This window comes from Pseudarthrobacter arbutini (genome assembly GCF_054510915.1).
Genome location: NZ_JBTNDQ010000008.1, coordinates 57132 through 113744, shown reverse-complemented (window position 1 = coordinate 113744; position 56613 = coordinate 57132). Strand labels below are relative to the sequence as shown.

Below are 56613 nucleotides of genomic sequence, written 5' to 3'. Positions count from 1 at the left end.
CGGGATCGGGATCGGGGCCGTACAGCTCACCCCGGGCGGAAGCCCCCGGGAAGGTTCCGGGAGCGGCTTTGTGGCAGCGCGAAAGGCCGTGGAACTCGCCAAGGGCTCGGCTGGTCAGGTGCCATTGTCGGTGGTGTCCGGCAGTATTGGCCGCGGACGGGAGATGCCTCCCCACGCCAAGGAAGGTGCCATGACCAGTGCAAATGCCCAGGCGGTGCTTCGCCTGATCGGACGGGTGGTGCAGCAACGCACACCAGCCCAGTGGCGGGTGGTGGACCGGTTGCGCGCGCTCCAGGGCGGCGATGGAAAGCACGGCAGCCAGAAACACGTGGCCCAGGAACTGGGAATCACGGAGCAGTCGGTGAGCCGTGCTGTGCTCAGGTCCGGCTGGCTTGAGGAATGGGCCGCCAGGCCTGCCGCGGCCATGCTCCTGGACCACGCCCATTCCCAGATTGAAGGAGACCGGTGAACGCACTCTGGATCGCAGTTGCCCTGTTGGTGGCCGGATTCGCAGGATGGCCTGTGACCGCACTGGTGTTCCGGCTCGCCAGGACCATTGACGACAAAGCGGACGCGGCCACCAAGTCGGACCAGGACGCATCAGCCCAGGACCCTTCATCCGACGTCACGGTAGACGCCGTTTCGGAAGCCCCGCGGGCCGGTACGGGGCAAACCGTCGACGGCGAGCTGACTACGGGTGGCGGCTGTCCGCCGTCGGACGTTCCTCAGGTGGCGGCGGCCTTGCCGGCCCAGCGTATTCTGCGGGGTGGGGCAATCATCGGAGTCCTGGAACGGTTGGGCGTCTGCGTGGCCATCCTGACCGGACAGCCGGTGGCCATTGCCTACATCGTGGCCATCAAGGGCCTGGGCAGGTTCGCCGAATTGAAAGAGACCCCCGTGGCTGCGGAGCGGTTCATCATCGGAACGCTCACGTCCATGCTGTGGGCTGCGGGAACGGCGGCAGTGATCAAGGTAGTGTTCCTGCAGTGAGTCTTGCTGACTGCCCGGATCGGCGACAGCCCACCCCTGGGGATAGGGTGTCTTTATGACTGTTTTTGCCGTTGAGTATGTGTACGCCGCCGATTCCTCCGCCGTCCGTGATGATCACCGCCCCGCGCACCGCGCCTGGCTGGCGGGTCTGGCGGACGGGGGCCAGCTGCTGACCAGCGGACCCTACGGTGACGGGGCAGGCGCCCTGCTGATCTTCAAGGTCCAGGACGAAACCCACCTGAACGATCTCCTCAAGCAGGACCCGTTCGCCGTCGCTGGCACCATTGCCGGGATCCGGACAACCGAGTGGACTCCCGTGATCGGCCTCCTGGCCGCGCACGCATCCTGATTCCCGGACCCTTTTTTACTACCGAAACACCTACCCAAGGAGTCCACGTGACCTCGGTCAGCCTGGGAATGCCGTCAGCACCGCCGCCCGTTCTCGCCCCCCGCCGCAAGACGCGGCAGATCAAGGTGGGTTCCGTAGGGGTCGGTTCGGACTCGCCCATCAGTGTGCAGTCCATGACCACCACGCCCACCACGGACATCAACGCCACCCTGCAGCAGATCGCGGAACTCACCGCCTCCGGTTGCGACATCGTGCGCGTCGCCTGCCCGTCGGCCGATGATGCCGAGGCCCTGCCCATCATCGCTCGCAAGTCCCAGATCCCTGTCATTGCAGACATCCACTTCCAGCCGAAGTACGTCTTCGCGGCGATTGAGGCCGGCTGCGCGGCAGTGCGGGTGAACCCGGGCAATATCCGCAAGTTCGATGACCAGGTCAAGGAAATCGCCCGCGCGGCGAAGGACCACGGGACCTCCATCCGGATCGGCATCAACGCCGGATCGCTGGAGCCCGGCATCCTGAAGAAGTACGGCAAGGCCACCCCCGAGGCACTCGTGGAATCCGCCGTCTGGGAAGCGTCGCTGTTCGAAGAGCACGGTTTCAACGACTTCAAGATCTCGGTCAAGCACAACGACCCGGTCATTATGGTTGCTGCCTACGAGATGCTGGCTGAGCAGGGCGACTGGCCCCTGCACCTGGGCGTCACCGAAGCCGGGCCCGCCTTCCAGGGCACCATCAAGTCCGCCACAGCCTTCGGGGCGCTCCTGGCCAGGGGCATCGGCGACACCATCAGGGTTTCCCTGTCGGCGCCTCCGGTGGAGGAAATCAAGGTGGGCAACCAGATCCTCCAGTCCCTGAACCTGCGTCCGCGCAAACTGGAAATCGTCTCCTGCCCGTCATGCGGCCGCGCCCAGGTGGACGTGTACACCCTCGCCGAACAGGTCACCGCAGGGCTGGAAGGCATGGAAATTCCGCTCCGCGTGGCAGTGATGGGCTGTGTTGTCAATGGACCGGGCGAAGCCCGCGAAGCCGATCTGGGTGTGGCGTCCGGCAATGGCAAGGGGCAGATCTTTGTGAAGGGCCAAGTCATTAAGACTGTGCCTGAGAGCGAGATTGTTGAGACACTGATCGAAGAGGCCATGCGCATAGCTGAAGAGATGGGGGAGGCCGATGGCGAAGATGCTGTCAAGGGTAGCCCCGTGGTTAGCGTCTCATAAAGAGGACGCCGCGCCGGCGGGAATATCCGTCCGGACCCTCGCCGGCGCGGACACCGCTGCCCTGCGGCGCCTAGCGTCGCAGGATCCGGTGGCCAATGTCTTTATCCTGGCGCACCTCCGGGCGGCGGGCTCTGCCGCGCCCACTGCTGGTGGTGCCGGCGTCCTGGGAGTTTTCGACGACGGCATCCTGGTCGGCGCGTGCTGGGCAGGGGCAAACCTGGTCCCGGTCCAGCTTAACCCCGAATTTGCCGGGCTTGTCGCTGCCGCAGCAAGCAATTCCGGCCGCCGATTCGCCTCCGCCTTTGGCCCCGCAGATGCCGTCCTTGCCCTCCATGCTGAGCTGGCTGAACTGGGGCATGCGGCCCACGAGGTGCGGGATGAACAGCCGCTGATGACGCTGTGCGGGCCGCCGTCGGTGGAGCCGAACGCGGATCTGGGGCTTGGCCGGCTGGCCGATTTTGACCGGATCCTTCCCGCCTGCGCCGCCATGTTCGAAGAGGAAGTGGGCTACTCGCCGTTCCTCGGGGGCAAGGAGTTCTACAGCCGCCGCGTGGAAGGCCTCATCCGGCAAGGCCATTCATTGGCACACGTCAACGACTCCGGCGACGTTGTGTTCAAGGCCGAACTGGGTGCTGTGACAGCCGACGTCACGCAGATCCAGGGTGTATGGATGAACCCCGGTTACCGCGGACAGGGTCTGAGCGCCGGCTACATGGCTGCCGTGGTGGAGAAGGCGCGCACGCTTGCCCCCATCACCAGCCTGTACGTCAACGGATTCAACCTCCGGGCGCGGTCCACGTACGAGCGTGTGGGCTTCCGCCAGGTTGGTACCTTCGCTACCGTTCTGTTCTAGCCTCCACGTCACTGGCCTCAGCGTCGCCGCCTTTCAGGCCGCGCCCGCCACCGGTTCACCCGTCAGCTTTCAGGTCACCCGTCAGGTAGTGCTGGACGTTCGGAGCCACGAGCCGCACAACGTCATCGGGGGAGGAAGACGCGAGCGGTTCCAGCCGCACCACATACCGGACCAGCATCACGCCAACCATCTGCGTGGCCACAAGGTTTCCGCGCATGGCCACTTCTTCGGGCGGGCCGGGGACTCCTGCCATGATCCGGCTGAGGATGGTCCGCTGCACCAGTTCCCGCAGCAGCAACGTCTTGGCCTTGGAGCCGATGGTTCCCCTGAGGAAGGCCACCAGACTGTGCTGGGCCGGGCTCTCCCACAAGCGCAGCACGGCCCGCACGATCGCCTCTGCCCGGTCCTCTGGCGAGTAGCCGTCGACGCCCGCCAGGACCTTCTCCGGGTCGGCCGGCAGTGCCACACTCAGCGCAAAAAGCTCGTCCTTGCCCTTGAAGAAATGGTGAACCATGGCGGGGTCCACGCCGGTTTCCCGGGCGATCTGGCGCAGGCTGGTCCCTTCGAAACCGTGTTCGGCGAAAAGCCGCCGGGCTGTGTCCAGGATCTGTTCCCTCGACTCAGTTGTCCCGCCGCGCCGGCCCCGCCGTCCCGTACCAGCCGCGCTGCCTGCGGGACCCGGGGCGTCCGCCGGATCATGCTGTCCGTTCACGCGGTCCGCCGCCGCAGGGTCAGGGATGCGAGCACCAGGACCGCCAGGACAATGGCCACGATGACTCCGGCATCCATCCACAGCTGGTCTGTGGGCTCGGTGTTGGCGGCGATCTCCTGCAGTGCATCCACCGAAAATGTCAATGGAAGGACATTCGACACAGCCTCGAGGGCCTCGTTCATCCTTTCGCGGGCCACAAAGAGGCCACAGAGCAGGATCTGCGGGACTACCACCACCGGCATGAACTGCACAGCCTGGAATTCCGTCCGGGCAAAGGCCGAACAGAGCAGCCCCAGCGCGACGCCAAGAACCGCATTGATCACGGCAATCATGACCACCAGTCCCGGGCTGCCTTGGATGTCGAGCCCGAAGATCCAGTAGGCGACGGCGGTAGCCACCAGCGACTGCAGGGCGGCCATGATGGAAAATGCCAGCCCGTAGCCGAACAGCAGGTCCGCCTTGTGGATGGGAGTGGTCAGCAGCCGTTCCAGGGTCCCCGAGGTGCGTTCCCGCAGCATCGTGATGGACGTAACCAGGAACATCACCACAAACGGGAAGATCGCCAGCATCATCAGGCCAACCCGGTCAAAAGTCCTGGGCACGCCCGGCGGCAGCGTTTCATTCTCATAGAGAAAGTACACGGCGGTGAGCAGCAGCGCAGGGACCACCAGGATCAGCGCGATGCTGCGATGGTCGTGCCGGAGCTGGTCCAGGACGCGCCGGGTGGTGGCCAACAGCATCAACAGGTTCATGACCGTACCGTCCTTTCGGGGGAACCGCTGGGCACTTCGGCGGTGTCCTGGATGATGTGCAGGAAAGCCTTCTCCAGATCGGCACTGTGCCCGCGTTGACTCAATTCCGCCGGCGTCAGCTGCGCCAGGAGCTTTCCTTCCCGCAGCAGGAGGAGTGATCCGCAATGACTGGCTTCCTCCATCACATGGCTGGAAACCAGCAGGGTGGTCCCGGACTCGGCCATGGACCGGAAACGGTCCCACAGGTCAGCGCGGAGCACCGGATCAAGGCCCACGGTTGGCTCATCCAGGACCAGCAGACTGGGGCGAGCCACCAGGGCACAGGCCAACGACACCCGGCTCAGCTGTCCGCCGGAGAGGTCACCGGTTTTCTGCCTGGCCTGCGGTTCAAGCCCGACGGCGGCGATCGCCTCTGCGGCCTCGGCGCGGCCCTTGCGGTGCATGGCGCCGAAGTAGCGGACATTGGCTTCGACCGTCAGGTCCGGATACACGCTGGGGGACTGGGTCACGTAACCCACCCGGTGTCGCAGGTCAGGGTGCCCGGCGGGCAGTCCCAGCACTTGGACCGAGCCGGACGTGAGCATCTGGACGCCCATGATGGCCCGCATGAGCGTGGTCTTGCCGCTGCCGGACGGGCCCAGCAGCCCGGTGATCTCGCCTGCCTGGATGGCAAAGTCCAAGCCGCGCAGGACGGGAACCTTTCCCCGTGTGACGTGCAGGGTGGTGGCGGCCACAGCGATGCTGGCTTCCGTGACGGCCGGGGCGGTAGCTGCTGAATGGGACATTAATGCCTCCGAATGCTGGGAGTCCGCGTTTGAATTCACCAGGTGATGAATTCAAACTAGACCTGCCAAAGGCGGCCGTCAATTACTTCGAATGGAAAAACCCTTGTGGATGTGTCGGCTATCACATATGTTCGATCTAGCTGCGCTGGAGTGGGTGGGCGGTCTCACCAGTCCTCACCAGTACCTAGGCGTCAACGGCCATGGAGCCACGTCCGCATGTAATGACCAGCCGTTTACGGCCAGGGGCTTTGCATGGCGGGCGTGGCTCTATTGCGTCCCGCCCCCGCGGTCTCTGGCCCGGCTCAGGTTCCGCCGCCTGGCGTGCCGTGGATAGCCGGTAGATTAGTACCCAGAAGAATTGCCCGGCTCTGCTTTCCAGCAGCTACTCCCCAGAAACGGATAACCCACCCGTGGTCACAAGAATGTCCAAGCTTTTCCTGCGCACCTTGCGTGAAGATCCCGTCGACGCTGAGGTCGCCAGCCACAGGCTCCTGGTCCGGGCCGGCTACATCCGCCGCGCGGCGCCCGGCATCTACACCTGGCTTCCGCTGGGGCTGAGTGTGCTGCGCAAGGTCGAGGCCGTCGTCCGCGAGGAAATGGACGCCATCGGTGCCCAGGAAGTCCACTTCCCGGCGCTGCTGCCGCGAGAGCCCTACGAGGTCACCAACCGCTGGACCGAATACGGCGAAGGTCTGTTCCGGCTCCAGGACCGTAAGGGTGCCGACTACCTGCTGGCCCCCACGCACGAGGAAATGTTCACGCTTCTGGTCAAGGACCTGTACTCGTCCTACAAGGACCTGCCCCTGAGCCTGTATCAGATCCAGAACAAATACCGCGACGAAGCACGCCCCCGCGCGGGCCTGCTGCGCGGCCGCGAGTTCATCATGAAGGATTCCTACTCCTTCGACGTGGACGACGCAGGCCTGGACGCCAGCTACGCCGCCCACCGTGGCGCCTACCTGAAGATCTTTGCGCGCCTGGGCCTGGAAGTCATTCCCGTTGCGGCCACCGCCGGCGCCATGGGTGGGTCCAAGAGCGAAGAGTTCCTGCACCCCACCGAGATCGGCGAAGACACTTTCGTGCGCTCCGCCGGCGGCTATGCAGCCAACGTTGAGGCCGTAACCACCGTTGTTCCGGCCGACATCGACTTCAGCAACGCCCCTGCCGCCGAGGTCCTCGATACTCCGAACACTCCCACCATCGACACGCTGGTTGCCGCGTCCAACGAACTGGCTCCCCGGAGCGAGGCCGACGGCGGCGCGTGGACTGGCGCCGACACCCTCAAGAACGTGGTTCTTGCCGTCACCCTGCCCACTGGTGAGCGCCAGCTTGTGGTCATCGGCCTGCCGGGTGACCGCGGCGTTGACTTGAAGCGCGTGGAAGCCAACATCGGTTCCTTCCTACCCATCGGCGGCGAGATCACGCTCGAAGCAGCCAACGACGACGACCTCAAGAAGCAGCCCCTCATCGTCAAGGGCTACCTTGGACCCGGCCTGACGCTGGACCAACCCCTGCTGGGCAGCGAAAGCTCAACCAAGCTCCTCTACCTGGTGGATCCCCGCGTTGTCAGCGGCACGGCCTGGATCACCGGGGCCAACGAAGCAGGAAAGCACGTGTACGGCCTGGTCGCCGGCCGCGACTTCACCTGGGACGGCGTCATCGAGTGCACCGACGTCCGCGAGGGTGACCCGGCCCCGGACGGCTCCGGTCCGCTGGAGACGGCCCGAGGCATCGAAATGGGCCACATCTTCCAGCTGGGCCGCAAGTACGCTGAGGCCCTCGAGCTGAAGGTCCTGGACCAGAACGGCAAGCAGGTGGTGGTTACCATGGGCTCCTACGGTGTTGGTGTCACCCGCGCCGTCGCCGCACTGGCCGAATCCAACCACGATGACAAGGGTCTGGTCTGGCCCCGCGCCGTTGCCCCCGCCGATGTCCATGTAGTGGCTGTCGGCCGCGGCGAGGAAATCTTTGCCACCGCCGAGCAGCTGGCCCTGGAACTCGAGGCCGCCGGCCTGGACGTCATCTACGATGACCGGCCGAAGGTCTCCCCGGGCGTAAAGTTCGGCGACGCGGAACTCGTCGGCGTCCCCACCATCCTGGCCGTCGGCCGCGGCCTGGTGGACGGCGTTGTCGAGATCAAGGACCGCCGCAGCGGCGAAGCGGAGAACGTGGCCGTGGACAAGGCCGTTGACTATGTGGTCACCGCCGTCCGCAGCTGACCTGCGGCGGTGATTTCCGGGTTCGAGTCGATCCAGCTCACCACAATCATCCTGATTGTGGTGGCTGGATTTGCTGCCGGCTGGGTGGACGCCGTGGTGGGCGGCGGCGGTCTGCTCCAGCTGCCGGCCATGCTGCTGGTACCCGGGATTACGCCGGTCCAGGCCTTGGCCACCAACAAGATGGGGTCAATTTTCGGCACCGCCACCAGTGCGGTGACGTTCTACGGGCGGGTGAAACCGGACCTTCGGACAGCCGTGCCCATGGCGGTGATCGCCCTTGCCGGGAGCTTCGCCGGGGCGGTGCTGGCTGCCACGCTGCCGGCGAGTGTCTTCAAGCCGGTCATCGTGGTGGCGCTGGTCGTCGTGGCGCTTTTTACGGCGCTGAAGCCCAACGTCGGTGACCTCACCGTGCTGCGGCACGATGGCCGCACGCACTACGTGGTGGCATGCATGATCGGGGCCGTGATTGGCTTCTATGACGGCCTGATTGGTCCGGGCACCGGCTCCTTCCTCATCATCGCGCTCGTCTCGGCGATGGGCTATGCCTTCCTGGAGGCAAGCGCCAAAGCCAAGATCGTGAACATGGCCACCAACGCCGGCGCCCTGCTGTTCTTCCTGCCCCATGGGTCAATCCTCTGGGGTGTCGGGCTGCTGCTGGGCCTGGCCAACATGGCGGGCGGCTACCTGGGCGCGCGGACTGCCGTGAAGCAGGGAAGCCGCTTCATCCGCGTTGTATTCCTGCTGGTGGTGGGCGCCCTGATCATCAAACTCGGCGTCGACGTTTGGCAGGAAAACTTCGCCTGACCGGGGTGGCGGAACCCTCGCAGCGGCTGCCCGGCCGGGCGTACTATGCAGGTATGTCCGCAGGCGGGGAACCCTATTCGGAAGCATTGTCAGTCGCGGCCCGTCGCGCCGCCGAGTGGCTGGCGAGCCTGCCGGACAGGCACGTCGGGCCCGCCCAAAGCGCCCACGATCTCGCGGCTGACTTCGGCGGACCCCTCCCGGAGCAGGGCATGCCTGCCGCAGCTGTGGTGGAGTACCTGGCGGACAAGGCCGAACCGGGGCTGATGGCCATGCCCTCCGGGCGCTTTTTCGGCTGGGTGATCGGCGGGACCCTGCCTGCCGCCCTGGCCGCGGACTGGCTGGTCAGCGCCTGGGACCAGAACTCGGGCCTGCGTTACGCCACCCCCGCCATAGCCGCCATCGAAGAAGGGGCCGGCCACTGGCTGCTGGACCTTCTCGGGCTGCCGGCGGAATCCGACGTCGGCTTCACCACGGGTGCCACCATGGCCAACTTCACCGGGCTGGCCGCTGGCCGGTGGCGGTTGCTGGCCGATGCCGGCTGGGACCTCGACGGCGATGGCCTGGCCGGCGCCCCTCGGATCAGGTGCTTTGTGGGCCAGGAGCGCCACGAGACCATTGACCTGGGCCTGCGGTATCTCGGCCTCGGCCGGCCCGTGGCGGTCCCCGCAGATGCCCAAGGCAGGCTCCTGGCGGTGGAGCTGGACCGGCTGCTGTCGGAAGGGTCCGGGCCCGCGCTGGTCTGTCTCCAGGCCGGCAACCTCCACTCCGGAGCTTTCGACCCCTTCGACGCGGCCATCGAGGTTGCCCGGCGGCACGGTGCTTGGGTGCATGTGGACGGCGCGTTCGGGCTGTGGGCCGCGGCCGTGCCGGAATTCGTGGACCTCACCCACGGCATGGAGCTGGCCGATTCGTGGGGGACCGACGCGCACAAGACGCTCAACGTCCCGTATGACTGCGGTATTGCCATCGTCAGGGATTCTGCAGCGCTGCGCAGCGCCATGGGACTGCAGCACACCAGCTACCTGATCCACGACGTCGAGGGCCCGGGCGACCCGTTCGAAAAAGCGCCGGAGCTGTCCCGCCGCGGCCGTGGAGTATCGGTGTGGGCCGCCCTCCGCTCCCTGGGGCGGGACGGCGTGGCAGCCCAGGTCCGCGGGCTCGCCGACGCCGCTTCGCAGATCGGCAGCCGCCTGGCCGACGTGGACGGTGTCGAGGTGCTCAACACCGTGGACTACACGCAGGTTTCGCTCGCCTTCGGGGACGATGCCACCACGCGCGCCGTGACAGCCCGGGTGATCGAGGACGGCAAGGTCTGGATGTCGGGTTCACGCTGGCAGGGCAGGGATGTCCTGCGCGTCTCGGTCAGCAACTGGAGCACTGACGCGGACGACGTCGGCACTGCCGTCGAGGCGGTCAGCTCCGCTTTGTCGGCTGTGCGGGCAGCAGGCTGACCGCCTGCGAGGCACCCGCCTCACCCGCCGCCCTGCCCCGGCTCAGGCAGGGCGTGCGCAGAGGGGAGACCATCGAGGGTCCGCCCGGCAAGGGTGCTGGCCACCCAGAGTGACCGGGCCAGATCTCCCTGGTGGCGCGGCAAGGACGCGTAGCAGAGGGCGTTCTCCACTTCGCGTGCCACGGCCCACTGGCGCGCAGCTTCGGCGTCGAGGCCGGCCGCGGCGCTGAAGTCCTGGCACCGCCGCCTCAACCCTCCGGCCGGATCGCTCCGGGGCAGGTCGCCGAGGCGGTTCCACAGCAGCGGTGCCACAGCGAACTCCGGTTCGCCGATCATGGGCTGCGGGTCGATGGCGACGAAGGCCTCCCCGGGCAGCCCTCCGCTGATGGTGTGGGGCCGGGCCAGGATGTTCAGGAAATGCAGGTCCGTATGGACCAGGACATCGCGGCCCGAGCGGCGGCCAACGGCGCCGCGGGTCTGGCAGACTTCCAGGGCCGCCTCCAGTAGCCAGCGCGGGAACGGGCGGCCCTGCTGTTCCCAGTCGGCGGGCAGGTCATCGCTCCATTGTTCGGCCCGCCCGGCGATGTGATCGAACTCCTGCCACTGCGGCCGGCCGTCCGGCACCAGGCCCAACTGCCGCATGGTGCTGCCCCACGCCACCGCCGCTTGATCCAGCGGAAGGGTCTGGAGCGAGGAGTCCGCATTCAGCCGCTCAAGCAGCATGGCGCACGTTCCGGCGTCGGATTCCAACAGCCGGACGGCGCCGGAGCCACCCCACAGCGCCAGCGCATGGCGTTCCACCCGTGCCTCATCGTGGGGAAACGCGATCTTGAGCGCCGCCGGAGTCCCGTCCGTCCGGCGGACTGGAACCACCACGCCGCCGTGGCCATGCCACGGGAGGGCACCGGCTTCCAGGTCAACAGCCAGTTCCCAATGCTCCAGCCGCCCCTGCACCAGTCCCGGGAGGGAGGAAAGCCAGGCCCGTCCCGCGCTGCTGTGGCTGTAACGCCCGCTGAGGGCTGGCGGGATCGGTACGCCAATCTGGACACTCACAGGACGCCGCTTGCGCCAAGCGCGTTGCCGATGGAGAACGTGGCAGCCAGGGCCAGAGCCCCGCCCGCCACCACCCGGGCGGCGGCCCGCACCTTCGAGCCACCGCCGATCCAGGCGCCCAGCGCTCCGGTGGCGGCGAGGGCCACCAGGACGGCCGCGAACGTCAGGGGGACCCGGATGTTCTCCGGTGGCAGCAGGATGGCGGCCATCGGCAGGATGGCGCCGGTGACGAACGCAATCGCCGAAGCAAAGGCTGCATTCCAGGGGCTCACAATGTCTGTTTCGTCGATGTTCAGTTCGGCGGAGAGGTGCGCGCCCAAGGCATCGTGGGCCGTCAGCTCCCGCGCTACTTTCCTTGCTGTGTCCAGGCTCAGGCCCTTGCCCTGGTAGATCGCCGCAAGTTCCTCCAGTTCTTCCTCGGGCTGTTCCTGCAGCTCCAGGCGTTCCTTTTCGATCAGGGCCTGCTGGCTGTCCTTCTGGCTGCTGACGGACACGTACTCGCCCAAGGCCATGGATATTGCTCCGCCCACCAAACCGGCCATGCCGGCGACGAGGATCGGTCCGGACTGCGTGGTGACACCGGCGACGCCCACCACGATTGCGGCGACCGAGACGATGCCATCATTGGCACCCAGCACGCCGGCTCGTAGCCAGTTCAGGCGCTGAGCGACGTCGTTTTGGTGGGGCTCATTCTCATGAAGGGCGGGGGCGCCGGCACTGTCCATGCCTCCAGCAAAGCATTAGTGCCTGCGCCTGGCCAGTGTGCCGTGCCTTGGCTACGAATTGCCGGGAGTGCTGGTTGTGGAAGTCCCCGGAGTTGATACAGGCTCCGGCAGTGGCGGCAGGAGTGCTTCGTCCAGGACCAGGCCGGGGACCGGGCCTGGCGACGCACGCCAATGGACGGTCCGCCGGGCCGCCGACTGAAGTGCCGAGAGTGCCCATACGCGTTCGCGCCCCTCGCTGAGCGCCACCACGTCGCCGAGTACCGGAAGTGTCCCCGACTCCAGGGTTCCCAGCCCATCTGCAGGGTCGGCCAGGAACGCCTGGCTCAGGACATAGCCGGGCTGCCTCGGGGGTACCGTGGCGCAGCGGGACCTGCCCATGGCCTCCGCTTCGCCCCGGAGGACGCCGTGCTGGGCTAGGAAGGTCGACGCCGGAGCAGCGGACTCGGAGTTAAGCCTGGTCAGCGCGGCCTGGTACGCGTAGACCAGTTCCAGCTCGCTCTCCACGGCTAGGGCCAAGGCTGAGCCGAGGTCCACGCCAGTGCTGGCGGCGGGGTCGGCTGCTTCGCTGGCACAGCTGGCGGCTACTGAAGCCGAAACAGGCAGGGTGGGCGCCGGCGATGCGGGGGAGGAGGGGCCAGAACCCGGAAGTGCAGCCAACGCGATCCCGGTCGCCGAGGCCAGGTCCTCTGCAGCCAGAAGCTGGGCAGTTCCGGTGCCGGCGAGAAGGCGGGCCATGCCGCCGTCGGCCGTTTCGGCATCGTGGAGCCGCTTTGCCCCGCTTGCCTGGAGGGCAGCGGCGAAGTCCGCGGTGGTCGACGGCGGCGTGACGGTGGTCAGCGCCGTGGACGGGGCAGGGACGGGGGCAGTAGCCGCACGGTCCAGGGCAGGATCGCTGGCCGCATCAGCCGGCAGCATCAACGCCCGGGCCTGGACAGTCAGCAAAGTCACAATCCGGGCCAGGGCGGCCGCTTGTGGGGCCGGCGCAGTGGCGCCTGCAGTGCCTTCGAGGTCCAGGCCAGCGGCCCTGAGGGTCAGGGAATCCGCGAACGCGGATGCCCTTGCCTGCTCGGAAAACGGCGGCGCCGCAGGCGGGGACGGTTCGCGGGGGATGAGCACCAATCCGAGGCTCACCACCAGAAGGGCGGCCAGCGCAAAAACGGCGTACTGAAAATAACGCCTGCGGCGGCCGGTTTCCTGCGTGTCGTCTTTCACAACAGACCATGTTCTCACGCCTGATGCGAGCCTTCGTGCACCACTATGGCCGGAAAATCGTTAGGCTAGTAGTCACAACATCATCTATTGGAAGGCGGCCGGCATCGTGAGTAATGCAGAAGCCACGACTTCATCAGACGCTACCGGAACGGGTACCGCTGTTGCTGCGCCCGCCAACAATCCCGAAGCCGTCAGGCTCCGGGCGCTGCTGGAACCGGCGGTCCAGGCCAACCGCCTGTACCTCGAGGACGTATCCATCCTGGCCGGTTCACACCGCGTGGTCCACGTGGTGGTTGACCTGCCGCAGGAGGAAACCGGCGGCGTAAACCTCGATGTCATCGCGGACATCTCCAGGGTCCTCTCCGACGTCCTGGACAATGATCCCGCAGACGACGGGCGCCCCTACGACCTCGAGGTTTCCTCCCCTGGCGTCGCGCGTCCCCTCACCGAAGTCCGGCACTGGCACCGCGCCCGGGGCCGTATGGTCAAGGTCAACGTCATCCAGGGCGAAAACGTCACCGGCAGGGTCCAGTCCGTGGACGATTCCGGCGTCACCATCATCCCGGAGATCGCCGTCAAGAAGGGCATGAAGCCCAAGCAGGGCGAGCCCCAGATTCTTCCTTTCGACAGGATCCGCAACGGAAAAGTCGAGATCGAATTCAGCCACCTCGAAGAAGCTGGTCTGGAACCTGAGCACAATGGACCTTCTGAGGAGGCCTGATGGATATTGACATGAGCGCGCTGAGACTACTGGAGCGTGAGCGCGAGATTCCGCTGGACCTCCTGATCCCCACCATCGAGCAGGCGCTCCTGGTGGCGTACCACAAATCGCCCGGCGCCTTCGAGAAGGCCCGGGCCGAGCTGGACCGCAAGAGCGGCCACGTAACCATCTGGGCAGTGGAGATCGACGACGACGGCGCCCCCATCGGCGAGTTCGAGGACACGCCTGCCGGCTTCGGCCGTATCGCGGCGAGCACCGCACGCCAGATCATCCTGCAGCGCCTGCGCGACGTCGAGGACGACGCCATCCTGGGTGAGTTCAAGGGCCGCGAGGGTGAACTTGTGGCCGGCCTGATCCAGCAGGGCAACAACCCGCACATGATCCAGGTCAACCTGGGTTCGGTGGAGGCCCTGCTGCCGCCGCCCGAACAGGTGCCGGGGGAGAAGTACATCCACGGCAACCGGCTCCGCGCCATCGTTATCGATGTCCACCGCGGCACCAAGGGCCCGTCCGTCACCCTGTCCCGTTCACACCCGGGCCTCGTCCGGAAGCTCTTCGAACTGGAGGTCCCGGAGATCGCGGACCGCTCTGTGGAGATCGTGGCACTGGCCCGCGAGGCCGGCCACCGTACCAAGATCGCGGTCAAGGCCCACACCCAGGGCATCAACGCCAAGGGCGCCTGCATCGGCGAAATGGGTTCCCGCGTCCGCGCCGTTATGACGGAACTGAACGACGAAAAAATCGACATCGTCGACTTCAGCGAGGATCCGGCAACGTTTATTGCCAGTGCACTTTCCCCCTCGCGTGTGAATTCGGTCACCATCGTGGACGAGGCCACCCGCTCCGCGCGTGTGGTGGTCCCGGACTACCAGCTCTCGCTGGCCATCGGCAAAGAGGGCCAGAACGCCCGGCTGGCGGCCAAGCTGACGGGCTGGCGAATCGATATCGTCTCGGACGCTGCCCCGGCGCGCGAAAGCTAATCCGGTTCCGGGGCGGCGGCCGGCGGCGGATACCTTCGGCCGAAGCCCCGGTTTCGGGCAGAACTGCCCCGAGGGGCTAGAATAGACATGACCGCGCCTAACGGCCGGTATTCGTGTGCCCTGAGTGTTCCCGTTCCGCCGATGTGCGGTGGGGGGCTGAGGGCCAGCAGTTATGAACGTCAGGAAGATGCTCACCGTGGCAGAAGTGCTTCACACCGAGGATCAACCGCAGCGTACCTGCATCGGATGCCGGAAAAAGGCTTCGCGGTCTGAATTACTCCGGCTCGTCGCCGAAGGCAGCGGCTCCACCGCAGTGCTGGTAGACGAACGACGCCGGATGGCTGGCAGGGGTGCATGGCTGCACCCCAGCGAAGCGTGCCTGGCCCTGGCGGTCAAGCGGCGAGCATTCGGAAGGGCCCTCAATGGGGCAACCGGGTCCACCGCCGTCGAACGCCGGATCATGGCAGGCAAGCAGGATGCCAGCCCGTTGCAGGTACCCCTGGTAGCTGCAGCAAAAACCGTCCAACCTGAAAGCGGGTCAGAAAACTGATGGAAACCCGATGAGTTCCCAGCGATGAGTGCGCAACGATGACAAATTTGTTGCGCTCTGCAATGGGCCCTGTAGTTGCAACCGCGGCTGGGGCCCGCAGTAAGAAGTAGACGGTTCGTGCCTGGCTCGGTGCGGACCGAGACAGGAGAAATGTGGCCAAGGTCCGCGTACACGAGCTTGCTAAAGAGCTCGGTATTACTTCCAAAGATGCAGTAACCAAACTGCAGGAACTGGGCGAATTCGTTCGCTCCGCCTCTTCAACCATTGAGGCCCCGGTGGTGCGGAAACTCCGCAACGCCTACCCCGACGCAGCTGCCAAGACCGCAGCTCCGGCAGCCGCGCCCAAGGCGCCTGCCCCGTCGGCCGACACACGACCCGCAGCACCTGCTCCGGGCCCCGCAGCTCCCTCAGCCCCGGCAGCACCAGCTGCTGCGGCTCCGGCTGCACCCGCTGCCGTTTCCGCAGCTCCGGCAGCACCTGCCGCAGCACCGGTTGCGTCAGCCCCGGCCGCAAGCGCACCGTCCACCGGCGCCAAGCCCGGTGCCCGTCCGGCACCGAAGGCTGAAGCCCCGGCCGCACCGACCCGCTCTGGCGGATCAACACAGGGTGGTTCGCAGGGCGGCTCCGCACCGCGTCCCGGCGGTCCCCGTCCGGGCAACAACCCGTTCGCCACGTCCCAGGGTATGCCCCGCGGCCGCGGTGGCGACGGAGAGCGTGCTCCCCGTCCGGGTAACAACCCGTTCGCTCCTTCGCAGGGCATGCCCCGCGCGGGTGGAAGCCGTCCCGACGGCGACCGTCCGGGTGGTCCGCGTCCCGCAGCCGGTGCCGGTGGTCCCCGTCCGGGTGGTCCGCGTCCCGCAGCCGGTGCCGGTGGCCCCCGTCCCGGTGGTCCGCGTCCCGCAGCAGGCGCCGGCGGTCCCCGTCCGGCAGGTGCCGGTGGAAACCGTCCTACTCCGGGCATGATGCCCAACCGCACTGAGCGTCCCGCACCCGCTGGTGCAGGTCGTCCCGGTGGCGGCGCCCGTGGTCCCGGACGTCCGGGTGGCGCTCCAGGCACCGGTGGCGCACCGGGTGCCGGTGGCGGCGCTCCGGCCGGCGGTGGCTTCGGCAAGGGTGGCCGCGGTCGCGGTGGCACTCAGGGTGCTTTCGGTAAGGGCGGCGCAGGCCGCGGCAAGCAGCGCAAGTCGAAGCGTGCCAAGCGCCAGGAACTCGAGCAGATGAGTGCCCCGTCGCTGGGTGGCGTGAGCGTACCCCGCGGCGACGGCAACACCGTAGTCCGGCTTCGCCGTGGCTCGTCCATTACGGACTTCGCCGACAAGATCGAGGCAAACCCCGCAGCACTGGTGACGGTCCTCTTCCACCTCGGCGAAATGGCCACGGCCACGCAGTCGCTGGATGAAGAGACCTTCGCACTGCTCGGCGAGGAGCTTGGCTACAAGCTCCAGGTTGTCTCGCCGGAGGACGAGGAGCGCGAGCTGCTCTCCGGCTTCGACATCGACTTCGAAGCAGAACTCGAAGCCGAAGGCGACGAAGACCTCGAGGCACGTCCTCCGGTTGTCACCGTTATGGGCCACGTTGACCACGGTAAAACCCGCCTGCTCGATGCCATCCGCAAGTCCGACGTTATGGCGGGCGAACACGGCGGCATCACGCAGCACATCGGTGCTTACCAGGTCACGCACACCCACGAAGACATCGATCGTAAGATCACCTTCATCGATACTCCGGGCCACGAGGCGTTCACCGCCATGCGTGCCCGTGGTGCGAAGGTCACCGACATCGCCATCCTGGTGGTCGCAGCGGACGACGGCGTAATGCCGCAGACCGTTGAGGCACTCAACCATGCGCAGGCAGCAAATGTGCCGATCGTGGTGGCTGTGAACAAGATCGACAAGGAAGGCGCCAACCCGGAGAAGGTCCGCGGCCAGCTGACCGAGTACGGCCTGGTTCCCGAAGAATACGGTGGCGACACCATGTTCGTGGAGGTCTCTGCCCGCCAGAACCTCAACATTGACGAGCTGCTCGAGGCTGTCCTGCTCACCGCGGACGCTGCCCTGGACATGCGCGCCAACCCGAACAAGGACGCCCGCGGTATCGCGATCGAAGCCAACCTGGACAAGGGCCGCGGTTCCGTGGCCACCGTCCTGGTGCAGTCCGGCACCCTGCGTGTCGGTGACACGATCGTGGCCGGTACGGCTCACGGCCGCGTCCGCGCCATGTTCGACGACGACGGCAGTGTCCTGACCGAGGCCGGCCCGTCCCGCCCCGTGCAGGTTCTGGGTCTCTCCAACGTGCCGCGCGCCGGCGACACCTTCTTTGTGACCGCTGACGAGCGCACCGCCCGCCAGATCGCCGAGAAGCGTGAAGCAGCCGACCGCAACGCCGCCCTCGCCAAGCGTCGCAAGCGCATCAGCCTGGAAGACTTCGACCAGGCCGTTGCCGACGGCAAGATCGACACCCTCAACCTCATCCTCAAGGGTGACGTGTCCGGTGCCGTGGAAGCCCTCGAAGACGCACTGCTCAAGATCGACGTCGGCGAAGGCGTGCAGCTGCGCGTCATCCACCGCGGCGTTGGTGCTATCACGCAGAACGACGTCAACCTTGCAACGGTCGACAGCGCCGTTATCATCGGCTTCAACGTCAAGCCTGCCGAGCGGGTTGCCGAACTGGCAGACCGCGAAGGCGTGGACATGCGCTTCTACTCCGTCATCTACGCAGCAATCGATGACATCGAGATGGCCCTCAAGGGCATGCTCAAGCCGGAGTACGAAGAGGTCCAGCTGGGCACCGCCGAGGTCCGCGAAGTCTTCCGCTCTTCCAAGTTCGGAAACATCGCCGGTTCCATCGTTCGCTCGGGCATCATCCGACGCAACACGAAGGCCCGCATCAGCCGCGACGGCAAGATCATCGGTGAGAACCTCACCGTTGAGACGCTCAAGCGCTTCAAGGACGACGCCACTGAGGTCCGCACGGACTTCGAGTGTGGTATCGGTCTTGGTTCGTTCAACGACATCACCGAGGGCGACATCATCGAGACCTTCGAGATGCGCGAAAAGCCGCGCGTTTAGTCTGAGCTCTATAGGTGCGGGGCCGTTGGGATTTTTCCGGCGGCCCCGCCCCTTCGCTGGGTGGCCAACGTCTTACGACGTCGGCCACCCAGCTCCGGTAGGCCCGATGCCACTCCCAGGCCGCCGGAAAAAACCCAACGGGAGTCCGTCGTAGACTCGCCATAGGCGCGTGGCACGAAAACCCAACAGTTGTGCGGGCACCGTTCCGGCGCCGTCGTACATCCCAAATTTTTTAGGAGTGGAAATGGCTGATCCCGCACGGGCTGCCAAGTTGGCGCAGCGGATTAAGGTTGTTGTTGCTGAGGCCTTGGGCCGGAAGGTTAAGGATCCTCGGCTGGAGGGCATTACTGTTACCGATGCCCGGGTGACCAATGACCTGCAGCATGCCACGATCTACTACACCGTTTTCGGCGACCAGGCTGTGCAGGCCGATGCTGCCAAGGGCCTGGAGAAGGCCAAGGGTGTGCTCCGCCAGGAGGTGGGGCGCAACGTGACCGTCCGCCTGACGCCGACGCTGGAATTTGTGGCGGACCAGATCCCCGTCGTTGCCTCAAACCTGGAGGACCTGCTCCGGGCCGCCAAGAAGCGCGACGCCGAGGTGGCTGCCCTGGCCGAAAACGCCAAGCACGCCGGCGACGCCGATCCGTACAAGAGCGACATTCCCGCGGACGTCGAGATTGACGAGGATGACTTCGACGAAGAGGACCTTGACCTCAGCGACGACGACGAACTCGAAGAAGACAGCAACAAGTAGCCGTCCGACATGAGGGAAGGCCCGGACGGCAACTGCGGTCCGGGCCTTCCTGCGTCTGCCAGGATTACTTCCCGACAGGGTCTACCTGATATCGGCCTCGATGACCCGGCCTGCCGGTGGAGCCGGTGGAGCCGGTGGAGCCGTCGGATCGCCGAGGGCATCGACTGTGGCGTACAGAGTGCTGCCGCTGATCTCAACATCAGCCGGGGTATTTTCTGCCAGGAACTGCGACTGCTTGCCGCTCCAGGCATCGATTTTTATGATCTCCCCGCCGAACATGGATGCCACGTAGACGTCTCCGTTGTCGGCGACGGCAAGGCCCGTGGGACTCAGGATGCCCTCAGCCCACAGCTTCGTGGCGCCGGTCCACGGATTGACCCTAAAGATCGCCCCGCGGGCACCCAGGGAAGGATCTTCCGGACCGCCCGGCAGGGACGATACGTAGAGCCAGCCGTCAGGCCCGATCTCGACGTCGGTGGGAACTGGTTCGAAGGCGTACTCAAAGCCCACGCAGCCCGGGACCCCCTGGGCAGCCGCAGCGTCCGCGGTAATGGTTGCCGGTCGGGGCGGCAGCACCGCCAAAGTGGAGACCGCGCCCGTCGCCACGTTGACCTTGATGATGGTGTTTGCTCCGGCATCGGCCACGTACACCGTGTTGTCTGACACTGCCGTTGCATAGGGGTGCGAGTCTATGGTGCCGGTGTACTGGGCGGGCGGCGCATTCTCAATAGCCGAAGCTTGCGCAAGGCATTCCGCACTGGCGTCCGGTCCGAAGCCGTAGTGCTGGAATCCGTCCGGATTGCTGGTGCGCTCAAGCGCTGCCAGGTCTGCGACCGTCCTGACTTCACCACCAACGTTGATCGACTTCAGATAGCCCTTCAGCGCGTCTGGAACCCCTCCGCCGGCACCAAGGCTCTCCACGAAGAACGTCGTCTCTCCGCTCGTTTCCACACCGCCAACGCTCCAGCCCGGATTCGTATAGAGATCCGTCATAGGTTCGTGGTCGTGGCCATCGTCGTCGTCCTTAATACGGCTGAGGGTGCCGGCGAAGGTCTGGGTGACCAGGACTGTCTCGTCGGTACCGAGGGCCAGTCGAAGCGGGGAGAGAAGCCCTTCGGCCAGAACTTCCGGCGTGGATGGACTACTGTCGGCCGCTGCGGGGCTGGCCGGAACAAGCATGGCCGCGACGGCCAGGCAGGCAACCAGGGTGGTTTTTCTGTACATTGCATACTCCGGAGTTGAAGAGCACCCCACGGCGGGGCCTGGCAACGAGACCAAAGTGAAGGCGGACCTGAACTTCCCCCCATGCCTAGGCTAGTCCTGAGGCCGGACGAAGTGGCGGGCTTTTCCCCCTAATGTGCCCCCTAATCCTCGCTCCGTGGCTAGGATCTAGTTATGACGCAGGCGAGCGACAACCACGAGGCCACCCGATACCTGGAACAGGCCATTGAGCTGGCTGTCCGGAACGTCTCCGACGGTGGCGGCCCGTTCGGCGCGCTGGTAGTGACCCCGGATGGGCGGGTCCATGAAGGCACTAACCGGGTCACCCGGGACAACGACCCCACCGCGCATGCCGAAGTGGTGGCAATCCGCGCTGCGGCAGCCGCAGGCGCCACGTTCGACCTGAGCGGCGCCGTGCTCTACACCAGCTGCGAGCCGTGCCCGCTGTGCCTGTCAGCCGCGCTGTGGGCGCGGATTGATCGCGTCTATTTTGCGGCCGACCGCCATGGTGCAGCCGCGGCCGGTTTCGACGACGCCGTGTTCTACGAGTATTTCAACGGCACTCGTCCGGAACTTCTGCCGGTCGCCCAAACCGCTATTCCGGCGTCGGACGCTCCGTTTGACGCGTGGCGCCGCAACACGAAACGCAAGGATTACTAACCAGGTGCCGGGTCATTAATCCACGCGTTCAGGCAGCCTGCCGACACCCTCCACCAAGTCGTTGCGGGTACCGCACAGCGCGATCCGCACCCAGCCCTCGCCGATCGAGCCAAATGCAGTTCCCGGCGCAAGCGCAACGCCGGAATCGGCCAGGAACCTGCGGGCCCAGCTGCGGACGTCCCCGTCGCTGACATGGGAGACGTTGGCCCAAAGATAGAAGGCTCCCTGTGCACTCAGGTACGGGATTCCCTTGGCCTCCAGCACTGCTGAGGCCGCGTCCCGGTTGGCCCGGTAGTGGTCATGGGCGTGACGGACGTAGTCCTGCGGGCCTGTCAAAGCCGCGAGCGCTGCATACTGCGACGGCGAGGCAACGCAGGAGACAATCGCTTCCATCACGTTGTTCATCTTCTGCTCCAGCCCCGGCGGACAGACCAGGGCGCCGATCCTCAGGCCGGTGAGGCCGTACGTCTTCGAGAGAGTCAGCGACGTGAACACGCGCGCCTCGCCGGGCACGTCGCTGTCGAACCGGGCCGGGCTGACGTGGGGTACGTCGTAAGTGAAGGCCTCGTAGCATTCGTCGGAAATGATCCAGAGATCGCGCTTGCGGGCCAGGTCCACAAGTTGCCGGGTCAGGTCCGCGCCGAGGACGGCGCCCAGCGGGTTGGACGGTGAATTCAGGATGAGCACCCGGGTCCGGTCCGTGATGAGCGCTTCAATGTCCTGGATCCGCGGCTGGAAGTCGTGCTCGGGATACAGCGGGTAGCCCACCGGCACGGCATTCAGGAGCCGGCTGGTCATGGCGAACGTGGGGTAGCCGGGGTTCGGGATCAGGATCTCGTCGCCGGGGGAGAGCAGGAGGCTCATGGCGAAGTGCAGGCCCTGCTGAGCGCCGTCCACCACGTAGACGCGCTCGGCACCGAGGCTGGTGAGTCCGGCGCGTTCACGGAACCGGGTGGCGAACGCTTTACGGAGGGCCGGGATGCCGGCGTTGGGGGTGTAATTCGTTTCGTCCCGGTCGAGGCACGCCATGCCGGCTTCCAGGATGTGGCGGGGGAGCGCGAAGCCCGGCTCGCCGATGCTCAGCACGATGGCCCCGGGAGTATGCCAGGCGGCCTCGGTGATTTCGCGGATCTGGTTGACGGGGACGTCGCGCGCGTGCGCCGCAAGCTCAGGCATGGATGCCATCCTAGCCGCCACCCGCGCACCTGGGCGGGGGGCTGCGGGCAGGGCGTGTGGGCAAGGGCCGCGGCCAGCGCCGATATACTGGGAAGCGTGCTTTCTGGACTGGTGATAGTGGACAAACCGCAGGGATGGACCAGCCATGATGTGGTTGGTCGGATGCGGCGTCTCGCCGGGACCCGGAAAGTGGGGCACGCCGGCACCCTTGATCCCATGGCTACCGGCGTCCTGGTGGTCGGCATTAACAAGGCCACCCGGCTCTTGACCTACATCGTGGGCACGTCCAAGACGTACACGGCAACGATCCGGTTGGGCCAGTCCACTATCACGGACGACGCCGAAGGTGACGTGATTGCCGCCGTCAGTGCCGCCGCCGTCGCCGATGAAGCAATTCACGACGGCGTCGCCGCCCTCACGGGTGAAATCCAGCAGGTGCCCAGCAGCGTCAGCGCCATTAAAGTCAACGGTGAACGCGCCTACGCCCGGGTCCGCTCCGGTGAAGAGGTAAAGCTCGCGGCGCGCCCGGTCACCATCCACCGTTTCGAAGTTCACGCCATCAACCGGGAAGCGGGCGTCGACGTCGTGGACATTGATGTCACGGTTGAGTGCTCATCCGGTACCTATATCCGCGCCCTCGCCCGTGACCTCGGCGACGGGCTGGGAGTGGGCGGCCACCTGACCGCCCTCCGCCGGACCCACGTTGGCCCGTACTCGCTGGACCAGGCCCGGACGTTGGAACAGCTGGCCGAGGAGCTGAATGTCCTGGAGATGTCCCAGGCTGCCCGGGCACTGATGCCTAACCGCGAACTCACAGCGGAGGAGGCCACCGAGATTTCCTTCGGACGCCGGATCGCAGCGGGATCGGAAGCAGGAGATCCCGCGGCTGCCACCACTGAGCACCCCGCGGCAGCGTTCGCGCCGGACGGCAGCCTCGTGGCGCTCCTGGCGGACTCGGGCAACTTTGCCAAGCCCGTTCTGGTATTCGCGCCGGGCAACGGTGCGTCCGAAAAAACTGCGCCCCGGAATGCTATGCCCGAGAATGTTGTGCCGGAAGATGCTGCGGGCGGGGACGCCTAGGCATGGACGCCTATTTCTACATCATCCTGGTGGTCGGCCTGCTCTCCAGCGGAATCTGCCTCGGCGCCGGCATCCTGAAAAAAGCCCCCAACGACCTCACCATCCTGTCCGTTGCCGCCGTCGAGCTGGCACTGCTGGTTTACCTCGTGGGTTCGATCGTGCGGGTGATCGCGGGCGAACCGATTGCCGGGGAAGCCTGGGAATTCTGGGGATACCTGGCCACGGCGATGCTCCTGCCGCCGGCAGCCGTGTACTGGTCCATCCTGGAACGGACCCGCTGGAGCAACTTTGTCCTCGCCGCCGTCGGTGTCACGGCCTTGGTGATGGCCGCCCGCATGAACCAGATCTGGTACTGAAATGGAAGAAGTACGCAACGTGAAAGCACCCCGTTCCGAAGCAGCCCGTGCCAAGGCCGGCGTCAAGGACACTCGGAACACCGGCCCCGGACGCCTGCTCATCGCCGTCTATGCAGTGTTTGCCATTTCGGCCACCGCACGCGCCGGTTACCAGATCCTGACCAAGTTCTCCGAAGCCCCGCTCGCCTACCTGCTTTCCGCGTTCGCGGCGCTGGTCTACGTTGTGGCAACGGTGTCCCTGGCCAAGCCCGGCCGCACCTGGTTCAAGATCTCGCTGGCCGCCGTCCTGGTGGAGCTTGTCGGAGTGTTGGTGGTGGGGGCGTTGAGCGTGTTTGATTCTGTGGCGTTCCCGCATGAGACCGTCTGGTCCCTTTTTGGCCGGGGGTACGCGTTCATTCCGCTGCTGCTGCCTGTCCTTGGACTGGTGTGGCTGTACCGGCGGCGGCCGAACCAGCAGTAGACCGCACCAGCAGCAAACAGCACCAGCGATCGGCCGCCGCGGTCGGGCCTCCGGACATGTCCGCGCGTGCCATCCAGTTGGCCCGGCGCCGTCCGGCCGCAGTACTGAATGCGGGTAATCTTAGAGAGTTCCGGCGCCGGTGCGTTCGGAGAGATGTCAATTTTAGGCAGTAAAAGGCGAGGGTGATGGTCTACATCTGGAACGATCCGTCCGAGGTCCCGGCGGACTTTGGTCCCTCCGTTGTCACTTTTGGCAACTTCGACGGCGTCCATCGCGGGCACCAGCAAGTGCTTTCCGAGCTCATCCGCTCGGCCCGCTTCAACGGGACGAAGGCCGTTGCCGTCACCTTTGACCCGCACCCGGCCCTGATCCACCGTCCGGAGTCCGCGCCCGAAATGATCATGGGCCTGCATGACAAACTGGTGGCATTAGGGGAGTTGGGCCTGGATGCCATTTTGGTGATGAAGTACTCGCTGAACCTGGCCAGCCTCACCCCTGAGGAATTTGTGGGCCAGGTCCTGGTGGACAGCCTGCACGCCAGCCACGTGGTGATCGGTCACGATTCCCGGTTCGGCCGCGGCAACTCCGGTGACCTTGACACTATGAAGCAGCTTGGCGAAAAGTTCGACTTCGACGTCCAGGTCATCAGCGAGTTCGGCTCGGAAGGCTACCCGCTGCATAACGACGGCGGCACGGACCGCCGCTGTTCCTCCACCTGGGTGCGTGAAGCATTGCAGGAGGGCGACGTCGCCACCGCCGCCGCGGTGCTGGGACGACCACACCGTATGCGCGGCGAGGTTGTACACGGCGCTGCCCGCGGCCGCGTACTCGGGTTCCCCACCGCAAACCTTGCCTACGAGGCCACCGGGTTCATCCCGGGGGACGGAATCTACGCCGGCTGGCTGGTGGACCAGGCGGGCACTCGCTGGCCGGCGGCCATCTCGGTGGGGTCCAATCCCACGTTCGACGGCGTCAGCCGCCAGGTCGAAGCCCATGTGATTGACCGTCCGCACGAGGCCGTGGAGGATTTCGATCTGTACGGCCAGACAGTAGTGGTCGAATTTGTGGCCCGGCTCCGCGGCATGGTGGCATACCGTGGGCCGGAGGCGCTTGTTGACCAGATGCGTCTGGACGTTATTCAGGCCCACGATCTCCTGGTGCGGCGCTGACCCGGTCCCACCCGCACCGAACACCCAGAGAGGCAGCACCGTGGCCGTCGAGAAGAACACCCGCAAACTGGACAAAGGCATAGTCCGCGATTTCAGTTCCCGGATGAGCTACGCGTCCTACCTCCAGCTGCCCACCCTGCTCAGTGCACAGCAACCTGTCAGCACGCCCGAACACCACGACGAGCTGCTGTTCATCATCCAGCACCAGACCACCGAGCTGTGGCTGAAGCTGGTGCTGCACGAGCTCCGCAGCGCCGCGGCCTGGCTGCGCGCAGACGATCTCGGCTCCGCGCTCAAAGGCATCGCCCGGGTCAAGCACATCCAAAAAACCCTGACGGAGCAATGGTCCGTCCTGGCCACGCTGACGCCCACGGAGTACTCCCAGTTCCGCGGGTTCCTGGGCAACTCCTCCGGATTCCAGTCCAGCCAATACCGGGCCGTGGAGTTTATCCTCGGCAACAAAAACCGCAACATGCTGCCGGTCTTCGAATCTGACCCCGAAGCGCACGCCATGCTGGAGGACGTGCTTAAGGCGCCCAGCATCTACGACGAGTTCCTGGCCTACCTGGCCCGGCAGGGCTTCGACGTGCCACAGTCCGTCCTGGAGCGGGACGTCACCCGTGCCCACGAGTTCTGCCCTGAGCTGGTGCCGCTGTTCAAGCACATCTACGAAAACGCCGCCGCTAACTGGGGTGCCTACGAGGCGTGCGAGGAACTGGTGGACCTTGAGGATAATTTCCAGCTCTGGCGGTTCCGGCACCTGCGAACCGTCCAGCGGACCATCGGGATGAAATCGGGAACCGGGGGATCCAGCGGCGCTGCCTTCCTGCAAAAGGCCCTTGAGCTCACCTTCTTCCCGGAACTGTTCGCGGTACGGACGGAGATCGGCCAGTGAGCAGCGCAATGGACGCGAACATGGAGAATCACGACGCCGCCGCTCTCCTTGAGCAGGCCGCGCAACTGGATGCAGGCGACCCGTTGGCGCGCTACCGCGGCCTCTTCATCGGGACGGACACGGACCTTTCCTACCTCGACGGCAATTCCCTGGGCCGCCCGCTGAAGCGGACACAACAGGACATCAGCACCTTTATCGGGGAAGGCTGGGGCGGCCGGCTCATCCGTGGCTGGGATGAGGAATGGCTGGACCTGCCCCAGACCATCGGCGATCAGCTGGGCCGCGCTGTCCTCGGCGCAGCCCCGGGCCAGACCGTCATCGCCGACTCAACCACGGTGGTGCTCTACAAACTGATCCGCGCCGCGCTGGCCACCGTGGCTGACCCCGTCCGCACAGAGATCGTCCTGGACACGGATAACTTCCCCACGGACCGCTACCTGGTCGAGGGCATCGCCCGCGAGGAAGGACTCACCCTGCGGTGGATCGAAGCCGATCCTGCGTCCGGGGTCACCGTCGAACAGGTGCGGGACGCAACCGGCCCGGCCACCGCCGTCGTACTTTTGAGCCACGTGGCCTACCGCTCAGGCTTCCTGGCCGACCTTCCGGGCATCACGGAAGTTGCACACAGCGCGGGGGCGCTGGTGGTCTGGGACCTGTGCCACTCCGCCGGATCCGTGGAGCTGGACCTGGACGGGGCAAACGTGGATTTTGCCGCGGGCTGCACCTACAAGTACCTCAACGGGGGACCGGGCTCGCCGGCGTTCGCCTACGTCAATCGCAGGCACCTGCCCGGTCTGAAACAGCCGATCTGGGGCTGGATGGGACGCAAGGACGCGTTCGAGATGGCCGCAGGCTACGAGCCCGCGCCCGGTATCCGGAGTTTCCTCAGCGGCACTCCGGCCATCTTCGGGATGTTGGCCATGCGCGGGACCCTGGACCTCATCGAAGAGGCCGGCATGGCTGCCATTAGGGAGAAGTCCCTGAAACTCACAGCCTACGCCGTGCAACTGTTTGAGGCGTGGCTGGAACCGGCGGGCGTGGAGCTGGCGTCGCCGCGAGAGCCGGAGCTTCGCGGGAGCCACATCACCCTGGATCATCCGGCGTTCCGGAACGTGACGGCGGCGCTGTGGGAACAGGACGTCATCCCGGACTTCCGCGCACCACACGGGATCCGCGTGGGGTTGTCGCCCTTGAGTACCAGCTTCGCGGAGCTGTTCCGGGGGATGGCCGCCATCCGGGATCAGCTCCGTCGCTGAGCCACGGGCATTTGGTGATGGCCTTTTGGGGCGGCCGCGGCTGACGGCGGCGGCTGTTTCGACAAGATTGCGGCGAGGCCGGTAAACTAGCAAATGGATCCGGCTGCAGTCCGTGGCGGCTGGTTCCTGCCATGTGTGGAAATTCCCTGGTTTCCGGGGGATTCCCGCGCGGGCAGACCCGGCAGTGAAGTACTGAATCGGGCCTCACGGCACATCTCTAGGAGTTATTGTGGCACTTGACGCCGCTGTAAAGCAGTCCATCATCCAGGATTTCGCAACGTCCGAGGGCGACACCGGTTCGCCGGAGGTCCAGGTTGCAGTCCTGACTCAGCGGATCAAGGATCTGACTGAGCACATGAAGGTGCACAAGCACGATTACCACACCCAGCGCGGTCTGCTGGCCATGGTTGGTCGTCGCAAGCGTATGCTCACCTACCTCAAGAACACTGACATCACCCGCTACCGTGCGCTCATCGAGCGTCTCGGCCTGCGCCGCTAGTCAGCTTTAAGGGGCGGCCCCTTCCGTGACGGAAAGGGCCGCCTTCTTCAGAAGAAAACTAAACAGGAGGATCAACCGCATCACGCATTCGCGGTCCTCGGTAGTGATCCCCGGGAACGGCTTCGAAGAATGAAGCCCTCGGCCCGTGGGTCTCGATCGATGACCGGGTGCAGTGCAGGCCAGTAGACAGATGCTGGCCTGGGTTGATGCGGCTGGACTCCGTGAAACAAGAAACGGAGGTGACTCTCTTGGAGGGTCCCGAAATCCAGTTCTCAGAAGCAGTCATTGACAATGGCCGCTTTGGCAAGCGTGTAATCCGCTTTGAAACCGGCCGTCTCGCCAAGCAGGCAGCCGGCGCAGCCATGGTGTACATCGACGAAGACACCGCACTGCTGTCCGCCACCACCGCAGGCAAGCACCCGCGCGAAGGCTTCGACTTCTTCCCGCTGACGGTTGACGTTGAAGAGCGCATGTACGCCGCCGGCCGTATCCCGGGCTCGTTCTTCCGCCGTGAAGGCCGCCCGTCCACCGAGGCCATCCTGGCCTGCCGCCTCATGGACCGCCCGCTGCGTCCGGCCTTCGTCAAGGGCCTGCGCAACGAGGTCCAGATCGTGGTGACCGTCCTGGCCATCAACCCCGACGAGCTCTACGACGTGGTGGCCATCAACGCCTCCTCCATGTCCACCCAGCTCTCGGGCCTGCCGTTCTCCGGCCCGATCGGCGGCGTCCGCGTTGCCCTCGTCGCTGACGAGCACGGTTCACAGTGGGTTGCTTTCCCCAAGCACTCCCAGCTCGAGAACTCCGTGTTCAACATGGTTGTAGCCGGCCGTGTTGCCGGTGACGACGTCGCCATCATGATGGTCGAAGCCGAAGCAACCGACAACTCCTGGAACCTCATTAAGGAACAGGGCGCCACCGCTCCCACCGAAGAGGTTGTCTCCGAGGGTCTCGAGGCTGCCAAGCCGTTCATCAAGGCACTCTGCGAAGCCCAGGCGGACCTGGCTGCACGCGCTGCCAAGCCCACCGTCGAGTTCCCGGTCTTCCTGGACTACCAGGATGACGTCTACGCCGCTGTTGAGTCCGCTGCCGCTGAGAAGCTGGCCGCTATCTTCCAGATCGCCGACAAGCAGGAACGCGATGTTGCAACGGATTCGCTCAAGGACGAAGTCACTTCTTCCCTGGCCGGCCAGTTCGAAGGCCGCGACAAGGAGCTGTCCGCAGCATTCCGCTCGGTCACCAAGCAGGTTGTGCGCCAGCGCATCCTCAAGGACCAGATCCGCATCGACGGCCGTGGCCTGACGGACATCCGCCAGCTCACCGCAGAGGTTGAGGTTCTGCCCCGCGTGCACGGCTCGGCAATCTTCGAGCGCGGCGAAACCCAGATCATGGGTGTCACCACGCTGAACATGCTCAAGATGGAACAGCAGATCGATTCGCTGTCGCCCGTCACGCGCAAGCGCTACATGCACAACTACAACTTCCCGCCGTACTCCACCGGCGAGACCGGCCGCGTGGGTTCGCCCAAGCGCCGCGAAATCGGCCACGGCGCCCTCGCCGAGCGCGCCATCATGCCGGTGCTGCCGTCCCGCGAGGAATTCCCCTACGCGATCCGCCAGGTGTCTGAGGCTCTCAGCTCCAACGGTTCGACGTCGATGGGTTCCGTCTGCGCTTCGACGCTGTCCCTGCTCAATGCAGGTGTGCCGCTGAAGGCAGCTGTTGCAGGTATCGCCATGGGCCTGGTCTCCGACCAGGTTGACGGCCAGACCCGTTACGCAGCCCTGACCGATATCCTCGGCGCCGAAGATGCTTTCGGCGACATGGACTTCAAGGTTGCCGGCACGGCCGAATTCGTTACGGCCATCCAGCTGGACACGAAGCTCGACGGCATCCCCGCGTCCGTGCTGGCAGCAGCGCTGAAGCAGGCCCGCGAAGCCCGACTGCACATCCTGGACGTCCTGAACTCCGCGATCGACACCCCGGATGAGCTCTCCGAGTTCGCGCCGCGCGTCATCGCGGTCAAGATCCCGGTTGACAAGATCGGCGAGGTCATTGGGCCCAAGGGCAAGATGATCAACCAGATCCAGGAAGACACCGGCGCCGACATCTCCATCGAGGACGACGGCACGGTCTACATTGGCGCCACCAACGGTCCGTCTGCTGACGCAGCACGCTCCGCCATCAACGCCATAGCCAACCCGCAGATCCCGGAAATCGGCGAGCGTTACCTGGGGACGGTCGTCAAGACCACCACCTTCGGTGCCTTCATTTCCCTGACTCCGGGCAAGGACGGCCTGCTGCACATCTCCGAGCTGCGCAAGCTGGCCAACGGCAAGCGCGTGGACAACGTTGATGACGTGGTTTCCGTCGGCCAGAAGATCCAGGTGGAAATCACCAAGATCGATGACCGTGGAAAGCTGTCGCTGTCCCCAGTAGTGGCCGAAGAAGAAGGCGCCGAGAGCGTTGACGCTTCCGCCGCAGAGGGCGCTGCCGAAGCGGAGTAGTCCACTGACGCGGAGTAGCATCCTCCTCCACACAGCATGAATCGGCGGGGCCGGTGGATGATCCACCGGCCCCGCCGCTGTTACGATGGCAGCCAGATCCGGCTGCCGCTCCTGAAAGGCTTCAATGACTGTTGTACCCCTGCCGCTTGAGCAGAACCAGCCCGGCGACACCCTGGTCCACGGCTCCGACGGCGGCTCCGTTGTCCGGCGTTCGGTGCTGCCGGGCGGCGTGCGGGTGCTCACCGAAGCGATGCCGGGCCAGCGTTCGGCGACCATCGGTTTCTGGGTGGGCGTCGGGTCACGCGATGAAGCCCCGGGCCAGCACGGCTCCACGCACTTCCTGGAGCACCTGCTGTTCAAGGGGACCAAACGCCGCACTGCCCTGGAAATCGCATCGGCCTTTGACGAGGTGGGCGGGGAGTCCAACGCCGCCACGGCCAAGGAGAGCACGTGCTATTTCGCGCGGGTGCTGGACACGGACCTGCCCATGGCCATCGACGTCATTGCCGACATGATCACCGGTGCCGTCCTGGATCCGGCCGAGATGGAGCAGGAGCGCGACGTCATCCTGGAGGAAATCGCCATGGACAGCGATGACCCCACGGACGTTGCACATGAAAACTTTGTGGCTGCCGTCCTGGGCACCCACCCGCTGGGCCGCCCTATCGGCGGCACGCCCGCCGCGATCCGCGCCGTCGCCCGCGACTCCGTCTGGGAGCACTACCGCCGGTACTACCGCCCGGATGAGCTGGTCATCACCGCCGCCGGGGGCCTGGAGCACGACGTCGTCTGCAGCCTTGTGGTGGACGCCCTCCACACTGCCGGGTGGTCACTTGAGCCGGACGCCGCCCCGGTGGATCGCCGCTCCACTGAGCGCGCGGACATCACCGGCACTGCAGGGCTGCATGTGGTCAAGCGTGCGGTGGAGCAGGCGAATATCATCATGGGCTGCCCCACGATTGTGGCCACCGATGAACGTCGCTACGTCATGAGCGTCCTCAACGCCGTCTTGGGCGGCGGGATGTCCTCGCGGCTGTTCCAGGAAATCCGCGAAAAGCGAGGCCTGGTGTACTCCACATACTCCTTTGCCTCCTCCTACGCGGATGCCGGCTACTTCGGGATGTACGCAGGGTGCACTCCGTCCAAGGTCCGCCAGGTGCTGGACCTGCTGGGGCTTGAGCTGGACAAGCTTGCCGAAGGCGGCATCTCCGACGACGAACTGCGCAAGGCCGTGGGCCAGCTGTGCGGTGGAATTGTCCTGGCACTGGAGGACACAGGTTCCCGCATGTCCCGCCTTGGCCGCGCTGAACTCGTGTCCGGTGAATACCAGGACATCGACGAGACGCTGCGCCAGATCAAGGCGGTCACTGCGCAGGAGGTCCAGGAGCTTGCCAGGGAACTGGCAGCGGCGCCGCGGACTGTCACCGTGGTGGGCCCATTCGAGGAGACCGAAACCTTCGGTCTCTGACCGGCAGGCCTGCGCCCGCCATAATGAACCTATGAACTTTCCCCAGCCGGGCACGGTGCACGCCGTCCTGGAGAACTTCCTGGGCCATTGGCGCGGCACCACCTGGCTGGACGCGTCGGCCTGGGGGCCCAAGCGCACGGCCTCGGCGGAAATCAATTACACCAGGGCTGCCGGGGGCTACGCCGTCGTGCAAAGTTACAGACACACCGAAGCCGATGGCACGCACTTTGAAGGGCACGGCGTTTTTACTGTCGACCGCGACCACAACGACATCCTCTGGTACCACGTGGACAGCATGGGCCTGCCGCCGGGAGCCCCGGCCCGCTGCACGTGGGTGGACGGTGTGCTGCGCGTCGAGCGCCACAGTGACCGGGGGACTGCCCGCCATACTTTCCGGGTGGACAACCACGTGCTGATCCACACCGCCGAGTTGCGCCTCGGCGACGGCCAGGACTTTGTCCCGTTCATGACCTCCGAGTGCCGCCGCGTCTGACCCCATCCCGCCCCTTCGTCCCACCTGCCGCGCGAACGGACACTTGAGGCCCCGCACGTTGGCGCGAGAGGACAGTTAAGCCCCCGCCCCTGCGCGAAATGGATCCTCACAGACACTTACGGCCACGCAGAGATCCGACCGTCAGCCGGCTGATTCCAGAATCCTTGTCCGCGGATCGCCGTTCAAGGCTGGCGCTGCGGAAGATGAATTCCACACCCTACTTTTCAGGTTCGCCAGCAATTGCTCAGCCTGGCCGCGTTCGTTGAAATCGAGTTCCACCACCACATAGTGGGAATCATGCACCGGCTGGGAAATCCGGTGCCCGACGACTCCAGAGGCCGCGCGGTTCACCGGATCCTGGTCGAAGGCCGCTTTCCACATGCCAAAGTCCTTGATGCCATGTTCGATTTGCAGGGTGTACATTGCCGATTCTCCTTAGTTGATCGCTTGTTTGTCGTGCTGTTGATGGCACTTAATTGCCTCCGTACTCGCCCACGCATCGGTCCTATGCTGGGAATGCCGCACGGTCCGCTGCTTCGCGTAGTGTCACGGTAACCGCTGGCCACTTTGGCCGGTATCCCAGAAATCTGGGGTCATGGCAGGAAGCCCCGGCGCTTTCCGCACAGCGCATACTGGGGGAATGACCCCCGGCAGGCCCTGGAACCGGAGCCTTGAACGGATCCGGCTCCTTGGCGATTCCGCCCCGGATCACCACTCATTACGCACCGCTGTGCTCGCTGAGTTGGGCCGGGCGCTTCCGTTCAGCGCTTTTGTGTGGCCGCTCTCAGACCCGCTGACGGCGACGGGCATCTCGCCCATAGCCCGGATTCCGTGCCCGGACGAGCTGCCGTTGTTGATTCGGCTCAAGTATCTGACGCTTGCAGGTCGGTGGACGCGGTTGGCGATCAGCCCGTCGCCGGTGACTACGCTGCTGCGGGAAACTGCCGGCGATCCATCACGGAGCCTGGTGTGGGATGGGCTGATGAGGCGTTACGGAGTGACCGATGTCCTGTTCGCAGTGCTGGCGGACAAGCACGGCCGCTGGGGTTGGCTTGACCTCTGGCGAACGGCGCAGGATGATCCCTTTACTGCGGACGAAGTGGGATACATCGCTGCCGTGGTGCACGAAGTGACACCCGCCCTGCGTAAGGCAGTCTCCCGGCAATTTGTCGTGGACGGGTCTGGCGGACCCCGCCCCGTAGGACACAAGGCTGTCCGTGCGGGGGCGTCAGCCATCGGCGGAAGTCCGAGGCCGGACTTGCCTCAGCAGGCAGTGCTGACTCTGGATGCGGATATGGCGGTTGTGGGTGGAACTGCTTCTGTCGAGGAGTGGCTGGGACTGCTTCAGGCTGGCCCGCGTCCCTTTCAACGCGTACCGGCCGAGGTTCTTAACGTCGCTGCCCAGTTGCTGGCGCGTGAGGCGGGTGTGGATGATCATCCTGCGTCTGCCCGTGTGCACCTAGGGTCGGGCCAATGGGCCCTGCTCCAGGCCAGTCGGATGGACTCCACCGGCGCAGCGGCCACTCCGCCACTGGCCGTGACTATCCAGGCCTGCCCTCCAGCGGCGAGGCTTGATATGTTCGCCCGGAGCTTCGGACTGACAACACGGCAGCGGGAGTTGTTTGAGCTTGCCGCCAGCGGCGCCGACACCAACGCCATGGCTGTCGCCTTGGGGATCGGGGCCTACACCGTCCAGGATCAGTTCAAGCAGATTTTCGATACATGCGGCGTCCATACCCGCGCGACGTTGTTGGCCCTGGCGATGGGAACGGCCCAGTAGCCGAACCGGCCTTGACCTCTGAACCGGCCTTCACCTCAGTGCCGGTGGCAGGCTTGTGTCCAGGTCCAGGTCCAGGTCCAGGTCCAGGTCCATGCCGAGTTCCACGTCCAAGACCGAACCGGTGTTGGTGCCGGTGGCGGGCATAGGGATGTTTGCTGGCCAGGTCGGTGGTTTCCAGTCTGGGTGTTCGCTTTGGTAGTGGCGGCCGGTGGGTGAGATCCAGCCGGGTGGTTCGTTCTTTGTGGCGTTGGTGGGTTTCCATGCTGTGGTGTGTCTTAGTCTGTGGTGTTTGTGGCAGGGCTGGCCGAGATTTGATATGCCGGTGGATCCTCCGTGGGCCCAGGCGAGGATGTGGTCCGCTTCGTTGTCGAGGGAGTGGTTGCTGCAGCCGGGGAACGGGCATTTCCCGTCGCGAAGCCGCAGCCATTGGCGTTGGGCTTTCGTCACCCGGTAGCTGGTTCTGCCGATCTCCAAGGGTGCTCCGTCGCGGGGGTCGATCAGGACCCGGTGGAAGGACTCCGCACCGTCGGCAATCAGACTGCGGGCAATGGACGGCGGGATCGGGCCGTACCCATCGAGCATGGCCGATTCATCCGTGAGGCCGAGCAGCGACATCACCGGGACCGTGATCAACACCTGCGCCCGCGGCGAGGGAACACCGCCACCCACTGCCATGCCTGTTGCGCCGGCACCGCCGGCTTCGCCGGTACCGCCCGTTTCGCCCTTACCGCCGGACATTGCCGGCATACCACCGGTCCCGCCGCCGGTGATGTTGTTGCTCAGGAGCCAGGTCGCGGCGATGTCTGCGCGGATCTGGCTGAGGGTCCGGCCCTCATGAGGTCCTTGGAGCGCTCTCGCGGCTGTAGTGGTGCGGTCCCAGATCCCTGCCGCCTGATCGGCGGGGAGGTACGCGGAGAGCCAGGCCATGCCGTCGCGGTCCGGGGCATACTCCACCCGTCGATCGGCTGCGCTCTTGATGTGGCGTTTTTCGATGCTGACCGGGTGATGGCGCTCCCGCCAGGTCCGGGCCTTGTGCCGGAACCGCCCGGGGATGAGCTCACCTGCCGGACAACTCCTCGCCGGGTTCGGCGCGGCGGGGTCCAGGAAATGCGCTTCGAGGGCTTGGGCGCCGGCAGGGTCCAGGTTCACGGTTTCGTCGACCATGATCCGGGCGTGCTGCCAGGAAATCGTCCCTGCCTGCAGCGCGGAGAACGTCAGCGGCAGGGCGGTGGTCAATGCGTGGGCTTCGGCGAGCAGGGCGCCGGCACTGCGTTCGCTGACCGTCAGGGCACAGGCGACTTCAGCGATCACGGCCATTTCCTGTCCGGTGTGGTCCTCGGGCGACGTTGCAGGGCCCGCCAAGGCCTCGGCAGCGGCGGTGTAGCCGGTAGCCAGCCAGGCCTTCAGGGCGGCACTTTTCGCGTCCAGTCGTGAGATCTCGGCCAGCCCGTCCAGGAATCATCCGCCACCCGGCGCAGCGGATAAGCACTACCGGATCCCGAGGACTCGGTCCCGCCCCGGAGCACCACAGCAAGCTCAGCGAAGGACACCGAAAGTGCCTCCGCCGTCGCCACTGCTGCTCTGCTATCCATACTCAAAATCATCCCGCGAGGGTCTGACAATAACGGCGAGGCTGAATGCCTATGTGCATAACTCAATGGCTACGATGGCCGTCATGGCAGCTATCGCGACTAAGAGCCCGGCCGTTTCGGCGCGAGGGCGCGGTTCTGGCCCTCAGACCGGGGCTCAAATGTCCGTTCGCGCTCTCTGCGACGTGTCCTACCCGCCGGCGAAGGGTGGCAGTACGTCAACCACGTCGCCCGGATTTAACACAGTCGTGCGGTCCCGGACGGCCACCTCGTTGAGCAGGAAACTGCTCCGGGACAGGATACGTTGCAGGGGAGGAGTGCCGGCAGCAGGCTCGGCTCGGTCCACAGCCAGGACCGCTTCCAGCAAATCGGCCACTGTCGCTCCGGCAGGGAGTACGAAGAGCTCTTCTTCGACCCCAGCAGCAGCGCGTGCGGCAGCGAAGTAACGTACGTTCAAGAATTCAGCCTCCGATGGCGCTCATGCTGCGGTCCGGCTGGACAAAGTCCGCCGCGCCGAGACCTGTGTGGTCCATGCCGTGGGCCTTTGGCTTGACCCACATGGCATCCTGCCAGCGTTCGGCCAGGGCCCGATCACTGGCGCCGTCCCGCAGAAGACCCAAGAGATCAAACTCCTCACGGGAGAACAGGCAGCTCATGATCTTGCCCTCGGCTGTGATCCGTGTGCGACGGCAGTCGGAGCAGAACGGCTCCGTGACGGACGCGATGATGCCCACGGTGCCGAGCACCGGCCCGTGGGCTTCCGGCGCCGCCTCCACGCCTTCCGGCCGATGCACGTCAGCGGCAGACACTAGTCCCTCGGCACCCAGCGCAGGACCATCCGGCCCCGCGGTCCCGGCCGCCCGGCGTCGTACTTCAAAGCGTTCCGCGGGGGCACCGTCGCGGGCGCGCGGATCGGGACTCAACACAAAGTCGTGCGAGAGCAGGGCTCGGATCTCGGCCGCCGTGATCATGTTCCGCCGCGTCCAGCCGTGGTCCGCGTCAAGGGGCATCTGCTCGATGAAGCGCAGTTCGTAGCCGCGGTCCAGCGCCCACGCGAGCAGGGACGGCGACTCGGTGTCGTTGATGCCCCGCATCAGCACGGCGTTGAGCTTGACGGGGCCCAGTCCCGCGGCCCAGGCGGCATCGACGCCGGCCAGGACGCGGTCCAGGAACGGGCGGCGGGTCAGCTTGGTGAAGGTTTCTTCGTGCAGCGAATCCAGTGAGACGTTGATGCGGGTCAGGCCCGCTGCCTTAAGCGCGGCAGCCTTTTTGTCCAGGCCCACGCCGTTGGTGGTCATGGAGATGGGCAGGTCCGGATGATTGCTGCGCAGGGCCGCAATGATGTCTATCAGGTCCGCCCGGACCAGGGGCTCCCCGCCGGTCAGCCGCAGTTCGCGGACACCGAGCAGGTCCACGCCGATCCGGACAATCCGCACGATCTCCTCGGCCGACATTACGGCCTGCTTCGACAGCCATTCAAGCCCCTCGGCCGGCATGCAGTACGTACAGCGCAGGTTGCACTTGTCCGTCAGCGACAGCCTCATGTCCGTGGCCCGGCGTCCGTACTGGTCCAGCAGACCCGGCGGTGTGCCGGCCGGCCGGGCAGGCGGCAGGCCCGGCCCTGCATCCTCCCGGGGTTGCGGCATGCCTAGCTGAACAGTCATGAATTCAGGCTACGCCACCTTTACCCCCGGGATCACGCTCATGACGCCCGGGATCCCGTCCATCGCCGGAAGTCCCTCCAACCTGGCGAAGTCCGGCGCTGCCGGGGCCCGGCGAACCTATGCTGGAGAGGTGAACAGCTCCCAGCCCCTGCAGGAAACGGCCGACGACGGCGCCACCTCTCCAGGGCGCTCAGGAACCGACGGTGCCGCTCGAGGCAGCCGCCGCTGGGCCGCCGCGTCGGGAGCCGTGGCCGCCGGCGCCGCCGTCGTAATAGGGGAGCTGCTGGCAGGTCTGTTCAGTCCGTCCCTCTCGCCCCTGACGGCAGTAGGCGGAGCCGTGATCGATGCTGTTCCGCCGGGTGTGAAGGACTGGGCCATCTCCCTTTTCGGCACCGCCGACAAGGCCGTGTTCGTGGGCGGGATGCTGCTGGTTATCGCTGCCGTCGGGGCATTGGCCGGGATCCTGGAGCAGCGCAGGCGGTTTGCCGGTGCGGCGGTGATTGCTGTTTTTGGGCTCGTCGGGCTTGGTGCGGTCCTCACGCGTGCCCAGATGACCCCGGCCGCGGCTGTAGTGGCACTGGCCGCAGCCCTGGCCGGCGCGCTCCTGCTGGGATGGCTGATCCGCCGGCTCCACGAAGGGCTCCCCGCCGGCGCAGCGGGGACAGCAGCCGGGACAGACGCCGCGACGGCGCAAATTCCCGCGAGGACGGAAAGAACCGCCGGGCGGCGCACGTTCCTGCAGGTCTTGGCTGCGAGCGCCGGGGCCACCGCCGTTGGCGGGGTTGTGGCCGCGGTCTGGCGAGGTGCAGCCTCCGGCATCAGTAGTGCCCGCGAGATGCTGCAACTGCCTGCCGCAGTCTCCGGAGCGCCCGCCATCCCGGCCGGCGCCGAGGTCGGCCTGGACGGAATGCAGCCGCTGGTCACACCGAACCGTGACTTCTACCGGATCGACACCGCCCTGATTGTCCCGTCCCTCGACCCCGAATCCTGGGTCCTCCGCGTCACGGGAATGGTGGAACAGGAGATGGAGCTGAACCTGGCCGATCTGCTGGCCAAGCCGCTGATCGAACGTCATGTGACCATCGCCTGCGTCTCCAACGAAGTGGGTGGAGACCTGATCGGCAATGCACGCTGGCTCGGCTGGCCGGTGCGGGAACTCCTGGCCCTTGCCCGGCCGCAATCCGGCGCCGACATGGTGCTGTCCCGGAGCTCCGACGGCTGGACGGCGGGCACACCGCTGGAGGTCCTCACTGATCAGCGCGACGCCTTGCTTGCGGTGGGGATGAACGGCGAACCCTTGCCGCTGGAACACGGCTTCCCAGTCCGGTTGGTCGTGCCGGGCCTCTACGGCTACGTTTCCGCGACCAAATGGCTCACTGAACTCCGCGTCACCAGGTTCGCGGACGACGTCGGCTATTGGACGCCGCGCGGCTGGTCCGACCGCGGCCCCATCAAAACGTCCTCGCGGATCGATGTGCCCCGCACCGGCCGACGGGTGGGGGCCGGAACGGTCATGTTCGGTGGTGTGGCCTGGGCCCAGCACACCGGGATCGGCAAGGTGGAACTCCGCGTCAACCGCGGTCCGTGGCAGGAAGCCCGCCTCGCGCCTGGGATTTCGCTTGACACGTGGTACCAGTGGCAGCTGGGCATCGAGCTGACTCCCGGCCAGTACGAGGTCCAGGTCCGCGCCACGGACCTCAACGGCGAGCCGCAGGTGGAGGAACGCCGACCGGTTGCTCCCGACGGGGCCACCGGCTTCCACACGATTAGAGTTGACGTGAATCCATGACGGCCCGGACCGAAGGCAGGACCATGCACAGCCCTCCGCACCAGCACGGCCACACCCCGAGCAGCAGCGAGCACGTCCACTTCGGGCACAGCCACACGCCCCACCAGGCACGGTCCGTGGCCCTGCACCGCGCCGCCGTCACCGAACTGCTGGCGCCCCTGCTGGCCCAGGAACGGACGGAAACGCTGGCACTTCGCGACGCGCTGGGCAAGGGCCTGGCCCAGGACGTGATGGCCGCCCTGAACCTCCCGCCGTTCGCCAACTCCCAAATGGACGGCTTTGCCGTCAACAGCCTGGACGTGCCCGACGGCGGTGCGGAGCTGTCTGTGGTTGTCCCCGTTCCGGCAGGTGCCGTGCCGGCGGCCCTGGACCGCGGCACTGCCGCCCCCATCATGACGGGAGCCATGATTCCCACCGGTGCTGACGCCGTCGTGCCCGTGGAACGTGCCGTTCCGGACCGGTTCCCTGCCCCGGGGGAAACAGCCACTGTGTGGCTGCCGGCGACGGCGGCCGGCACCTTCGTGCGGTCGGCCGGCAGTGATATTGCGGCGGGGGAGCGGGCGCTGGCCTCGGGTACCTTCCTTGGCCCGGCGCAGCTGGGGTTGCTGGCGGCCCTGGGGATCGCTGAAGTTACTGTGCGCAGGCCGGTGACCGTCCTGCTGGCCACCACGGGCGACGAAGTGGTGGAACCCGGCCAGCCCCTGCCGGCCGGCAAGATCTACGATTCCAACGGAACCCTCCTCGAAAGCGCCATGCAGCAAGCGGGCCTGGCCGTGGTGCGCACGGCCATTGCCTCGGACCACCCTGACGAATTCCGGGCACTGCTGCGCCGCCACGCCGGCACGGTGGACCTGATCGTCACCACGGGCGGGGTCAGCAAAGGAGCCTACGAAGTGGTCCGCCAGGCCATGGAGGGCCAGGCCACCGAGTTCCTGCATGTGGCCATGCAGCCCGGCGGCCCGCAGGGCATCGGGACGTTCGACGGTGTGCCCTTCCTCGGATTCCCGGGAAACCCTGTTAGCTGCCTGGTTTCGTTCGAAATGTTCCTGCGGCCTGTGCTGGCTGAACTGTTCGGAGCGCCGTCGCCGCGGATCCCTGTACACGCACGGCTGGGCCACAGCCTTTCGTCGCCTGAACACAAGCATCAGGTCCGGCGCGGAACCCTCCAGGGGGACGGAACCGTCCGCCTGGAAGGGGGCGAAAGCTCCCACCTTATGCACGCCCTCGCCGGCTCCAACGCGCTGGTGCACGTACCCGTTGGAGTCTCGGCGCTCGCCGAGGGTGACGAGGTGGAAGTATGGATGCTGTGAATCCAGAACATAGCCCGTCCGCGCTGACCCACCTGCGCCAGGACGGAAGCGCCCAGATGGTGGACGTGTCCGGCAAAACCGAAACCACGCGGGAAGCCACCGCGACTGCCACCGTCCGCACCACTGACGAAGTGCTGGGCCTGCTCGGATCCGGCGGCCTGCCCAAGGGTGATGCCCTGGCCGTCGCGCGGGTTGCCGGCATCATGGCAGCAAAAAAGACCCCCGAACTCATCCCGCTCTGCCATCCGTTGCCGCTCTCGAAAGTCACCGTGGACTTCGAGCTCGGAACCGATTCCGTGGCGATCCTGGCCACGGTCAAGACCCGCGGGGTCACCGGGGTGGAGATGGAAGCGCTCACGGCGGCCTCCGTGGCTGCCCTCAGCGTGTACGACATGATCAAGGCCGTCGACAAGCACGCCGTGCTGACCGACATCAAAGTGCTGGCGAAAAGCGGCGGCAAGAGCGGGGACTGGACACTATGAGCACCGAGAGCACTTACCCGGCTGAGCCAAACACGGAGCCGCACACGCCGCAACCTCACCTGCCGGAGCCGCACACGCCGCAACCTCACTTGCCGGAGCCGCACACGCACGGCGAGGTGCAGGGCCGCAAGGCCGGGGTTGTTATTGCCTCCACCCGGGCCGCCGCAGGCATCTATGAGGACGAAACCGGGCCCGTCATCATCGACTGGCTCACCGAGCACGGCTTCGAGGCGTACCCCGCCATGGTGGTGCCGGACGGCGCGCCCGTCGGTGCGGCCATCCGCGCCCTCCTCACCCAGCATCCCGCCGTCGTGATCACAAGCGGCGGCACCGGGCTCAGCCCGGACGACCGCACACCCGACGTAACCCTGCCCCTTCTGGACCGTGAAATCCCGGGCATCATGGAGGCCATCCGGCGCGAAGGCGCAACCAAAACGCCGCTGGCGGCCCTCAGCCGCGGCCACGCCGGAGCTGCCGGGCAGACGTTCATCATTAACCTGCCCGGCTCACCCAAGGGCGTTATGGACGGCCTGTCGGTGCTGGACCCGTTGATCGGGCACCTGTGCGACCAGCTGGAGGGCGGCCATGGCCACTGAACCGGTTTTCGAAGTGGTCCACGCCGTGCTGAGCGCCGAACCCATCTCCGTCGACCAGGCGATCGCTGCGGTGGAATCTGACACCGCAGGGGCCGTGGTCAGCTTCAGCGGCGTAGTGCGGAATCACGACGTCGGCAAGGCAGTGGAGCGGCTCAGTTACAGTGCGCACCCCACGGCTCACCAGGTCATGGCCGACGTTGTCGCCCGCCTGGCCGCCGAACATGCCGGCGACGGGACCGCCACACAGCCCGTGCGGATCTGGGCCGCCCACCGCATCGGCATGCTCGACATCGGAGATCCGGCGCTGGTCTGTGCTGTCTCCGCGGCGCACCGCGGGCAGGCGTTTGCCGTGTGTTCCGAACTCGTGGACCGCATCAAGGAGCAGGTTCCCATCTGGAAGGAACAGTTCTTCGCCGACGGCACGGTGGAGTGGGTGGGCGCAGGCAGCTAAGCATCACTGGTTTCCTTCGCCTGCCGGTGGTTGCGAGGTAACGCACAGCATCCGGTTCAAACCCGCACCCGGCCCGACGGTAGGGTTAACGGCATGACCGAACAACTCTCCGTGCCCACCCGCGTGGCTGTCCTGGGCGCCAACGGGCGCATGGGCGCCGAAGCCGTAAAGGCCGTTGAAGCTGCCTCCGACCTGATGCTCGTGGCCGCCCTGGGACGCGGCGACTCGCTGGACCAGCTGGCCACTTCGGGTGCCGACATCGTGGTGGACCTCACCGTCCCCGAGAGCACGGAAGCGAACGTGCGCTACGCCGTCGGGCATGGCATGCACGTCGTCGTGGGGACCACCGGCTGGGACTCCACCCGGCTCGCCGCCCTGGAAGCACTGCTCGCGGAGCACCCGGAAACCGGAGTGCTGATCGCCCCCAACTTTGCCCTCGGCTCCGTGCTGGCCTCAGCCTTCGCTGCCAAGGCTTCCAAATATTTTGAGTCCGTGGAAATCATCGAACTGCACCACCCGGAAAAGGTTGATGCGCCGTCCGGGACCGCTGTCCGCACCGCCCAGCTCATCGCAGCCGAGCGCAAGGCTGCGGACGTTCCGCCCAGTCCTGACGCGACCACCAGCGAACTCGCTGGCGCGCGGGGTTGCGATGTTGAGGGAGTCCGCGTTCACAGCGTCCGGCTGCGCGGGCTGGTGGCCCACCAGGAGGTGCTGCTTGGCGGTCCTGGGGAGCAGCTGACCTTCCGCCACGATTCCTTTGACCGTGCTTCCTTTATGCCCGGCGTGCTGCTTGGCGTGCGCAACGTCGCCGCGCATCCGGGACTGACGGTGGGCCTGGACGGCTACCTGGACCTGGGGCTCTAGGCCGTGGGCGAGTTCCTGGCCGCGTTCCGGAAGAACCGCACCAAGATCTGGGTGGGTGCCGTCACGCTCCTGCTGGTCTTCTACCTGGTGGTGTCGTTCCAGCGCTCCGTCCTCCTGCTGCTGGACAGCAACCCCGCCGCCAAGGCCATCGGAGCGGCCTACCTGGTCCTCCCGGCCATCGGCGCCTGGGCCATGATCCGTGAACTGCTGTTCGGCGCACGCACGGAACAGATGGCCAAGGTCCTCGAGGCCGAAGGCGGGCTCCCGGTAGACGAACTGCCGCGCACACCCGCCGGCCGGATCGTCCGCTCCGCGGCGGATCTGGAATTCGAAAAGTACAAGGCCGAGGCTGAAGCGGCGCCCGGCGACTGGCGTTCGTGGTTCCGGCTCAGCTGCGCCTATGACGCTGCCGGGGACCGCAAGCGCGCCCGCGCCTCCATGCGCGACGCCGTGAAGCTGTTCCGCGGCCAGGTTCCGGCCTAGCCGCCGGCTCGTCCGCCGCGCCCCAGCTGGTTGGCGGCATGGCCCACCAGTTCCAGTGGCCCCCGCCATTTCAGGAGGACAAACACGATGCCCACGGCGATGGCCGTCGCGGCATGTGCCCAGTACATCCCCGCCTCGGTCCAGCCGGCGGGCAGCGGCTTCAGGTAGAACGCCGAAACCACCCACACATGCGCTGAGTAGAGCGTGAGCGTCATTGCCCCCGCGCCGCGCAGCGGCAGCAACAGGTCCAGGTCCAGCCAGTCAGCCAGCCTGCCGAGCAGGAGGAACACACCCACAACGGCGGCTGCCACGCCGCAGGTGTGAAGCAGATCCAGCGTGGTGGCCGAATGCGGTGCCGCGGCCGCCAGCCACCACCAGGATCCTTCCTGCGGGATTCCCGTGAGGTTGACCTGGAGGACACTGTCCAGCGGGTATCCGGGGGCGTTCAGGACTGCCTCCAGCGCGGCACGGCCGCCCCAGTTCTCCATTGCGGCGGTGCCCAAAGCCTTGGCCAGTGCGGCCACCGCAGTCCCGCCGGCAAGCAGCAGGACAGGAACCATCGCCTTGGTGAGGGCCAGCCGGCCAATGACCAGGCCCACCAGCAGGTACGACAGCCACTGGAACACCGGGTAGTAGCCGGTCAGGAACAGGTCCCCCAGCAGAGGGAAGGGCGTCGAGAGGTCTTCCCAGGACGGGTTGTGCCCCAGATTCAGGGGCGGATTGGCTGCCATAAGCCAGGGGCGGAGCAGATATGCGAGGACCGGGGAAACCACGATCCAGCCGGCGGCCCAGGCGCACAGTGCCTTCAGCTTCAGGCCGAGGAACGGCAGGATGCACAGGAACAGCATGGCGTAGTGGACCAGGATGATCGCAAGGTTCACTTCCAGCCCGCCCAGTGAGAGCCCGACGGCGGCAATCACCAGGGCGCGCAGTGCGAAGCCGCGGCGGGCAGCGTTCAAGGCAGGACCTTGCGGTGGCACTTGTTTGCCGGTGGACAGCGCCAGGCCCACGCCCGCCAACACGGCAAACAGGGCTGCCGCGCGGCCGGAGAAGGTCAGTCCGATCCACGTGGGAGTGAGGTCGGCGTTTGCCTCGAAGGTGAGGAGCAGATGTGTGGCCATCATGCCAAGGAGCGCCAGCCCCCTGGCTGCGTCAATACCGCGGAGGCGGCCCGCGGCCTGTGAGGTTCGAGGCACCCGCGAGGGTCTTGCCGGGGCACGGGACGTCATGAGGCGATGTTCTCACATCAACCTTTGTGGCAGCAGTCAAGAGCCAGCCGGAAACACAGTCTTGTAGACCTTGTGTTCGAATATATGTTCGAATAATATGGACACCATGCAAACCCCATCCCAGCCGCGACCCTTTCCGGAATCCCCACCCGCCGGCGGATCGGTGCGCCCCGCCCGGGATGCCCAGGACCCCGGCTCTGCACAGCCTGTTGGACTGATGAAAGCGATGAGCCCGGGAGTGGTGGACTTCCTCTTCCGCCAGCTCGTCGCAGGTCGGCCCCCTGTGGACATCCAGTGGCAGGATGAAGGTGTCACACTAACCGCCCAGCCGGCGGGGGCAGAGCTGGCCCGCAGGCTGGACGAAACCGACCTCGATGCCTTGACACCCACGGAACTGTTCCATTACGTCCGGGCGGCCCAGCGGCTCGCGGCCTGGGCTGAGGGGCTGAGGGAGGCTGCGGTGGACCGGTACTGCCAGCCAGGGAAGCCGCAGGATGGCGTAGTTCCCTCGGGTAGGCGCGCATCCCTAGGATAAAGGGGTGACTGATGCCCTGACCGTCTCTGCCGTGCAGTACCAGGCGCTGGAAGGCGGGATTATCCCGAACGTGCAAGAACACGTCCGGCTGATCGAGGACGCCGAATCCCACGGTGCCCGGCTGGTGGTGTTTCCTGAGCTGTCGTTGACGGGGTACAACCTGGCGCTACTGGCTGCTGACGACTCGTGGCTTCAACGCGATGACCCACGCCTGGCCGATCTCCACGAAATCTGCCGCCGGACCGGGATCACCGCCGTGGCAGGTGCTGCCTATCGGGAACCTGACGGCACGCCGCGGCTCGCCAGCCTCGTGATCCACCCCGACGGCACCACTGGACTCGGGTTCAAAACCCACCTCCATGGCCCGGAGCGGGAGGCCTTCGCCGCGGGCGACGGTGCCGTCGTGATCGAGCTGGATGGCTGGAAGATCGCGCTGGCCATCTGCTTTGACGCCGCGGTTCCTGCCCACTCCACCGGGGCAGCCCAGGCCGGCGCGGATATCTATGCCGTTTCGGCCCTGTACACGCAGGCGGAAGAACGGCGGCTTGGCCTGCATCTCGGAGCCAGGGCCATGGACAACCGGATGTTCGCCATCTTGGCGAACCTTGGCGGATCCACTTCGCTGGGCCCCTCCTGCGGCCTCAGCGGGTTCTGGGGACCGGATGGCCTCGAAATGAAAAAGGCTGCCGGAACCGGCACCGAAGTAGTCACCGCCATCCTGCAACGGAGTGCCTTGCGGAAATTCCGCTGACCCCGCGGGAGTCGATCTGCGGTGCGTGCTGACCGCATTCCCTGGGGCATCGCGGCCCGCTAGTTGACGCGGATCACGCCGTCCCCATTGTCCTAACCAGCCGCCGACAGGGTAACGTTTTTTCCATGCCTCACAAATCCGCCACCGCTCCTGCCCTTGGTACGCTCCTGACCGCTATGGTCACGCCCTTCACCAAGGATGGCGCCGTGGACTACAAGCAGGCAGCCGAACTGGCCACTAAGCTTGTGGACGATGGCTGCGACGGCCTGGTCGTCACCGGGACCACCGGCGAAACGTCCACCCTCTCGGATGAAGAAAACCTTGGCATGTTCCGCGCTGTCAAGGAGGCCGTGGGAGACCGCGCCGCCATCATCGCCGGCACCGGGACGAACGACACCGCACATTCGGTGCACCTCTCCCAGCAGGCCGCAGCGCTCGGCGTCGACGGCCTGCTGCTCGTCACGCCGTATTACAACAAGCCCAGCCAGGCCGGCGTCCGCGCACACTTCGAGACCGTCGCGTCCGCAACCGATGTGCCCGTAATGCTCTACGATATTCCGGGCCGCTCCTCCATCGCGATCGAACCCGAAACCATGATCAGCCTGGCGCAGCACCCGAACATCGTCGCCGTCAAGGATGCCAAGGCCGATTTCATGGCAGCCAGCCGCGTGATGGCAGAGACGGACCTGTACTTCTACTCCGGCGACGACGGATTGACCCTTCCGTGGATGTCCCTTGGCGCCGTCGGGCTCGTGGGTGTGACAACCCACGTCGCAACGCGCCGCTTCCGCGAACTGATCGACGCCATCAACGCGAACGACCTCGAAACCGCGCGTAAGATCAACTTCGAGCTGCTGCCCGTCGTGAGGGCAACGATGACCCGCGTCCAGGGAGCCGTTGCAGCCAAACAAATTCTTAAATGGCAGGGAGTCCTGCCCAACTCGATTGTCCGTTTGCCCCTCGTGGAGCCGGACGAATCCGAGATCGTAACCATCCGCGAGGATTTGGCGGAAGCGGGGCTGGTCTTTCCCTGAGGGCTAAGACCAGCACCCTTCCGCCTGGAAAGTAGTGCACTATGACCCAAACCGCCCTTCCCGGCCTTGTCACGCCCCCACGCCTGCCGCAAGGCACCCTCCGGATCGTTCCGCTGGGCGGACTGGGGGAGATCGGCCGGAACATGGCCGTGTTCGAAATCGACGGAAAACTGCTCATCGTGGACTGTGGTGTCCTCTTCCCGGAGGAGACCCAGCCCGGCGTTGACCTGATCCTGCCCGATTTCTCCTACATCGAGAACCGTCTCGACGACATCGTGGCCGTTGTCCTGACCCACGGCCACGAGGACCACATCGGCGCCGTTCCCTACCTCCTGCGGCTGCGCGCCGACATCCCCCTGGTGGGCTCACAGCTGACGCTGGCGCTCATCGAGGCCAAGCTGCAGGAACACCGGATCCGTCCATACACGATGACCGTTGAAGAGGGCCAGGTCGAAAAGTTTGGCCCCTTCGAGTGCGAGTTTGTCGCGGTCAACCACTCCATCCCCGATGCTTTGGCTGTGTTCATCCGCACGGCCGGCGGCACTGTCCTGCACACGGGCGACTTCAAGATGGACCAGCTGCCCCTGGACGGCCGGATCACCGACCTCCGGCACTTCGCCAAGCTGGGTGAAGAGGGCGTTGACCTCTTTATGTCCGACTCCACCAACGCTGACGTGCCGGGCTTCACCACCGCCGAAAAGGAAATCGGCCCCACGCTGGAACGGCTCTTCGGCCAGGCCACCAAGCGCATCATCGTGGCGTCCTTCTCCTCGCATGTCCACCGCGTCCAGCAGGTGCTTGACGCCGCCGCCAAGCACAACCGCAAGGTGGCCTTCGTGGGCCGCTCCATGGTCCGCAACATGGCCATCGCCGCCAAGCTCGGCTACCTCGACGTTCCCGACGGCCTCCTCGTGGACATCAAGAACATCGACAACATGCCGGACAACCGCGTGGTCCTGATGTCCACAGGTTCCCAGGGCGAACCGATGGCCGCGCTGTCCCGCATGGCCAACGGCGACCACCGCGTAGTGGTGGGCGACGGCGACACCGTGATCCTGGCCTCCAGCCTCATCCCGGGCAACGAAAACGCCGTCTTCCGCATCATCAATGGCCTGCTCAAGCTCGGCGCGGACGTCATCCACAAGGGCAACGCTAAGGTGCACGTCTCCGGACACGCAGCCGCCGGCGAGCTGCTCTACTGCTACAACATCCTTGAGCCGCTCAACGCCATGCCCGTGCACGGCGAGACGCGCCACCTGATCGCCAACGGCAAGATCGCGATCGAGTCCGGCGTCCCCACCGCCAGCGTCATCCTTGCCGACAACGGCACCGTCATTGACCTCAAGGACCACCGCGCAGACGTGGTGGGCCAGGTTGAAGTGGGCTTTGTCTACGTGGACGGCTCCAGCGTCGGCGAAGTCACGGAAGCGGACCTCAAAGACCGCCAGACGCTTGGCGATGAAGGCTTCATCTCTATCATCACCGTCATCAACCGCACCACAGGCAAGGTGGTCTCCGGACCCGAGATCCACGCCCGCGGCGTGGCCGAGGACGATTCGGTCTTCGACGAGATCATCCCCAAGATCAACGCCGCTCTGGAAGAAGCCGTGCTCAACCGCACGGACCACACCACCCACCAGCTCCAGCAGGTTGTCCGCCGAGTTGTCGGCACCTGGGTCAACCGCAAGCTGCGCCGCAAGCCCATGATCATCCCGGTGGTCCTCGAGGCGTAACAGCCACGAAGGCAAGCGGAATGGCAAAGGCCCGGTTCTTGTAGAACCGGGCCTTTCCCATCCGCAACATGAGGCCGGGAACAGCCGGAAATCCGCGGAAAACCGCGCCAGTTCCGGTACCGTGGCACGTATGGCCACTCGTACTACTCCCGCGCCCCGAGGCACCGCTGGCGGCAAATCCAGCGCCAAATCCGGCAGCCCGGCGGGCCGCGGTGCAGGCGCCACAGGGTCCAGCCGCACCGGCGGCCGGGCCGGTTCATCGGGGGGCAGCGCACGCACCCGCCAGCTTCCCGCCGTCGAACAGCGGCAGCCCTGGCTCCTGCGCGTTGTGGGCGGCGCCTGGCTGGGCGTGGGCCATCTGGTCGGCGGCGGAGTCCGCAGGATCGGCTCCGATGTCAGCGACCTGCCGGCAGAGGAACGCCGCGACGGCGCGGCCCTGTTCAACCTTGCCCTGGGCGTCTTCATCGCCACCTTCGCCTGGTGGGGAATGACCGGTTGGTTCCCCGACGCCGTCTACGGCGTGGTCAACGGCACCTTCGGCTGGATGTCACTGCTATTGCCGCTGATGCTTTTTGTGTGTGCCTTCCGGCTCTTCCGGCAGCCCGACGACGGCCGCGGAAACAACCGGGTGGGGATCGGTTTCCTCATCATGACGTTTGCGGGCTGCGGCCTTGCCCACCTGGTGGGAGGGCAGCCCACCGTTGCCGAAGGATTCGACGGCCTCCGGCAGGCCGGCGGTATGCTCGGCTTCCTGGCCGCCTCACCCCTCGCGGCCATCCACGCGGCGGTGCCCGTGGTGGTCTATGGCCTGCTGGCCTTCGTCTCGCTGCTCATCATTACGGCCACCCCCTTCGGTGCCATTCCACGCCGCCTGCGGGGTGCCTATGAGCATCTGATGGGCCTGGACCTGCAGGAACCCGGCGACGACGGGGACAGCCACGACCGCAGCTACCTCGAGGAATCGAAGGCAACCCCTGCGCCGCGGAAGAAGAAGCGGCGTTTCTTCGGCAAGGACGACGAGTCCGACGCCGGGCTGGAAGGCTACGTGGGCGACGAAGCCTTTGAGCACGCCGTCATCGACGACGACGAGACCGACGCAAAGTCGGGCCGCGGACCGCGCCCCGCTCCCGGCGTGCGCCGCCCCACCCAGGCGGAAATCGCCGTCGAAAAAATCAAAGCGGCCCAGGGCCTCGGCACTGCGGGGAGGGCTCCGGCAGAGGACAACGCCACCGAGGCCATCCCGCTGGTCACACCCGGAATGGTGGCCGCCGGCTCACTCAACGCTGCACCCGCCGCCGTTGCGCAGGTGCCGGCCAAGCCCGTCACGCCCATGCCCCTTCCGGCTCCTATTCCGCAGCGGACCGAGCAACTCTCATTGGCGGGCGACGTCACCTACACCCTGCCGCCGTCGGACGTTCTGACCCCGGGCTCCATTCCCAAAGAGCGCACGGAGGCCAACGACGCGATCGTGGCTTCCCTGACCGAGACCCTCAACCAGTTCAACGTGGAAGCGCAGGTCACCGGCTTCAGCCGCGGGCCCACCGTCACGCGGTACGAGATTGAGCTGTCCCCGGGCACCAAGGTGGAGCGCGTCACCGCCCTGTCCAAGAACATCTCCTACGCAGTGGCTTCCAGCGACGTCCGGATCCTCAGCCCCATCCCGGGCAAGTCCGCCATCGGTATCGAGATCCCCAATACGGACCGCGAAACCGTCTCCCTCGGTGACGTCCTCCGCAGCCAGAACGCGCGCCGGACCGACCACCCCATGGTGATGGGCGTCGGCAAGGACGTCGAAGGCGGTTATGTCGTGGCGAACCTCGCCAAAATGCCCCACCTGCTCGTCGCAGGTGCCACAGGCGCCGGTAAGTCCTCGTTCGTGAACTCCATGATCACGTCGATCCTCATGCGGGCAACGCCGGACGAGGTCCGCATGGTCATGGTGGACCCCAAGCGTGTGGAACTGACCGCCTACGAAGGCGTTCCGCACCTCATCACGCCCATCATCACCAACCCGAAGAAGGCTGCGGAGGCCCTGCAGTGGGTCGTCCGCGAAATGGATGCGCGGTACGACGACCTCGCCAACTACGGGTTCAAGCACATCGATGACTTCAACAAGGCAGTCCGCGCCGGCAAGGTCCAGCCTCCCGTGGACTCCAAGCGCGTCATCCGGCCCTACCCGTACCTGCTGGTGATTGTTGACGAGCTCGCCGACCTGATGATGGTGGCCCCGCGCGACGTCGAAGACTCCATCGTCCGCATCACCCAGCTGGCCCGTGCCGCCGGCATCCACCTGGTCCTGGCCACCCAGCGGCCCTCCGTGGACGTCGTTACCGGCCTGATCAAGGCCAACGTGCCTTCCCGGATGGCCTTCGCCACGTCCTCCGTCACGGACTCCCGCGTGGTCCTTGACCAGCCCGGTGCCGAGAAACTCATCGGCCAGGGCGATGCGCTGTTCCTGCCGATGGGTGCCTCCAAGGCCATGCGTGTCCAGGGCGCCTGGGTCACGGAGTCTGAAATCCACAAGGTGGTGGAACACGTCAAGGGCCAGCTCAAAGTCGACTACCGCCACGATGTCGCCCCCGAGGCGCCAAAAAAGCAGATCGACGACGACATCGGGGACGACCTCGAAGTGCTGCTTTCGGCCACCGAACTGGTGGTCACCACACAGTTCGGTTCGACGTCGATGCTCCAGCGCAAGCTCCGGGTGGGCTTCGCCAAGGCCGGACGGCTAATGGACCTCCTGGAGTCCAGGGGAGTGGTTGGCCCCTCCGAAGGGTCCAAGGCACGCGACGTCCTGGTGAAGCCGGACGACCTCGCGTCGGTGCTGGCAGCCATGAAGGGCCAGGACGCGCCGGTCGTTGCCGATTCACAGACGGCAGCGCTCAGCGACAACGCCAACGCGAACATTGCCCAGGGCGGTTATGCGGAGGACCTCGTGCAGGCGGACCTGGACCAGCGCAGCCAGAAGGTTGAGTACTTCGACGGCGCCGACGGCACCTCGGGCGACGACGAGGACGGTTCCGAAGACGCTTGGTCACTCACCGGACGGTAGCCTAGGAGTGTGACTAGCACCGAAGCAACTGCCGCCGGCTCCAGCAGCCAAGGAATCTGGAATCTTCCCAACATCCTGACCATGCTGCGCATCGCCCTGGTGCCGTTCTTCGTCTGGTTCCTCCTCGCCGATGCCCCCGGGCTGGACAGCGAGTCAGGGCCGTGGCGCTGGGCCGCAGTGGTGGCGTTCGCCGTCGCCATCTACACCGACAAGCTCGACGGCGACATCGCCAGGAGCCGCGGCCTCGTCACCAATTTCGGCAAAATCGCCGACCCCATCGCCGACAAGCTCCTCATCGGCTCAGCCCTGGTGATGCTGTCCATCCTGAATGAACTGCCGTGGTGGGTCACCATCGTCATCCTCGTCAGGGAATGGGGCATCACCGCCCTTCGTTTCTTTGTCATCCGGTACGGTGTCATCCCGGCCTCGCGCGGGGGCAAGCTCAAGACGGTCGTTCAGACGGCCGCGATCTTCCTGTATCTCCTGCCGCTCGGCGCGCTGGCGCCGTGGCTTGTCTGGGTGGCTTTCGCCGTCATGATCGTGGCCGTACTGATCACGGTATGGACCGGCGTCGAATATGTCATTGAAGCCCTGCGCATCCGGTCACAGGGCAAACAGGCCGGAAAAACTACAGCTGGCAACTAGGGAGCCGATGTGACCAATCTTCACCACCTGGCGGAACAGACAGTCAAAATGGCCCTGGATAAGGGCCGCACCGTCGCGACCGCGGAGTCTCTCACTGCGGGAATGGTCAGCGCCGTCCTTGCCGACACAGCCGGAGCCTCAGGCATGCTCCAAGGCGGTGTGGTGGCCTACCAGAACTCCGTCAAAGTTGACGTCCTGGGCGTTCCGGCAGAGCTGCTGGCCGCCGCCGGATCCGTTGACGGTGCTGTCGCAGCGGCCATGGCGGCCGGGGCCAGGACTGCGCTGCATGCTGACATCGGCGTTGCCACCACAGGAGTAGCCGGCCCGGAGGAACATGATGGCAAAGCGCTGGGGGCAGTGTTCATCGGGGTTGCCACAGCGGACGGTGCGTCATATCTCGAATACGCCTTCACCGGGAACCGTGCAGAGATCCGCGGACAGGCTTGCGGCGCTGCGCTGGAAAGTCTGATCGCGGCCCTATCTTCCTGAAGCTACCGGGCGTAAAGTTGCCGGGAACAAATCCCGGTGTCCATTAGTTATTACATTGTGTCGCTTCCGGAGAGCGGAGGCGCCTAGGATGAATAAACCACCACGGTTCGCTCCACGGCGGACCGAACTTATGAGGGAGCAAGGCGATACAGATGGTAAAGCAGCCCGTATCCATAAACGGCGTTGTCCGCTGGAAGGATGTGGGCCTCGCCGATCAGGCCAAGAGCGAACAGAAGGAGCGCAAGATGGTTGTACTTCGTCACGAAATCGGTGATGTCCTGCGCGATGTACGCCAGCGCCAGGGACGCACGCTCCGCGAAGTTTCGCACAGTGCCCGTGTTTCCTTGGGCTACCTCAGCGAAGTAGAGCGCGGCCAGAAGGAAGCTTCATCAGAGCTCCTCTCCTCAATCTGCTCAGCCTTGGACGTGCCGCTGTCCAGCATGCTCAGGGAAGTCAGCGACCGTGTCGCCGTCGCCGAGGGCGTTGCCGTTCCGGACACCGTTCCCCAGGAATTCTCACAGCGCTACGGCCGCGACCTTGATCGCGATCTGAACGCTGAACTCAACAACGAACTGTCCAAGGGCCTGCTTTCCGGCGCACGGTAAGCCGTCCGCAGGAGCCAGACAGGAAGTACAGCAAAGCCTCCGGCCGTGGGCCGGAGGCTTTGTTGCGTGTGGCGGCTATTTTGCAGTGTCGCCGGCGGACGGGTCCTTCGCGAAACCGTCGAGTTCAAAGAGGGAGTTGAGCTTTGCCATGTATTCGGCGAGGGTCTGCAGTTCCCCGACCGGCCACTCACCGAGCCGCTCACGGAAATCCTGGCGGCGCGCATCCTGGACCTGATGCATCTTTTCCTCGCCCTTTTCGGTGAGGCGGATCGACTGCGCTCTTCCGTCCAGGGGGTCAGCTTCCTTGAACACCAGCCCGATGCTTTCCAGGAAAGCGATCTGGCGGCTGACGGATGGCTTGCCCACTCCGATGCTCAGGGCAAGGTCTGTCAACCGGATGGGTCCCTCGCGCCGGATGACCGAAAGCAGGCCGTAGGCCGCCGGTTCCATGTCCGGGTGCACCTGCCGCGAGAGCTGATGGGACACCGACCGGGCGCGCCGCCAAAAGAGACTGATTTGGTGTTCCACGGTGTTCAGGGCCTCATCGACGGTGTCCTTTTCGGTACCTGTCCCCGCAGGGGACGTCGCCGGAAGGCCGGTTTCGGGAAGGCCTGTCGCAGGAGGGCCGTCGGCAGGGTTGCTCATGGCAACAATTCTAGGGTCCGGGACCGTGAGAGACTCTATTGGTGCGGATCAGTGACTATTGGCGGCTTATGGACGACGAATTCGGGGCTGGCTACTCCCGGGTCTTGAGCAGCACCCTGGTCCTGGCCGGGGCCGGCGGGCGAACCGCCGACCAGGCCCTGGCGGCCGGAATGAGCCCGCGGCACGTGTGGTTGGCCATCTGCGATGTCCAGGATGTGCCGCCGGAGCGGCGCTTGGGACGCGACGTCAAACCCCTGCGCGACTGACGCGGCCACCAACCGGACAGCGTTCCCCAGGCTCACGTGCGCTCTTTCTGCGCTGACACGCCGCCGGATCTGTTCGAATACCTGTTCGGGTAAAGCTATGCTTTTCGTAGTGGGTTATCCACATAGGCGATGTCATCCGGCCAGAATGTCAGCGGGTGCCATTAGCGTCAGAGATGACCAAGAAATGGCCGCTGAGGCCACTCCAAAGCGAGAAAGCATTAGAGGTGTGAACCATGGCGGCAGCCCCGGATCGTCAAAAGGCGCTCGACGCAGCGCTGGCACAGATTGACAAGCAGTTCGGCAAGGGCTCGGTCATGCGGCTGGGCGATGAAGTCCGTGCCCCCATCGAGGTCATCCCCACCGGGTCCATCGCGTTGGACGTGGCCTTGGGAATTGGCGGCCTGCCCCGCGGCCGCGTGGTGGAGATCTACGGTCCGGAATCTTCGGGTAAGACCACCGTGGCCCTGCATGCCGTTGCCAGCGCGCAGCGCCTGGGCGGCATTGCCGCCTTCATCGATGCCGAGCACGCCCTGGACCCCGAGTACGCCGCCAGGCTGGGCGTGGATACGGACGCCCTCCTGGTCTCGCAGCCGGATACCGGCGAGCAGGCCCTGGAAATCATGGACATGCTGATCGGCTCCGGCTCGCTGGACGTCATCGTCATCGACTCCGTTGCTGCCCTGGTGCCGCGTGCGGAAATCGAGGGCGACATGGGCGACAGCCACGTGGGTCTGCAGGCCCGTCTTATGAGCCAGGCGCTGCGTAAGATCACCGGCCGCCTGAGCCAGACCAAAACCACCGCCATCTTTATCAACCAGCTCCGTGAAAAGATCGGCGTGTTCTTCGGCTCCCCGGAGACCACCACCGGCGGTAAGGCCCTGAAGTTCTACGCGTCCATCCGCATCGACGTCCGTCGGATCCAGACGCTCAAGGAAGGTGCCGACTCCGTCGGTAACCGCACCAAGGCCAAGATCGTCAAGAACAAGATGGCCCCGCCCTTCAAGATCGCCGAATTCGACATTATCTATGGCCAGGGCATTTCCCGCGAGGGCGGCATCATCGACATGGGCGTTGAGCACGGCATCATCAAGAAGTCGGGCTCGTGGTTCACGTACGACGGCGACCAGCTGGGCCAGGGCATGGAGAACTCCCGCCGGTTCCTGCGCGACAACCCCGAGCTGGCGACCGAACTGGAGCGCCTGATCAAGGAGAAGCTTGGTGTCGGGGTAGTCAAGCCCGCCGAAGCCGATGCCAAAGACACGCCGAAGCTGAAGGCTGTTGACGGCTTCTAGGGACGCCCCTGACGTGACGGCCGGGCAGAGCGCCGGATCGGGGCGACGGCAGCGAAGACGGGGCGGGCGCCCCGGCTTCGGGCCGGACGGACCCGATCCGGATGCTGCCATCGCCGGAGACGCAGAAGCAAACCCAGACGCCGAACCGGACCCCGCATCCGTGGCGCGGGCCATCGTTCTCCGGCAGTTGACCAGTTCGGCCAAGAGCCGGCTGCAGCTGTCGCGGAAACTGGCCGAGCGGAACATTCCGGAGGATGTGGCGGAAGCCGTCCTGGACCGTTTCCAGGAGGTCCGCCTCATTGACGACGCCGAGTTCGCCGACATGTGGGTGCGCAGCCGGTCGCAGTCGCGGAAGCTCGCCAAGGGGGCCCTCCGGCGCGAGCTGGCGGACAAGGGGATTGACGCAGACACCGCTGCCGCCGCGCTGGAACAGCTTTCCGACGCGGACGAGGAAGAGTCGGCCCGGCTCCTGGTGGAACGCAAGCTCCGGGCAGGCACGGATTTGTCGGACCGCGCCGAGCGGGACAAGATCACGCGGCGACTGGCGTCAATGCTTGCCCGCAAGGGCTATCAGCCGTCGCAGGCGTTCCGGATCGTCGGCGAGGTGCTCGACGCACATGCGGAGACCCAGACAGACGCACCGGATGGCCTGCTGGAACCATAGGCCCGCCGTAACGGCGCCCCCGCCGATACGGCAACCTGAGCGATCCCGCAACCGTAGCGACCCGGTACCCTTAACAGGTGAGTTTGACCATTCCTTCCCCCGCATCCGGTACCGCCCCGTCAGCCGACCCAGCCCGCCAGCAGCCCCGTACCTATCAGGTGCGCACCTTCGGCTGCCAGATGAACGTGCATGATTCGGAGCGGATGGCCGGCATGCTCGAAGACGCGGGCTACGTACCGG

Annotated in this window: 58 protein-coding genes (2 of these 58 running past the window's edge); 44 read left to right on the top strand and 14 right to left on the bottom strand. The window is 65.8% G+C overall.

Going from position 1 to position 56613, the window contains the following annotated elements; translation table 11 throughout:
* The 5 genes in view from ACX80V_RS10975 to ACX80V_RS10955 are tightly spaced (at most 55 nt apart) and all read left to right on the top strand, a layout consistent with a single transcriptional unit that may run on beyond the window.
* A protein-coding gene (locus ACX80V_RS10975; protein ID WP_485843143.1) for a MarR family transcriptional regulator crosses the window boundary here: on the top strand, positions 1-469 show its 3' portion. 197 nt of this gene lie to the left of the window's left edge; 469 of the gene's 666 nt are visible here — the last part of the coding sequence; the start codon falls outside the window, past its left edge; it ends in the stop codon at positions 467-469.
* On the top strand, positions 466-990 hold the full coding sequence (locus ACX80V_RS10970; RefSeq protein WP_485843142.1) for a hypothetical protein: 525 nt from the start codon (positions 466-468) through the stop codon (positions 988-990). The genes ACX80V_RS10975 and ACX80V_RS10970 overlap by 4 nt, the downstream gene beginning before the upstream one ends.
* Positions 991-1045: 55 nt before the next feature.
* Positions 1046-1339: a YciI family protein gene (locus ACX80V_RS10965; RefSeq protein WP_485843141.1), complete on the top strand. Its 294-nt coding sequence runs from the start codon at positions 1046-1048 to the stop codon at positions 1337-1339.
* 47 nt (positions 1340-1386) lie between these two features.
* Positions 1387-2553: a flavodoxin-dependent (E)-4-hydroxy-3-methylbut-2-enyl-diphosphate synthase gene (gene ispG, locus ACX80V_RS10960; RefSeq protein ID WP_056348354.1), complete on the top strand. Its 1167-nt coding sequence runs from the start codon at positions 1387-1389 to the stop codon at positions 2551-2553.
* Entirely contained in the window at positions 2516-3406 is an 891-nt protein-coding gene (locus ACX80V_RS10955) for a GNAT family N-acetyltransferase (protein WP_058929508.1), read from the top strand. The genes ispG and ACX80V_RS10955 overlap by 38 nt, the downstream gene beginning before the upstream one ends.
* A gap of 55 nt (positions 3407-3461) precedes the next feature.
* Here ACX80V_RS10955 and ACX80V_RS10950 read toward each other — a convergent pair whose 3' ends face one another.
* The 3 genes from ACX80V_RS10950 to ACX80V_RS10940 are packed head-to-tail and all read right to left on the bottom strand — an operon-like array spanning position 3462 to position 5655.
* Positions 3462-4118, bottom strand: a complete 657-nt coding sequence (locus tag ACX80V_RS10950) for a TetR/AcrR family transcriptional regulator (RefSeq protein ID WP_485843140.1) — start codon at positions 4116-4118, stop codon at positions 3462-3464.
* Positions 4115-4858, bottom strand: coding sequence for an ABC transporter permease (locus tag ACX80V_RS10945; protein ID WP_056348486.1), 744 nt, complete (start codon positions 4856-4858; stop codon positions 4115-4117). The genes ACX80V_RS10950 and ACX80V_RS10945 overlap by 4 nt, the downstream gene beginning before the upstream one ends.
* 8 nt (positions 4859-4866) lie before the next feature.
* On the bottom strand, positions 4867-5655 hold the full coding sequence (locus ACX80V_RS10940) for an ABC transporter ATP-binding protein (protein ID WP_485843139.1): 789 nt from the start codon (positions 5653-5655) through the stop codon (positions 4867-4869).
* A 410-nt stretch (positions 5656-6065) separates the two neighbouring features.
* Here ACX80V_RS10940 and ACX80V_RS10935 point away from each other — a divergent pair, with 410 nt between their 5' ends.
* From ACX80V_RS10935 to ACX80V_RS10925, 3 genes are read left to right on the top strand one after another with little or no spacing between them, the layout of a single operon-like run.
* Positions 6066-7874 (top strand): proline--tRNA ligase, encoded by a 1809-nt coding sequence (locus ACX80V_RS10935; RefSeq protein ID WP_252600019.1) that lies wholly within the window; start codon positions 6066-6068, stop codon positions 7872-7874.
* Between the two features lie 9 nt (positions 7875-7883).
* The gene (locus ACX80V_RS10930; RefSeq protein WP_485843138.1) at positions 7884-8678 is read left to right on the top strand and encodes a sulfite exporter TauE/SafE family protein; all 795 of its coding nucleotides are present in this window, start codon (positions 7884-7886) and stop codon (positions 8676-8678) included.
* A 53-nt stretch (positions 8679-8731) separates the two neighbouring features.
* Positions 8732-10129, top strand: coding sequence for a pyridoxal phosphate-dependent decarboxylase family protein (locus tag ACX80V_RS10925; protein WP_485843137.1), 1398 nt, complete (start codon positions 8732-8734; stop codon positions 10127-10129).
* Positions 10130-10149: 20 nt separating this feature from the next.
* Here ACX80V_RS10925 and ACX80V_RS10920 read toward each other — a convergent pair whose 3' ends face one another.
* Genes ACX80V_RS10920 through ACX80V_RS10910 form a run of 3 tightly spaced genes read right to left on the bottom strand, consistent with a single transcriptional unit; the run spans position 10150 to position 13118 of the window.
* Complete coding sequence (locus tag ACX80V_RS10920) at positions 10150-11181, bottom strand: aminoglycoside phosphotransferase family protein (RefSeq protein WP_485843136.1); 1032 nt, start codon at positions 11179-11181, stop codon at positions 10150-10152.
* Positions 11178-11906 carry a VIT1/CCC1 transporter family protein gene (locus ACX80V_RS10915; protein ID WP_485843135.1) on the bottom strand — a complete coding sequence of 243 codons (729 nt, stop codon included), beginning with the start codon at positions 11904-11906 and terminating at the stop codon, positions 11178-11180. The genes ACX80V_RS10920 and ACX80V_RS10915 overlap by 4 nt, the downstream gene beginning before the upstream one ends.
* Before the next feature lie 51 nt (positions 11907-11957).
* Entirely contained in the window at positions 11958-13118 is a 1161-nt protein-coding gene (locus tag ACX80V_RS10910; protein ID WP_485843134.1) for a DUF4439 domain-containing protein, read from the bottom strand.
* A gap of 106 nt (positions 13119-13224) precedes the next feature.
* On the opposite strand from ACX80V_RS10910, the gene rimP reads away from it, so the two are divergent.
* The 5 genes from rimP to rbfA all read left to right on the top strand — a co-directional run bounded on the left by rimP (position 13225) and on the right by rbfA (position 19191).
* A complete protein-coding gene (gene rimP, locus ACX80V_RS10905) occupies positions 13225-13839 on the top strand; it encodes a ribosome maturation factor RimP (RefSeq protein ID WP_104063108.1) in 615 nt (204 codons plus the stop codon).
* A complete protein-coding gene (gene nusA, locus ACX80V_RS10900) occupies positions 13839-14819 on the top strand; it encodes a transcription termination factor NusA (RefSeq protein WP_058929500.1) in 981 nt (326 codons plus the stop codon). The genes rimP and nusA overlap by 1 nt, the downstream gene beginning before the upstream one ends.
* 187 nt (positions 14820-15006) lie before the next feature.
* Complete coding sequence (locus ACX80V_RS10895; protein ID WP_485843133.1) at positions 15007-15369, top strand: YlxR family protein; 363 nt, start codon at positions 15007-15009, stop codon at positions 15367-15369.
* 152 nt (positions 15370-15521) lie between these two features.
* On the top strand, positions 15522-18437 hold the full coding sequence (infB, locus tag ACX80V_RS10890) for a translation initiation factor IF-2 (protein WP_485843132.1): 2916 nt from the start codon (positions 15522-15524) through the stop codon (positions 18435-18437).
* Between the two features lie 244 nt (positions 18438-18681).
* Positions 18682-19191 (top strand): 30S ribosome-binding factor RbfA, encoded by a 510-nt coding sequence (rbfA, locus tag ACX80V_RS10885; protein WP_485843131.1) that lies wholly within the window; start codon positions 18682-18684, stop codon positions 19189-19191.
* Positions 19192-19272: 81 nt separating this feature from the next.
* On the opposite strand, the gene ACX80V_RS10880 is transcribed toward rbfA, so the two are convergent.
* Positions 19273-20415 carry a ScyD/ScyE family protein gene (locus ACX80V_RS10880; protein ID WP_485843130.1) on the bottom strand — a complete coding sequence of 381 codons (1143 nt, stop codon included), beginning with the start codon at positions 20413-20415 and terminating at the stop codon, positions 19273-19275.
* A 171-nt stretch (positions 20416-20586) separates the two neighbouring features.
* Between ACX80V_RS10880 and ACX80V_RS10875 the strand changes: the two genes are divergently transcribed.
* Entirely contained in the window at positions 20587-21072 is a 486-nt protein-coding gene (locus ACX80V_RS10875) for a nucleoside deaminase (RefSeq protein WP_058929495.1), read from the top strand.
* Positions 21073-21087: 15 nt separating this feature from the next.
* On the opposite strand, the gene ACX80V_RS10870 is transcribed toward ACX80V_RS10875, so the two are convergent.
* A complete protein-coding gene (locus tag ACX80V_RS10870; RefSeq protein ID WP_485843129.1) occupies positions 21088-22248 on the bottom strand; it encodes a pyridoxal phosphate-dependent aminotransferase in 1161 nt (386 codons plus the stop codon).
* 96 nt (positions 22249-22344) lie between these two features.
* Here ACX80V_RS10870 and truB point away from each other — a divergent pair, with 96 nt between their 5' ends.
* The 10 genes from truB (at position 22345) to ACX80V_RS10820 (ending at position 32425) form a co-directional block, all read left to right on the top strand.
* Positions 22345-23328, top strand: a complete 984-nt coding sequence (gene truB / locus ACX80V_RS10865) for a tRNA pseudouridine(55) synthase TruB (RefSeq protein WP_485843128.1) — start codon at positions 22345-22347, stop codon at positions 23326-23328.
* A gap of 2 nt (positions 23329-23330) precedes the next feature.
* Positions 23331-23684 (top strand): hypothetical protein, encoded by a 354-nt coding sequence (locus ACX80V_RS10860; protein WP_248761780.1) that lies wholly within the window; start codon positions 23331-23333, stop codon positions 23682-23684.
* Position 23685: 1 nt separating this feature from the next.
* Complete coding sequence (locus tag ACX80V_RS10855; protein WP_485843127.1) at positions 23686-24144, top strand: hypothetical protein; 459 nt, start codon at positions 23686-23688, stop codon at positions 24142-24144.
* A gap of 185 nt (positions 24145-24329) precedes the next feature.
* The gene (locus ACX80V_RS10850; protein WP_485843126.1) at positions 24330-25313 is read left to right on the top strand and encodes a bifunctional riboflavin kinase/FAD synthetase; all 984 of its coding nucleotides are present in this window, start codon (positions 24330-24332) and stop codon (positions 25311-25313) included.
* 40 nt (positions 25314-25353) lie between these two features.
* Entirely contained in the window at positions 25354-26208 is an 855-nt protein-coding gene (gene kynA / locus ACX80V_RS10845; RefSeq protein WP_485843125.1) for a tryptophan 2,3-dioxygenase, read from the top strand.
* Positions 26209-26216: 8 nt separating this feature from the next.
* A complete protein-coding gene (kynU, locus tag ACX80V_RS10840) occupies positions 26217-27464 on the top strand; it encodes a kynureninase (RefSeq protein ID WP_485843209.1) in 1248 nt (415 codons plus the stop codon).
* A 229-nt stretch (positions 27465-27693) separates the two neighbouring features.
* Positions 27694-27963, top strand: coding sequence for a 30S ribosomal protein S15 (rpsO, locus tag ACX80V_RS10835; protein WP_056348417.1), 270 nt, complete (start codon positions 27694-27696; stop codon positions 27961-27963).
* Between the two features lie 248 nt (positions 27964-28211).
* The gene (locus ACX80V_RS10830; RefSeq protein WP_485843208.1) at positions 28212-30464 is read left to right on the top strand and encodes a polyribonucleotide nucleotidyltransferase; all 2253 of its coding nucleotides are present in this window, start codon (positions 28212-28214) and stop codon (positions 30462-30464) included.
* Between the two features lie 124 nt (positions 30465-30588).
* Complete coding sequence (locus ACX80V_RS10825; protein WP_056348420.1) at positions 30589-31932, top strand: M16 family metallopeptidase; 1344 nt, start codon at positions 30589-30591, stop codon at positions 31930-31932.
* Positions 31933-31963: 31 nt separating this feature from the next.
* Positions 31964-32425: a DUF1579 domain-containing protein gene (locus tag ACX80V_RS10820; RefSeq protein WP_485843124.1), complete on the top strand. Its 462-nt coding sequence runs from the start codon at positions 31964-31966 to the stop codon at positions 32423-32425.
* A gap of 141 nt (positions 32426-32566) precedes the next feature.
* Here ACX80V_RS10820 and ACX80V_RS10815 read toward each other — a convergent pair whose 3' ends face one another.
* Complete coding sequence (locus ACX80V_RS10815) at positions 32567-32848, bottom strand: hypothetical protein (RefSeq protein WP_485843123.1); 282 nt, start codon at positions 32846-32848, stop codon at positions 32567-32569.
* Between the two features lie 217 nt (positions 32849-33065).
* Here ACX80V_RS10815 and ACX80V_RS10810 point away from each other — a divergent pair, with 217 nt between their 5' ends.
* Positions 33066-34205, top strand: a complete 1140-nt coding sequence (locus tag ACX80V_RS10810; protein ID WP_485843122.1) for a helix-turn-helix transcriptional regulator — start codon at positions 33066-33068, stop codon at positions 34203-34205.
* A 30-nt stretch (positions 34206-34235) separates the two neighbouring features.
* On the opposite strand, the gene ACX80V_RS10805 is transcribed toward ACX80V_RS10810, so the two are convergent.
* From ACX80V_RS10805 to moaA, 3 genes are all read right to left on the bottom strand, one after another.
* Entirely contained in the window at positions 34236-35633 is a 1398-nt protein-coding gene (locus tag ACX80V_RS10805; protein WP_485843207.1) for an HNH endonuclease signature motif containing protein, read from the bottom strand.
* 351 nt (positions 35634-35984) lie between these two features.
* Positions 35985-36251, bottom strand: coding sequence for a MoaD/ThiS family protein (locus tag ACX80V_RS10800; RefSeq protein ID WP_485843121.1), 267 nt, complete (start codon positions 36249-36251; stop codon positions 35985-35987).
* Positions 36252-36255: 4 nt separating this feature from the next.
* Positions 36256-37458: a GTP 3',8-cyclase MoaA gene (moaA, locus tag ACX80V_RS10795; RefSeq protein ID WP_485843120.1), complete on the bottom strand. Its 1203-nt coding sequence runs from the start codon at positions 37456-37458 to the stop codon at positions 36256-36258.
* Here moaA and ACX80V_RS10790 point away from each other — a divergent pair.
* The 7 genes from ACX80V_RS10790 to ACX80V_RS10760 all read left to right on the top strand — a co-directional run bounded on the left by ACX80V_RS10790 (position 37457) and on the right by ACX80V_RS10760 (position 43433).
* A complete protein-coding gene (locus ACX80V_RS10790; RefSeq protein ID WP_485843119.1) occupies positions 37457-39247 on the top strand; it encodes a molybdopterin-dependent oxidoreductase in 1791 nt (596 codons plus the stop codon). The two genes, moaA and ACX80V_RS10790, sit on opposite strands and share 2 nt — an antisense overlap.
* Entirely contained in the window at positions 39244-40557 is a 1314-nt protein-coding gene (locus tag ACX80V_RS10785; protein WP_485843118.1) for a molybdopterin molybdotransferase MoeA, read from the top strand. The genes ACX80V_RS10790 and ACX80V_RS10785 overlap by 4 nt, the downstream gene beginning before the upstream one ends.
* Positions 40545-41039 carry a cyclic pyranopterin monophosphate synthase MoaC gene (gene moaC / locus ACX80V_RS10780; RefSeq protein WP_058929482.1) on the top strand — a complete coding sequence of 165 codons (495 nt, stop codon included), beginning with the start codon at positions 40545-40547 and terminating at the stop codon, positions 41037-41039. Before ACX80V_RS10785 ends, moaC begins: the two co-directional genes overlap by 13 nt.
* The gene (locus ACX80V_RS10775; RefSeq protein ID WP_485843117.1) at positions 41036-41635 is read left to right on the top strand and encodes a MogA/MoaB family molybdenum cofactor biosynthesis protein; all 600 of its coding nucleotides are present in this window, start codon (positions 41036-41038) and stop codon (positions 41633-41635) included. Before moaC ends, ACX80V_RS10775 begins: the two co-directional genes overlap by 4 nt.
* Complete coding sequence (locus ACX80V_RS10770; protein WP_058929481.1) at positions 41625-42086, top strand: molybdenum cofactor biosynthesis protein MoaE; 462 nt, start codon at positions 41625-41627, stop codon at positions 42084-42086. Before ACX80V_RS10775 ends, ACX80V_RS10770 begins: the two co-directional genes overlap by 11 nt.
* Before the next feature lie 93 nt (positions 42087-42179).
* Entirely contained in the window at positions 42180-42950 is a 771-nt protein-coding gene (dapB, locus tag ACX80V_RS10765; protein WP_485843116.1) for a 4-hydroxy-tetrahydrodipicolinate reductase, read from the top strand.
* A 3-nt stretch (positions 42951-42953) separates the two neighbouring features.
* A complete protein-coding gene (locus tag ACX80V_RS10760; RefSeq protein ID WP_058929479.1) occupies positions 42954-43433 on the top strand; it encodes a hypothetical protein in 480 nt (159 codons plus the stop codon).
* On the opposite strand, the gene ACX80V_RS10755 is transcribed toward ACX80V_RS10760, so the two are convergent.
* Positions 43430-44662, bottom strand: a complete 1233-nt coding sequence (locus ACX80V_RS10755) for a heparan-alpha-glucosaminide N-acetyltransferase domain-containing protein (protein ID WP_485843115.1) — start codon at positions 44660-44662, stop codon at positions 43430-43432. The genes ACX80V_RS10760 and ACX80V_RS10755 overlap by 4 nt on opposite strands.
* 226 nt (positions 44663-44888) lie before the next feature.
* Here ACX80V_RS10755 and ACX80V_RS10750 point away from each other — a divergent pair, with 226 nt between their 5' ends.
* The 8 genes from ACX80V_RS10750 to ACX80V_RS10715 all read left to right on the top strand — a co-directional run bounded on the left by ACX80V_RS10750 (position 44889) and on the right by ACX80V_RS10715 (position 53506).
* Positions 44889-45197, top strand: coding sequence for a hypothetical protein (locus ACX80V_RS10750; protein WP_058929477.1), 309 nt, complete (start codon positions 44889-44891; stop codon positions 45195-45197).
* A 4-nt stretch (positions 45198-45201) separates the two neighbouring features.
* Positions 45202-45948 (top strand): carbon-nitrogen hydrolase family protein, encoded by a 747-nt coding sequence (locus tag ACX80V_RS10745; RefSeq protein WP_485843114.1) that lies wholly within the window; start codon positions 45202-45204, stop codon positions 45946-45948.
* Positions 45949-46073: 125 nt separating this feature from the next.
* Entirely contained in the window at positions 46074-46982 is a 909-nt protein-coding gene (gene dapA / locus ACX80V_RS10740) for a 4-hydroxy-tetrahydrodipicolinate synthase (protein ID WP_485843113.1), read from the top strand.
* A gap of 41 nt (positions 46983-47023) precedes the next feature.
* The gene (locus ACX80V_RS10735) at positions 47024-48715 is read left to right on the top strand and encodes a ribonuclease J (RefSeq protein ID WP_056342897.1); all 1692 of its coding nucleotides are present in this window, start codon (positions 47024-47026) and stop codon (positions 48713-48715) included.
* A gap of 130 nt (positions 48716-48845) precedes the next feature.
* Positions 48846-51767 carry an FtsK/SpoIIIE family DNA translocase gene (locus tag ACX80V_RS10730; RefSeq protein ID WP_485843112.1) on the top strand — a complete coding sequence of 974 codons (2922 nt, stop codon included), beginning with the start codon at positions 48846-48848 and terminating at the stop codon, positions 51765-51767.
* Positions 51768-51776: 9 nt separating this feature from the next.
* Positions 51777-52412: a CDP-diacylglycerol--glycerol-3-phosphate 3-phosphatidyltransferase gene (pgsA, locus tag ACX80V_RS10725; protein ID WP_485843111.1), complete on the top strand. Its 636-nt coding sequence runs from the start codon at positions 51777-51779 to the stop codon at positions 52410-52412.
* Between the two features lie 9 nt (positions 52413-52421).
* Entirely contained in the window at positions 52422-52901 is a 480-nt protein-coding gene (locus tag ACX80V_RS10720; RefSeq protein ID WP_485843110.1) for a CinA family protein, read from the top strand.
* Positions 52902-53053: 152 nt separating this feature from the next.
* Positions 53054-53506, top strand: a complete 453-nt coding sequence (locus tag ACX80V_RS10715; RefSeq protein ID WP_056342905.1) for a helix-turn-helix domain-containing protein — start codon at positions 53054-53056, stop codon at positions 53504-53506.
* A gap of 75 nt (positions 53507-53581) precedes the next feature.
* Here ACX80V_RS10715 and ACX80V_RS10710 read toward each other — a convergent pair whose 3' ends face one another.
* Positions 53582-54151, bottom strand: a complete 570-nt coding sequence (locus ACX80V_RS10710; RefSeq protein ID WP_485843109.1) for a MarR family winged helix-turn-helix transcriptional regulator — start codon at positions 54149-54151, stop codon at positions 53582-53584.
* A gap of 41 nt (positions 54152-54192) precedes the next feature.
* On the opposite strand from ACX80V_RS10710, the gene ACX80V_RS10705 reads away from it, so the two are divergent.
* The 4 genes from ACX80V_RS10705 to miaB form a co-directional block, all read left to right on the top strand.
* Entirely contained in the window at positions 54193-54417 is a 225-nt protein-coding gene (locus tag ACX80V_RS10705) for a DUF3046 domain-containing protein (protein ID WP_058929470.1), read from the top strand.
* Positions 54418-54650: 233 nt separating this feature from the next.
* On the top strand, positions 54651-55709 hold the full coding sequence (gene recA, locus ACX80V_RS10700) for a recombinase RecA (protein ID WP_248761756.1): 1059 nt from the start codon (positions 54651-54653) through the stop codon (positions 55707-55709).
* A 160-nt stretch (positions 55710-55869) separates the two neighbouring features.
* Positions 55870-56373 (top strand): regulatory protein RecX, encoded by a 504-nt coding sequence (locus tag ACX80V_RS10695; protein ID WP_485843206.1) that lies wholly within the window; start codon positions 55870-55872, stop codon positions 56371-56373.
* A gap of 77 nt (positions 56374-56450) precedes the next feature.
* On the top strand, positions 56451-56613 hold the 5' end (the start) of the coding sequence (gene miaB, locus ACX80V_RS10690) for a tRNA (N6-isopentenyl adenosine(37)-C2)-methylthiotransferase MiaB (protein WP_485843108.1). It continues 1385 nt past the right edge of the window; 163 of the gene's 1548 nt are visible here — the first part of the coding sequence; it begins with the start codon at positions 56451-56453; the stop codon falls past the right edge of the window.

Bases quoted from the DNA above. Each gene is read 5' to 3' on its own strand.
- kynU (WP_485843209.1), top strand. From the start codon at position 26,217: ATGGACGCGAACATGGAGAATCACGACGCCGCCGCTCTCCTTGAGCAG.
- ACX80V_RS10965 (WP_485843141.1), top strand. From the start codon at position 1,046: ATGACTGTTTTTGCCGTTGAGTATGTGTACGCCGCCGATTCCTCCGCC.
- moaA (WP_485843120.1), bottom strand. From the start codon at position 37,458: ATGACTGTTCAGCTAGGCATGCCGCAACCCCGGGAGGATGCAGGGCCG.
- ACX80V_RS10730 (WP_485843112.1), top strand. From the start codon at position 48,846: ATGGCCACTCGTACTACTCCCGCGCCCCGAGGCACCGCTGGCGGCAAA.
- ACX80V_RS10955 (WP_058929508.1), top strand. From the start codon at position 2,516: ATGCTGTCAAGGGTAGCCCCGTGGTTAGCGTCTCATAAAGAGGACGCC.
- ACX80V_RS10870 (WP_485843129.1), bottom strand. From the start codon at position 22,248: ATGCCTGAGCTTGCGGCGCACGCGCGCGACGTCCCCGTCAACCAGATC.
- ACX80V_RS10945 (WP_056348486.1), bottom strand. From the start codon at position 4,858: ATGCTGTTGGCCACCACCCGGCGCGTCCTGGACCAGCTCCGGCACGAC.
- ACX80V_RS10790 (WP_485843119.1), top strand. From the start codon at position 37,457: ATGAATTCAGGCTACGCCACCTTTACCCCCGGGATCACGCTCATGACG.
- ACX80V_RS10895 (WP_485843133.1), top strand. From the start codon at position 15,007: ATGCTCACCGTGGCAGAAGTGCTTCACACCGAGGATCAACCGCAGCGT.
- ACX80V_RS10855 (WP_485843127.1), top strand. From the start codon at position 23,686: ATGGAAGAAGTACGCAACGTGAAAGCACCCCGTTCCGAAGCAGCCCGT.
- ACX80V_RS10710 (WP_485843109.1), bottom strand. From the start codon at position 54,151: ATGAGCAACCCTGCCGACGGCCCTCCTGCGACAGGCCTTCCCGAAACC.
- ACX80V_RS10850 (WP_485843126.1), top strand. From the start codon at position 24,330: ATGGTCTACATCTGGAACGATCCGTCCGAGGTCCCGGCGGACTTTGGT.
- ACX80V_RS10820 (WP_485843124.1), top strand. From the start codon at position 31,964: ATGAACTTTCCCCAGCCGGGCACGGTGCACGCCGTCCTGGAGAACTTC.
- dapB (WP_485843116.1), top strand. From the start codon at position 42,180: ATGACCGAACAACTCTCCGTGCCCACCCGCGTGGCTGTCCTGGGCGCC.
- ACX80V_RS10940 (WP_485843139.1), bottom strand. From the start codon at position 5,655: ATGTCCCATTCAGCAGCTACCGCCCCGGCCGTCACGGAAGCCAGCATC.
- nusA (WP_058929500.1), top strand. From the start codon at position 13,839: ATGGATATTGACATGAGCGCGCTGAGACTACTGGAGCGTGAGCGCGAG.
- ACX80V_RS10775 (WP_485843117.1), top strand. From the start codon at position 41,036: ATGAGCACCGAGAGCACTTACCCGGCTGAGCCAAACACGGAGCCGCAC.
- ACX80V_RS10715 (WP_056342905.1), top strand. From the start codon at position 53,054: ATGGTAAAGCAGCCCGTATCCATAAACGGCGTTGTCCGCTGGAAGGAT.
- rbfA (WP_485843131.1), top strand. From the start codon at position 18,682: ATGGCTGATCCCGCACGGGCTGCCAAGTTGGCGCAGCGGATTAAGGTT.
- ACX80V_RS10825 (WP_056348420.1), top strand. From the start codon at position 30,589: ATGACTGTTGTACCCCTGCCGCTTGAGCAGAACCAGCCCGGCGACACC.
- ACX80V_RS10770 (WP_058929481.1), top strand. From the start codon at position 41,625: ATGGCCACTGAACCGGTTTTCGAAGTGGTCCACGCCGTGCTGAGCGCC.
- ACX80V_RS10755 (WP_485843115.1), bottom strand. From the start codon at position 44,662: ATGACGTCCCGTGCCCCGGCAAGACCCTCGCGGGTGCCTCGAACCTCA.
- ACX80V_RS10925 (WP_485843137.1), top strand. From the start codon at position 8,732: ATGTCCGCAGGCGGGGAACCCTATTCGGAAGCATTGTCAGTCGCGGCC.
- ACX80V_RS10915 (WP_485843135.1), bottom strand. From the start codon at position 11,906: ATGGACAGTGCCGGCGCCCCCGCCCTTCATGAGAATGAGCCCCACCAA.
- dapA (WP_485843113.1), top strand. From the start codon at position 46,074: ATGCCTCACAAATCCGCCACCGCTCCTGCCCTTGGTACGCTCCTGACC.
- ACX80V_RS10860 (WP_248761780.1), top strand. From the start codon at position 23,331: ATGGACGCCTATTTCTACATCATCCTGGTGGTCGGCCTGCTCTCCAGC.
- ACX80V_RS10750 (WP_058929477.1), top strand. From the start codon at position 44,889: ATGAGCCCGGGAGTGGTGGACTTCCTCTTCCGCCAGCTCGTCGCAGGT.
- ACX80V_RS10875 (WP_058929495.1), top strand. From the start codon at position 20,587: ATGACGCAGGCGAGCGACAACCACGAGGCCACCCGATACCTGGAACAG.
- ACX80V_RS10815 (WP_485843123.1), bottom strand. From the start codon at position 32,848: ATGTACACCCTGCAAATCGAACATGGCATCAAGGACTTTGGCATGTGG.
- ACX80V_RS10785 (WP_485843118.1), top strand. From the start codon at position 39,244: ATGACGGCCCGGACCGAAGGCAGGACCATGCACAGCCCTCCGCACCAG.
- ACX80V_RS10810 (WP_485843122.1), top strand. From the start codon at position 33,066: ATGACCCCCGGCAGGCCCTGGAACCGGAGCCTTGAACGGATCCGGCTC.
- recA (WP_248761756.1), top strand. From the start codon at position 54,651: ATGGCGGCAGCCCCGGATCGTCAAAAGGCGCTCGACGCAGCGCTGGCA.
- ACX80V_RS10735 (WP_056342897.1), top strand. From the start codon at position 47,024: ATGACCCAAACCGCCCTTCCCGGCCTTGTCACGCCCCCACGCCTGCCG.
- moaC (WP_058929482.1), top strand. From the start codon at position 40,545: ATGGATGCTGTGAATCCAGAACATAGCCCGTCCGCGCTGACCCACCTG.
- ACX80V_RS10880 (WP_485843130.1), bottom strand. From the start codon at position 20,415: ATGTACAGAAAAACCACCCTGGTTGCCTGCCTGGCCGTCGCGGCCATG.